Source organism: Roseospira marina, assembly GCF_014197855.1.
GTDB lineage: Bacteria > Pseudomonadota > Alphaproteobacteria > Rhodospirillales > Rhodospirillaceae > Rhodospira > Rhodospira marina.
The window spans coordinates 115,343-171,442 of the sequence record NZ_JACIGJ010000002.1 but is presented as its reverse complement, the minus strand read 5'-3'; the positions used below and the strand labels follow the sequence as shown (position 1 = coordinate 171,442).

Annotated in this window: 51 protein-coding genes (2 of these 51 only partly in view); 30 read left to right on the top strand and 21 right to left on the bottom strand. The window is 67.8% G+C overall.

From position 1 onward, the window contains the following. Together GGD82_RS03295 and GGD82_RS03290 are read left to right on the top strand one after the other, a co-directional pair. A protein-coding gene (locus GGD82_RS03295; RefSeq protein ID WP_150061030.1) for a hypothetical protein crosses the window boundary here: on the top strand, positions 1-241 show its 3' portion. 83 nt of this gene lie to the left of the window's left edge; the window shows 241 of its 324 coding nt (coding positions 84-324); its start codon lies off the left edge, out of view; its stop codon occupies positions 239-241. 91 nt (positions 242-332) lie between these two features. Continuing rightward, entirely contained in the window at positions 333-1,439 is a 1,107-nt protein-coding gene (locus tag GGD82_RS03290) for a patatin-like phospholipase family protein (protein ID WP_150061031.1), read from the top strand. 9 nt (positions 1,440-1,448) lie between these two features. Here GGD82_RS03290 and GGD82_RS03285 read toward each other — a convergent pair whose 3' ends face one another. After that, positions 1,449-1,832 (bottom strand): GcrA family cell cycle regulator, encoded by a 384-nt coding sequence (locus tag GGD82_RS03285; protein WP_150061032.1) that lies wholly within the window; start codon positions 1,830-1,832, stop codon positions 1,449-1,451. 292 nt (positions 1,833-2,124) lie between these two features. Between GGD82_RS03285 and GGD82_RS03280 the strand changes: the two genes are divergently transcribed. Beyond that, entirely contained in the window at positions 2,125-2,529 is a 405-nt protein-coding gene (locus GGD82_RS03280; RefSeq protein ID WP_150061033.1) for a carboxymuconolactone decarboxylase family protein, read from the top strand. Positions 2,530-2,531: 2 nt separating this feature from the next. Here GGD82_RS03280 and GGD82_RS03275 read toward each other — a convergent pair whose 3' ends face one another. Then, positions 2,532-3,638, bottom strand: coding sequence for a DUF2125 domain-containing protein (locus tag GGD82_RS03275; protein WP_170284145.1), 1,107 nt, complete (start codon positions 3,636-3,638; stop codon positions 2,532-2,534). A 307-nt stretch (positions 3,639-3,945) separates the two neighbouring features. Here GGD82_RS03275 and GGD82_RS03270 point away from each other — a divergent pair, with 307 nt between their 5' ends. Further along, positions 3,946-4,566: a gamma-glutamylcyclotransferase gene (locus GGD82_RS03270; RefSeq protein WP_150061035.1), complete on the top strand. Its 621-nt coding sequence runs from the start codon at positions 3,946-3,948 to the stop codon at positions 4,564-4,566. Further along, a complete protein-coding gene (locus GGD82_RS03265; RefSeq protein ID WP_150061036.1) occupies positions 4,547-5,005 on the top strand; it encodes a hypothetical protein in 459 nt (152 codons plus the stop codon). Before GGD82_RS03270 ends, GGD82_RS03265 begins: the two co-directional genes overlap by 20 nt. Positions 5,006-5,161: 156 nt before the next feature. Here GGD82_RS03265 and GGD82_RS21325 read toward each other — a convergent pair whose 3' ends face one another. The 4 genes from GGD82_RS21325 to GGD82_RS03245 all read right to left on the bottom strand — a co-directional run bounded on the left by GGD82_RS21325 (position 5,162) and on the right by GGD82_RS03245 (position 9,212). Then, on the bottom strand, positions 5,162-6,061 hold the full coding sequence (locus tag GGD82_RS21325) for a DUF4167 domain-containing protein (RefSeq protein WP_150061037.1): 900 nt from the start codon (positions 6,059-6,061) through the stop codon (positions 5,162-5,164). 574 nt (positions 6,062-6,635) lie between these two features. Continuing rightward, on the bottom strand, positions 6,636-7,532 hold the full coding sequence (gene prmC / locus GGD82_RS03255) for a peptide chain release factor N(5)-glutamine methyltransferase (protein ID WP_150061038.1): 897 nt from the start codon (positions 7,530-7,532) through the stop codon (positions 6,636-6,638). After that, a complete protein-coding gene (gene pcaD, locus GGD82_RS03250) occupies positions 7,529-8,338 on the bottom strand; it encodes a 3-oxoadipate enol-lactonase (RefSeq protein WP_150061039.1) in 810 nt (269 codons plus the stop codon). Before pcaD ends, prmC begins: the two co-directional genes overlap by 4 nt. Before the next feature lie 64 nt (positions 8,339-8,402). Then, positions 8,403-9,212 (bottom strand): undecaprenyl-diphosphate phosphatase, encoded by an 810-nt coding sequence (locus tag GGD82_RS03245; protein WP_150061040.1) that lies wholly within the window; start codon positions 9,210-9,212, stop codon positions 8,403-8,405. Positions 9,213-9,761: 549 nt separating this feature from the next. Here GGD82_RS03245 and GGD82_RS03240 point away from each other — a divergent pair. Both GGD82_RS03240 and gltB read left to right on the top strand, forming a co-directional pair. Further along, positions 9,762-11,234 (top strand): NAD(P)-dependent oxidoreductase, encoded by a 1,473-nt coding sequence (locus tag GGD82_RS03240; protein WP_150061041.1) that lies wholly within the window; start codon positions 9,762-9,764, stop codon positions 11,232-11,234. Positions 11,235-11,353: 119 nt separating this feature from the next. Further along, positions 11,354-15,916: a glutamate synthase large subunit gene (gene gltB / locus GGD82_RS03235; RefSeq protein ID WP_246163706.1), complete on the top strand. Its 4,563-nt coding sequence runs from the start codon at positions 11,354-11,356 to the stop codon at positions 15,914-15,916. A 103-nt stretch (positions 15,917-16,019) separates the two neighbouring features. Here the strand turns inward: gltB and GGD82_RS03230 are convergent, their stop codons facing one another. The 4 genes from GGD82_RS03230 to GGD82_RS03215 form a co-directional block, all read right to left on the bottom strand. Next, on the bottom strand, positions 16,020-17,690 hold the full coding sequence (locus GGD82_RS03230) for an Hpt domain-containing protein (protein WP_150061042.1): 1,671 nt from the start codon (positions 17,688-17,690) through the stop codon (positions 16,020-16,022). Beyond that, positions 17,683-18,102, bottom strand: coding sequence for a response regulator (locus tag GGD82_RS03225; protein WP_170284146.1), 420 nt, complete (start codon positions 18,100-18,102; stop codon positions 17,683-17,685). The genes GGD82_RS03230 and GGD82_RS03225 overlap by 8 nt, the downstream gene beginning before the upstream one ends. A 61-nt stretch (positions 18,103-18,163) precedes the next feature. Then, the gene (locus GGD82_RS03220; protein WP_150061044.1) at positions 18,164-20,320 is read right to left on the bottom strand and encodes a glycosyltransferase family 4 protein; all 2,157 of its coding nucleotides are present in this window, start codon (positions 20,318-20,320) and stop codon (positions 18,164-18,166) included. Continuing rightward, entirely contained in the window at positions 20,317-21,543 is a 1,227-nt protein-coding gene (locus GGD82_RS03215; RefSeq protein ID WP_170284147.1) for a glycosyltransferase family 2 protein, read from the bottom strand. Before GGD82_RS03215 ends, GGD82_RS03220 begins: the two co-directional genes overlap by 4 nt. Before the next feature lie 111 nt (positions 21,544-21,654). Between GGD82_RS03215 and GGD82_RS03210 the strand changes: the two genes are divergently transcribed. After that, positions 21,655-22,923, top strand: coding sequence for a bacteriohemerythrin (locus GGD82_RS03210; protein ID WP_150061046.1), 1,269 nt, complete (start codon positions 21,655-21,657; stop codon positions 22,921-22,923). 44 nt (positions 22,924-22,967) lie between these two features. Continuing rightward, positions 22,968-23,765, top strand: coding sequence for a PleD family two-component system response regulator (locus GGD82_RS03205; RefSeq protein WP_150061047.1), 798 nt, complete (start codon positions 22,968-22,970; stop codon positions 23,763-23,765). Positions 23,766-23,786: 21 nt separating this feature from the next. Here the strand turns inward: GGD82_RS03205 and GGD82_RS03200 are convergent, their stop codons facing one another. After that, on the bottom strand, positions 23,787-24,299 hold the full coding sequence (locus GGD82_RS03200) for a hypothetical protein (protein WP_184013223.1): 513 nt from the start codon (positions 24,297-24,299) through the stop codon (positions 23,787-23,789). A 164-nt stretch (positions 24,300-24,463) separates the two neighbouring features. On the opposite strand from GGD82_RS03200, the gene GGD82_RS03195 reads away from it, so the two are divergent. Beyond that, positions 24,464-25,402, top strand: coding sequence for a dihydrodipicolinate synthase family protein (locus tag GGD82_RS03195; protein WP_150061049.1), 939 nt, complete (start codon positions 24,464-24,466; stop codon positions 25,400-25,402). Between the two features lie 286 nt (positions 25,403-25,688). On the opposite strand, the gene GGD82_RS03190 is transcribed toward GGD82_RS03195, so the two are convergent. Continuing rightward, positions 25,689-26,501: a ComF family protein gene (locus GGD82_RS03190; protein ID WP_150061050.1), complete on the bottom strand. Its 813-nt coding sequence runs from the start codon at positions 26,499-26,501 to the stop codon at positions 25,689-25,691. A 135-nt stretch (positions 26,502-26,636) separates the two neighbouring features. Here GGD82_RS03190 and GGD82_RS03185 point away from each other — a divergent pair, with 135 nt between their 5' ends. From GGD82_RS03185 to map, 3 genes are read left to right on the top strand one after another with little or no spacing between them, the layout of a single operon-like run. Beyond that, entirely contained in the window at positions 26,637-27,527 is an 891-nt protein-coding gene (locus GGD82_RS03185) for a methyltransferase domain-containing protein (RefSeq protein WP_246163707.1), read from the top strand. 55 nt (positions 27,528-27,582) lie between these two features. Continuing rightward, positions 27,583-28,305, top strand: coding sequence for a DNA/RNA nuclease SfsA (gene sfsA / locus GGD82_RS03180; protein WP_150061051.1), 723 nt, complete (start codon positions 27,583-27,585; stop codon positions 28,303-28,305). Then, positions 28,305-29,117, top strand: coding sequence for a type I methionyl aminopeptidase (gene map, locus GGD82_RS03175; RefSeq protein WP_150061052.1), 813 nt, complete (start codon positions 28,305-28,307; stop codon positions 29,115-29,117). Before sfsA ends, map begins: the two co-directional genes overlap by 1 nt. A 45-nt stretch (positions 29,118-29,162) precedes the next feature. On the opposite strand, the gene GGD82_RS03170 is transcribed toward map, so the two are convergent. Beyond that, positions 29,163-29,660: a PAAR domain-containing protein gene (locus GGD82_RS03170; protein WP_150061053.1), complete on the bottom strand. Its 498-nt coding sequence runs from the start codon at positions 29,658-29,660 to the stop codon at positions 29,163-29,165. Between the two features lie 132 nt (positions 29,661-29,792). On the opposite strand from GGD82_RS03170, the gene GGD82_RS03165 reads away from it, so the two are divergent. Further along, positions 29,793-30,062: a hypothetical protein gene (locus GGD82_RS03165; protein WP_150061054.1), complete on the top strand. Its 270-nt coding sequence runs from the start codon at positions 29,793-29,795 to the stop codon at positions 30,060-30,062. Positions 30,063-30,066: 4 nt separating this feature from the next. Here the strand turns inward: GGD82_RS03165 and GGD82_RS03160 are convergent, their stop codons facing one another. The 5 genes from GGD82_RS03160 to GGD82_RS03140 all read right to left on the bottom strand — a co-directional run bounded on the left by GGD82_RS03160 (position 30,067) and on the right by GGD82_RS03140 (position 35,872). Beyond that, on the bottom strand, positions 30,067-31,974 hold the full coding sequence (locus GGD82_RS03160) for an ATP-binding protein (RefSeq protein WP_150061055.1): 1,908 nt from the start codon (positions 31,972-31,974) through the stop codon (positions 30,067-30,069). A 91-nt stretch (positions 31,975-32,065) separates the two neighbouring features. Next, entirely contained in the window at positions 32,066-33,361 is a 1,296-nt protein-coding gene (locus GGD82_RS03155; RefSeq protein ID WP_150061056.1) for a TRAP transporter large permease, read from the bottom strand. After that, positions 33,358-33,888: a TRAP transporter small permease gene (locus GGD82_RS03150; protein ID WP_150061057.1), complete on the bottom strand. Its 531-nt coding sequence runs from the start codon at positions 33,886-33,888 to the stop codon at positions 33,358-33,360. The genes GGD82_RS03155 and GGD82_RS03150 overlap by 4 nt, the downstream gene beginning before the upstream one ends. Before the next feature lie 109 nt (positions 33,889-33,997). After that, complete coding sequence (locus tag GGD82_RS03145; RefSeq protein ID WP_150061058.1) at positions 33,998-35,023, bottom strand: DctP family TRAP transporter solute-binding subunit; 1,026 nt, start codon at positions 35,021-35,023, stop codon at positions 33,998-34,000. A gap of 243 nt (positions 35,024-35,266) precedes the next feature. Beyond that, a complete protein-coding gene (locus tag GGD82_RS03140) occupies positions 35,267-35,872 on the bottom strand; it encodes a MamS/MamX family magnetosome protein (RefSeq protein WP_150061059.1) in 606 nt (201 codons plus the stop codon). Between the two features lie 329 nt (positions 35,873-36,201). Between GGD82_RS03140 and GGD82_RS03135 the strand changes: the two genes are divergently transcribed. From GGD82_RS03135 to ppdK, 3 genes are read left to right on the top strand one after another with little or no spacing between them, the layout of a single operon-like run. Further along, the gene (locus GGD82_RS03135) at positions 36,202-37,113 is read left to right on the top strand and encodes a glycine--tRNA ligase subunit alpha (RefSeq protein WP_150061060.1); all 912 of its coding nucleotides are present in this window, start codon (positions 36,202-36,204) and stop codon (positions 37,111-37,113) included. Between the two features lie 3 nt (positions 37,114-37,116). Then, a complete protein-coding gene (gene glyS / locus GGD82_RS03130; protein WP_150061061.1) occupies positions 37,117-39,351 on the top strand; it encodes a glycine--tRNA ligase subunit beta in 2,235 nt (744 codons plus the stop codon). 6 nt (positions 39,352-39,357) lie between these two features. Further along, a complete protein-coding gene (gene ppdK / locus GGD82_RS03125; RefSeq protein ID WP_150061062.1) occupies positions 39,358-42,042 on the top strand; it encodes a pyruvate, phosphate dikinase in 2,685 nt (894 codons plus the stop codon). 215 nt (positions 42,043-42,257) lie between these two features. Here ppdK and GGD82_RS03120 read toward each other — a convergent pair whose 3' ends face one another. The 3 genes from GGD82_RS03120 to GGD82_RS03110 form a co-directional block, all read right to left on the bottom strand. After that, positions 42,258-43,658, bottom strand: a complete 1,401-nt coding sequence (locus GGD82_RS03120; protein WP_150061063.1) for an oligosaccharide flippase family protein — start codon at positions 43,656-43,658, stop codon at positions 42,258-42,260. A gap of 93 nt (positions 43,659-43,751) precedes the next feature. Then, the gene (locus GGD82_RS03115; RefSeq protein WP_150061064.1) at positions 43,752-44,510 is read right to left on the bottom strand and encodes a GDSL-type esterase/lipase family protein; all 759 of its coding nucleotides are present in this window, start codon (positions 44,508-44,510) and stop codon (positions 43,752-43,754) included. Further along, on the bottom strand, positions 44,507-45,109 hold the full coding sequence (locus GGD82_RS03110) for an acyltransferase (RefSeq protein ID WP_260178207.1): 603 nt from the start codon (positions 45,107-45,109) through the stop codon (positions 44,507-44,509). Before GGD82_RS03110 ends, GGD82_RS03115 begins: the two co-directional genes overlap by 4 nt. A gap of 317 nt (positions 45,110-45,426) precedes the next feature. Here GGD82_RS03110 and GGD82_RS03105 point away from each other — a divergent pair, with 317 nt between their 5' ends. From GGD82_RS03105 to GGD82_RS03045, 13 genes are all read left to right on the top strand, one after another. After that, complete coding sequence (locus GGD82_RS03105; RefSeq protein WP_170284148.1) at positions 45,427-46,014, top strand: DJ-1/PfpI family protein; 588 nt, start codon at positions 45,427-45,429, stop codon at positions 46,012-46,014. A 67-nt stretch (positions 46,015-46,081) separates the two neighbouring features. Continuing rightward, positions 46,082-48,625, top strand: a complete 2,544-nt coding sequence (locus tag GGD82_RS03100; RefSeq protein ID WP_150061066.1) for a glycyl radical protein — start codon at positions 46,082-46,084, stop codon at positions 48,623-48,625. A gap of 154 nt (positions 48,626-48,779) precedes the next feature. Then, positions 48,780-49,919, top strand: coding sequence for a 1-propanol dehydrogenase PduQ (locus GGD82_RS03095; protein WP_150061067.1), 1,140 nt, complete (start codon positions 48,780-48,782; stop codon positions 49,917-49,919). An 87-nt stretch (positions 49,920-50,006) separates the two neighbouring features. Beyond that, positions 50,007-50,303: a propanediol utilization microcompartment protein PduA gene (gene pduA, locus GGD82_RS03090; RefSeq protein ID WP_150061068.1), complete on the top strand. Its 297-nt coding sequence runs from the start codon at positions 50,007-50,009 to the stop codon at positions 50,301-50,303. A 30-nt stretch (positions 50,304-50,333) separates the two neighbouring features. Beyond that, on the top strand, positions 50,334-51,161 hold the full coding sequence (pduB, locus tag GGD82_RS03085) for a propanediol utilization microcompartment protein PduB (protein WP_150061069.1): 828 nt from the start codon (positions 50,334-50,336) through the stop codon (positions 51,159-51,161). Between the two features lie 18 nt (positions 51,162-51,179). Further along, positions 51,180-51,869, top strand: coding sequence for a BMC domain-containing protein (locus tag GGD82_RS21680; RefSeq protein ID WP_150061070.1), 690 nt, complete (start codon positions 51,180-51,182; stop codon positions 51,867-51,869). 15 nt (positions 51,870-51,884) lie between these two features. After that, the gene (locus GGD82_RS03075) at positions 51,885-52,163 is read left to right on the top strand and encodes a BMC domain-containing protein (protein ID WP_150061071.1); all 279 of its coding nucleotides are present in this window, start codon (positions 51,885-51,887) and stop codon (positions 52,161-52,163) included. A 104-nt stretch (positions 52,164-52,267) separates the two neighbouring features. After that, positions 52,268-52,960 (top strand): phosphate propanoyltransferase, encoded by a 693-nt coding sequence (locus tag GGD82_RS03070; RefSeq protein WP_150061072.1) that lies wholly within the window; start codon positions 52,268-52,270, stop codon positions 52,958-52,960. Positions 52,961-53,000: 40 nt separating this feature from the next. Further along, positions 53,001-53,861, top strand: coding sequence for an ethanolamine utilization protein EutJ (eutJ, locus tag GGD82_RS03065; RefSeq protein ID WP_170284149.1), 861 nt, complete (start codon positions 53,001-53,003; stop codon positions 53,859-53,861). Then, positions 53,858-54,706, top strand: a complete 849-nt coding sequence (locus tag GGD82_RS03060) for a flavoprotein (RefSeq protein WP_150061073.1) — start codon at positions 53,858-53,860, stop codon at positions 54,704-54,706. Before eutJ ends, GGD82_RS03060 begins: the two co-directional genes overlap by 4 nt. 11 nt (positions 54,707-54,717) lie before the next feature. Beyond that, positions 54,718-55,002, top strand: coding sequence for a microcompartment shell vertex protein GrpN (grpN, locus tag GGD82_RS03055; RefSeq protein WP_150061074.1), 285 nt, complete (start codon positions 54,718-54,720; stop codon positions 55,000-55,002). Further along, positions 54,999-55,475: a GlcG/HbpS family heme-binding protein gene (locus tag GGD82_RS03050; protein ID WP_150061075.1), complete on the top strand. Its 477-nt coding sequence runs from the start codon at positions 54,999-55,001 to the stop codon at positions 55,473-55,475. Before grpN ends, GGD82_RS03050 begins: the two co-directional genes overlap by 4 nt. 48 nt (positions 55,476-55,523) lie before the next feature. Further along, a protein-coding gene (locus tag GGD82_RS03045) for an aldehyde dehydrogenase family protein (protein WP_150061076.1) crosses the window boundary here: on the top strand, positions 55,524-56,100 show its beginning. It continues 1,079 nt past the right edge of the window; 577 of the gene's 1,656 nt are visible here — the first part of the coding sequence; the start codon lies at positions 55,524-55,526; the stop codon falls past the right edge of the window.

The window sequence follows — 56,100 nt, the reverse complement described above, 5'->3', positions numbered from 1 at the left end:
GCGGTTGATCTGCCGTATCGAAGGCGCGCGCGACCCGAATCTTCTGACCCGGCTTGTCTCCGAGTTGGCGCGGCGTTCGCGGGTGCCGGACCATCTGGCGACGGCTCCGCTCGAGTGCGATCCGTCCGGGCAATGGATCGCCTTGACCGTCACGCTCTCCGGTCCGCAGGAGGCCGCGCATTTGGCGGCCCGGATCGCCACGTGGCCCGTGGTCTGGTCGGTGCGCCGGCTGGATCTCTGACGGCCTGGGTTCCCGTGCCCTGGCATCGCGCTGGACGCGCGCCCACATCGTGTGTGGGATTGGTGCGTGACGGCGACGGGAAGGGGCAACGATGGCAGCGACGGATACCAGCGCAACGAACGCGCGACCGATCAACGTGGCGCTTCAGGGGGGAGGCGCGCACGGTGCGTTCACTTGGGGTGTCCTCGACCGCATTCTGGAGGACGGCCGCCTCGTGATCGACGGCCTATCCGGCACCAGCGCCGGGTCGATGAACGCGGTGGTCTATGCCTATGGAAAGATGACGGGCGGGCCGGAGGGCGCGCGCGCGGCTTTGCACGACTTCTGGTCGGAGGTCAGCCGGGCGGGTCAGTTGTATGCGCCGGTGCGCATGTTGCCGTGGGAGCAGTGGGACGGTTCGTGGAACATGGACCGGTCGCCGCTCTACATGATGTTCGACGCGCTGACCCGGGCAGTGTCGCCCTATGTGCTCAACCCCTTCGACTTCAACCCGCTCCGCGACGTTCTGGAACGCACGGTGGATTTCGACGCGCTGGTGCGCTGCGAATGCACCCGGCTGTTCATCAGTGCGACCAACGTCCGCTCTGGCCGGGTGCGGGTCTTCACCGCACCGGAAATGTCGGCGGATGTGGTCATGGCCTCCGCCTGCCTGCCGTTCCTGTTCAAGGCGGTGGACATCGACGGGGAGGCCTATTGGGACGGCGGCTACATGGGCAACCCGTCCCTGTTTCCTTTTTATTATTACACCGGAACGGACGACGTTCTGATTGTGAACATCAACCCGGTCGAGCGGGCGGAGGTGCCGCGCAGCGCCTCCGACATCATGAATCGCGTCAATGAAATCAGCTTCAACAGTCCGCTTCTGGGCGAGATGCGGGCGATCGCCTTCGTGCAGAAACTGATCGAAGAGGACTGGCTGGATGAGGAACATAAGGGCAAGCTGCGCCGGGTCCGCTTCCACGCCATCCGGGCTGATCACGTCATGTGCGACCTGTCCGTCGCCAGCAAATTCAACACGGACTGGGAGTTCTTGTGCGACCTGCGCGATCGGGGCCGCGCGGCCGCCGATGCCTGGATGCAGGCGCACCTCGATGCGGTGGGGGTAGGCTCTACCGTCAATCTGCACCACGACTATCTGGGGGCGCATGGGGCCGTTGGCCCCGCGCCGGGGGCCGTCGGTCCCGGCACGGAGACGTGAGCCAAGCCGTCAGGCGGCGTCCTCGTCCTTATTGCTGCCCCGGCTGGAGGAGTTCACGTACGCAATCGCCGCGTGTTCATGGCAGTATGGCTTGCCGGGAATGGCCGGCTTTCCACAGAAATGGAAGCCGGGCTCGCGCGGGTCACCGATCGGCCAGCGGCAGGTGTGGGCCGACAGGTCGATCACCGAGCGGATCTTGGGCTCCGCCTTCGGTTTGGCCTGCTTCACGCGCTTGATCGGCGATGGCCGCCCCTTGAGCCCCAGCCGGTGCGCCTTTCCGACGACGGCGTTCTTGGACACGCCGAGGGCCTTGCCGATTTCGCCGGTGGTCAGGCCTTCCCCCCACAGGCGCTTCAGTTCCTCGACCCGTTCATCGGTCCACACATCGGTCATGACGGCACAGTCCTCCACCGAAACCTGCGCCCCTCCGGCGCATCATGTATTGGTAAGTCGTCTTCTCGCTAAGGTCGTCGGGATCGACCGGTCCCTTTGAACGGACCAACATATCATCCGTCCGGGGGCGAAGGCCATTGCCAAGCGGCCCTCTTGCGAAATGGGTCCCGTGTCGGGCGCTAAGCGCACCAAAATCAAACGCACCACACCCAGGCGCCCGGGCGAACCTTGTTCAACCGACGGTCCAGGGTATCATGGCATCGCGTCTGCCCAAACCAGGAGTTTCCGAACCATGGCCACCGTTGCGCCCCCCGCCGATCCGGAATCCGATCCGCGCGTCAAAGCCGTCTTTGACGACATCCGGCAGGCGCGGGGCACCGATTACATCAACAACGTTTGGCGCTACCTCGCGTTCGATCCGGGATTGCTCGAAAGTGCCTGGGCCGACATCAAGGCGGTCATGGGCACACCCTCCGCGCTTGATCCGAAGACGAAGGAAATGCTGTATGTCGCCGTCTCGATCGCGAACGGGTGCGGCTACTGCACCCATTCGCACACCGCCGCCGCGAGAAACAAGGGCATGACTCCCGAGGAATACGCCGATCTGCTGCGCGTGGTCGGCACGGCCTCGCGGCTCAACGCCCTGCTGAGCGCGATCGACGTGCCGGTGGACGACATCTACCGCGCACAGGGCTGACTTCATTCCCGTGGGACTACAGAGCCCTCCCGGTCGACATTGAAGCCCGGCCGCACGCCGACGGCACCGAGACTGCCCTCCGGAGGCCCCCAGGGCATGCGAGGCAGCGGCATCATTTTGACAGGGCCCGCCCACAGCGCGCCGTTCCGCACCACCACCGGGACGTCGAGGCGCGGCGTGCCGTCGGGACCCCGGCGGGCCATGGTGCCCAGCAAGACCTTGGCCATGGTGGCATCGCGGCCGCGCACCAACCCCTGCCGTTGCAGGGCGTCGATGGCCGGCATGAAGCCCGAGATGCGAGCGTTCATCGCGCCCTCCGGCTGAAGGGCGGTGTCCAGCTTCAGCGTCCCGGACGATTCGAGCGACAAGGGGTCCCACGTCACCGCAAGCCGGTTCAGCCGCAACGCGCCGTCGGCGTCGGTCCAGGCGCGCAGGGCCTCGTCCAACGAACGATCCCGGGGCAACGGGCCCATGACCGTGGCGTCGACCGCTGCGTCCGCGAGGTCGCTTGAAAACGGGCCGTGCAGCGCGGCGGGTAGGTGCAGCCCTGAGAGCGAGGCGGTCACCGTATCCGAAGCGTCGGCCGGTGCCAGATCGAACACGCCGACATGGTCATAGTCCAGGTTCAGGGCATCCAGTGTCGCCGGGTCGTTCGGCCAGGCTGGCGAGTCGATGACGGCATCCCGGATCATCACGTGGAGCGCATCGGGTGGCCCAGAGCGGTCCAGGGTCACGGTGGCCTCGGCTTCGTCGGCACGCGCGCTCAGACGAAGCGGGCCGCCGGGGCGGGGCACGACAACCTCGTGCGGCGCAAGGTGCAGAACGAACCGGACGTCTGCCGGCGCCCACGGCGCGACATCCACGCGCAGCGTCGGCGTCCGCCAGGACCATCCCCCGCGGTCCGGCGAAGCCTGCGCCGAGACGTCGCTGAGGGTGGCCGATACCGCCAGCGGAAAGCCGCCGACCCGCGCCGTTTCATAGGTCACGTCCAACCCTTGGGCGCGTTGCTGTGCAACCCAGCCTTCCAGACCGCGCTTGACCATCAATCCCGTGTAAAGCCATGCGGTGCCGTAGGCGAGCATGAGGATGCCGAGGAGCAGGACCGCCACCGCCCACCGGGACGTGCGGCGGCGCTTGCGGTGTGGCGGGTCGGGTGGTGACGGCGGGAGCTTCGGATCGTCGGTCTCCCGGCCCGGCCGGGATGACCGCCGCGCGGCCTTCGCGGATGCGGGACGGGCGGTGGATGCGGGACGTGCAGTGGTACGCGCGGGGCGCATGGTGGACCTCCGGTTCTCGGCCGTGCCTTTGGTGCCGGCTCCCCGGAACTGGTATACACGACCAGAAGGCGCGGCCGCACCGGGTATTCGAGATACCGGGCGGCGTGCGCCGGGGTCAGCGCCACATACGGGAGACATCATGACCGACGGGGACCAGTTCCGCGTGCACGAGACCGGGGACCAGGACAGCCAAAACGAGACTGCGCCAGAGCATTGGGTGTTCGGGTACGGCTCGTTGATGTGGAATCCGGGATTTTTGTTTGAGGAGCGGCGCCCGGCCCTGCTGCACGGCTATCACCGGGACATGTGCATTCTGTCGCTGCGGTATCGCGGGACCCCGGAGAAGCCTGGTCTGGTGCTGGGGCTGCGGGGACGGGGCTCGTGCCGGGGAATCGCCTATCGGGTGGCGCCGGCCCTCTGGGCGGAGGTTAGTGCTTATCTGCATGAGCGGGAGATGACGACCTACGCCTATATACCACGGTGCCTCCCGCTGCGCTTGAACGACGGGCGTCGGGTAGAGGCGCATACCTACGTCGCCGATCCTGGGCATGATCAGTACGCCGGGCATTTCGGCCTCGACGAGCGGATCCGGCTGCTGCGCCAAGGGGTCGGACCGCGCGGATCGGCGCGCGATTATCTGGCCAGCACGGTGACGCATCTGGACGAACTGGGCATCCGCGACGGACACATGCACGATCTGCTGGAATGGGTGGACGGTCGCCGCCGCCCGGATGTCCCGGATGATCCTGTTGCGCTTTGATGAAGACTGGTCGGATGCGCGCCAATCGCGTTGGTCGCGCGCGGGTCTTGGCCTACCGTACCCGACCCGGGTGCCGTGCCCCGGACATTGGACGGGCGGCTCGGGGCGGCATCCCCGGGCGCTAAGCGAGAGAGGATACGTCACCGCCATGGGCACCATTACCTATATGGCTCAGATGCTGGATGCCGCGGAAGGGCCAGAAGCGACTTACGAATTCGAGGCCGACGAGGCGCTGTTCGATCGCCCGCGCATGGAACTGATCGCCACCTTTATGGAGCACGTCGACCACGTCGAACTGCCGAAGGAAGACGTCGGCTACGAGATCTATTCGGCATTCAAGAACCGCGATCTGAAGGTGGTCACGGCCCTGGGGGCGTTGCGTCTCGCCCACGGCGAGATTCCGTTCATGGTGATGATTTCACCGAAGCCTAAAAAATAGGGGCCCGTCCAAGCGATCCAGGATCACGCCTCCACGACAGAAACGCAAAAAAACGCCCCGGCTTTGCTTCCCTCGGACGGCGCCGCGGATTGCGGGCGGGTCATACGGGATGGGCCGGGGCGTTCTTCGGTCCGTGTTCGTTCGTGGTCAGCGACCTCAGGCCGTTTGGGCCTCGCTCGAAGAGTTCTCGCTGGACGAGTTCTCGCTGGCGTTGGAGGACTCGCCATCCGAGCCTGCGGTCGTGTTGGCTGACGCAGCGCGCCGCGTCGACGGCCGGCGACCCCGGCGCGGAGTGGCTGGCGCGGCTTCTTCGGAACTGCCGTTTTCGTCCGCCGCGCCCTCTTCGCTGGCGGTGTCCCGTGCTGCCGTGGAGCGGGACGATCGGCGCGGCGCGCGCCGACGGGGTGGCGGAGCGCTTTCGGCGCGCGCCGACCCATCCTCGGACTCGGTCTCGCCCGCGCCGTCGTTAGCCTGAGGCACGTTGTCCTCACTGGCCGAAGGGGCCGGGCTCGCGGACGGTGCCGGGGCGGACCGATCCGCGCCATTGCTGCGTCGGTTTCGGTCCCGTCCGCCTTCCCGACCGCTCTCGCGGCTTCCGTCACGACCCCCGTCACGACCATTGCCGCGCGGCGCGGACTCAGCACCGCCGTCGTCGTCCGTGCCCTCATAGCTTCCGTCGCCATCGCCCGGACGACGGAGAGTCTGGGGGTCCGCGCCGTATCCATCGTCCGGACCACCAGAGCCGAACGGCGTGCGATTCGGACCCTGGGTGCCGGGTCGCAAGCCATCGGTCTGCCCGGTCAGCGCCAGATAGACACGATAGTAGTGGTCGGCATGCTGCAAGTAATTTTCCGACAGAACCCGATCACCCTGGGATCCAGCGTCGCGCGCCAGACCGGTGTATTTTTCGACCAGCTGCATGGCATTGCCGCGCAGGCGCATGCCGGGCCCGTTGCTGTCGAACGTTTGGTTCCGGTTGGGTGTCCGCTTGCCGCCGCTTCCGCCACCGCCGACGCGGCCGCGGGGACGTCCCCTGGTATTCGAGCCTTGTTTCATGAGTCCGTCTAAGTCAAATGGAGAACAGGTTCACGTCGAGCACCATCGTGCTCCAACAAAGACCGGTGAAAACGGGGCGGGCCATACGTGCGATGGACCATGCCACCCTGTGCCTTCACCCACCGGGCCTCTCATGGAGGACCTCCGGGGTTTCATGTTGTCGTCGCGTCATCGCTGTAACACACGTTCGGAGGCCGTGGCCGTGCACCGACCAGCCCACGCTCCGCCCATCGCCCATCACGGCGACTTCGGCGCAACGCACTGCGGCGTCCTCCATTGAAGGCCCCGAGGAATCCGCCCCCGAACTCGTCCTCGGGCTTTCTCCGTGGTTCACACGCGAGAACCTCGTTAGCCCAGCCCGACACGGGCGGCCAAGGCCCGACGATATGCTGGGGGTCCGCTTCGCCTGTCTCGGGGTCGGCGTGGACCCAGCTTGCGACGCATTCCGAGCGATGTTGGATCGGTTTACCCGAGTCCCGCATCCGATGTGTCGCGCGTCAGGAGGGTCATGGCCGGCCCGCAGGCCCGTTGTCGAGACCGTAGGGCGAACGCCCCGCGTTTCCAAGCCCTTTTTTCACGGACCAGTACGCTTTTTTCCGGGTCGGGCGCCTATGACGCAACGGGCGGTCCCTGTTAGGTCGGGGACCGCCGCCCTGTTTTCAAGCCCGGCGGCGCGCATCAGGTCCGCAACCGTCTCGGCCTGTCCGGCGCCGACTTCAACGGCGAGCCATCCGCCGGGATGCAGCCGACTCGCGGCCAGGGGAACCAAAACGCGATAGGCGTCCAGCCCGTCCGAACCGCCATCCAGGGCCTGGACCGGATCGTGGGCCCGCACCTCGGGGGCCAGCGTGGCAAGCTCCGCCGTCGCGATGTAGGGCGGGTTGGAGACGATGATGTCGTAAGGGCCGGGGGCTTCGGTCAAGCCATCGCGCCAGTCCGAAACCTGGAAGCGGGCCCGCGCCGAAAGGCCGTTGCGTTCCGCGTTGTCCGCCGCCGCCGCCACGGCGCCGGGCGCGATGTCGAGGCCGAGTCCGTCGGCGTGCCGGCACTCGGCCAGCAGCGCTAGCAGGATCGCGCCGGTTCCCGTGCCGAGATCCAGCACCGATAGCGGGACCTCTGGATCGGGCAGGCGGTCGAGCACCGCCGTGACCACGGTTTCGGTATCCGGCCGGGGTTCGAGCGTTTCGGGTCCCAGCGCGAGATCCAGGGTCCAGAAGCCCCGCCGCCCCAGGATGCGTCCGACCGGTTCCCGCGCGGCGCGCCGGTCGAGCAGGGCTTCCAGGCGACGAGCGGCCGCGTCCGGCATCGGATCCGAACCGCGCACCGTTAGTGCCCCGGGCGACGGCAGGTCCAGGGCATGCGCCGCCAGCAGGCGGGCATCGAAGCGGGCGTCCGGCACGCCGGCGGCCTCCAGGCGCGCGGTGGCCGCCGCGAGCGCGGCCGCGATGGAGCCGGAGTCGGTGGCGATCATGCCGGGCGGGTCCGGCGGGCGACCTCCGGGATGAAGGTGTTCAGCAGCACCGCGTAGGCGTCCGGGTCCTGAACGTTGGGCAGGTGCGCGACGCCGTCCATGATCTCCAGCCGGGCGTCCGGCACCGTGGCGGCGACGGTGCGGGCCAGATCGGGGGGCGTGCTGGTGTCGTGTTCCGCACCGATGACCAGACTGGGCACGCGGATTGATGCCGCCCGCCCGGTGTAGTCCGCATCGCGGAGGGCGGCCGCAGTGTTGGTGAACCCCTCCACCGGCGAGCGCGTCACCATGGTTCGCCAGGGCGTCAGGCGCGCCGGGTCGGCGCGGAACGAGTCGGTGAACCATCGCTCAATGTTTCCATCCGCCACCGCGGTCATGCCGTGGGTGGTGGCTGTGGCGATCCGCTCCGCCCAACCCTCGGCATTGCCGATCTTCAGGCCGGTGTTGGAGAAGACGACGGCGTCGAGGCGCTCCGGCGCCTGAAGCGCAACGTCGAGGGCGACCTGGCCGCCGACCGAGATACCGCAGAGGGCGAACCGCTCGATCCGCAGGTAGTCGGTCAGCGCCAGCAGATCATCGGCCAAATCCGTGATGCTCCACGGGCCGGCCGGGGTATCCGACAGGCCGTGGCCGCGCAGGTCCCAGGTGAGGACGCGGAATCGGCCGCCGATGCGTTCGATCACCGGGTCCCACAGGCGCATATCCGTGGCAAGGGCGTGGACAAAGACCAGCCAGGGCGCACCGTAGGTGCCGGACAAACGATAGTGCAGGCCGGCACGGGGGGCGGGCTGGGGCGCGAACAGCATGATGAAGGGTCCTCGGTTTCGCGTGGATCTACAGGGTCTCTTTCAGGGTCGTGCGCGGGAAGCGTCAGACCGCGTACACGCCGTACACGATGCCGAGGAGGAACAGCCCGAGCAACACCCGGTAGACCACAAAGGCCAGGAAACCGGCGTACCGCAACCACGTCATGAGGGCGGCGATGGCGATCAGCGCCGAAACCAGCGCGAGGCCGGCGGCCGTGAGGGCTTCCTCCGTTACCGCCCAGTCGTTCAGGCGGTATAGGTCAATGCCGATCAGCACCCCAGCCGCGATAATCGTGGGGATCGACATCAGCATGGAGAAGTGCGCGGCGTCCGGCCGCTCATAGCCGAGCAGGCGGGCGCCCGTCATGGTGATGCCGGACCGACTGGTGCCGGGGATCAGCGCCAGGGCCTGGAGCAGGCCGAGGAACAGGGCGTCGCCGAAGCGCATGTGATCGATGCGGCGGACCGTCATGCCGACGTGATCCGCCAGCCCGAGCAATAAACCAAAGCCCAGGGTGGCCCAGGCGATCACTTCGAGGGTGCGAAACTGCGTTTCGATGATATCCTTGAGAAGGACACCCGCGATGACCACGGGAATGGTGGCGACGATCAGATGGGCGATCAGCCGCGCCCCGGGACCGAACCGGCCCGTGACCAGTTGCGCCAGCCCGCAGATCATGAGCCAGACGTCGCGCCAGAAGTACAGCAGCACGGCCCCCAGGGTGCCGACATGCACGGCAACATCGATCTTGAGGCCCTGGTCGGGCCAATCGGTCAGCATTGGAACGAGGGCAAGGTGGCCCGACGAACTGATCGGCAGGAATTCCGTAATGCCCTGCACCAGGGCGAGCACTACTAAATGAAGCGTTACCACGGTGTCCCCTGCGAAATGTTGTGGTTTCCTTATACCACGAGGCCCAGGACGGGCCTAGAGCCGATCGCCTCGCACAGGATTCGCGGTCGGACCCTGTTTTTGGGCGCCTGACGTCGGCCCCGCCGTCCTCTATTTAGAGCCGCGCGTCCAAAATAGGAACGGAATGTGGGCCGTTTTCAGCGGTCGGCTTCCGGCGCAAATTAGTACCCCGCGGCTAACTAAATCTCGCCTGGGACACGGGGCTGCCGCGTGTCCGCGGTCGCTAGCGTGTAAGTGATCAAAAAAATAGGTCAGAAGTTGTGACCTATTTGTCGTTTTCGCTTGTGATCCGGCGAGGCCGCGCGTATCAGAAAGACCCGTATCGGGGGCGGCGCGACCGCCCCGGCCAACCTCGAGCCCGGCCAACGTCGACGCTCAAGGAACCGGGCGCGGACGAGGGCTAGCGGGTCGGACCGCAAAAAAGGTCGGGCCATCGGCCCGACGCGCGTTGCGACCACGCAAAGGGTACGGGCGATATCCAAACCTAGGATCGCGTGAGGGAGGGCCGCCATGGGGCGGAAGATGATGCAGTTCACCCGTCTGACCGGAACCATGCCGGACAAGCGGGACGCGGACGACCGCCGCCAGGATTTCGAAGAGATCTACAGCGGGTTCGCGCCGGATCGGGCGTCGGATCAGGCCTCGCGCTGCGAACAGTGCGGCATTCCGTACTGTCAGGTGCACTGCCCCCTGCAGAACAATATCCCTGACTGGCTCCTCCTCACGGCGCAGGGCCGCCTGGAGGAGGCGTACGCCGTGTCCTCCGCGACCAACAACATGCCCGAGATCTGCGGCCGCATCTGCCCGCAGGACCGCCTGTGCGAGGGCTCCTGCGTGCTGGAGCAGTCGAAGCACGGCACGGTGACCATCGGCGCGGTCGAAAAGTACATTACCGACACAGCCTGGGACAACGGCTGGGTGCAGCCCGTGCAGCCGAATCGGGAACGCCCGCAATCCATCGGGATCATCGGCGCCGGCCCGGGGGGCATGGCGGCGGCCGAACAACTGCGCAAGTACGGCTATCAGGTGACCCTGTACGACCGTCATGACCGCGCCGGCGGTCTGCTCATCTACGGTATTCCCGGCTTCAAGCTGGAAAAGCACATTGTGGAGCGCCGGGCCGCGCTGTTGGCCGAGGCCGGGGTCAAGATCAAGCTGAACTTCGAGGTCGGGCGCGACGCCACCCTGGCGGAGATCCGCGACCGCCACGACGCCGTGCTGATCGCCACCGGGGTCTACAAGGCCCGCGCGCTCACGGTGCCCGGGGCGGGCCTGCCGGGCGTTTTGCCCGCGCTGTCCTACCTGACCGCCTCCAACCGTCTTGGCCTCGGCGATGCCGTGCCCGAGTTCGACTCGGGTGAATTGGACGCCAAGGGCAAGAACGTCGTCGTGATCGGCGGCGGCGACACCGCGATGGACTGCCTGCGCACCGCGATCCGCCAGGGTGCGGCCTCGGTGAAGTGCCTGTACCGCCGCGATCGCGCCAACATGCCGGGCTCGCAGCGCGAGGTCTCCAACGCCATCGAGGAAGGGGTCGAGTTCGTGTGGCTGTCGGCGCCCGAGGCGGTGTTGGACGCCAATGGTTCGGCCAGCGAGGTACAGGCCGTGCGCATGCACCTGGGCATCGCCGACGCCACCGGCCGCCAGACGCCGACCCCGATTGAGGGCAGCCAGTTCCGCATGCCGGCGGAGATGGTGATTTCCGCCCTGGGCTTCGAGCCCGAGGATTTGCCGACGCTGTTCGGCGCGCCGGACCTGCCGGTGACCCGCTGGGGCACGCTGACCGTGGATCCCCACACCATGATGACCTCGGCCGAGGGCGTGTTCGCGGCCGGTGACATCGTGCGTGGGGCCTCCCTGGTGGTCTGGGCGGTTCGGGACGGCCGCGACGCCGCCGTCGGCATCCACGATTACATCCAGGCCAAGGCCGGCGGGGCCGGGGATGCGGTATCCGGTGGATCGGGCATGGCTCTGGCCTCCTGATCCCCGCCGGGAGCCTGGACGGGGGCCATCCGCCCTGTGTGCCCGATGTGTTTGCCCGACCTGACGGCCCGACCTGACTGAACGACTGATCCGACTCGACGCGAGAGGAGTCTCCGGCCATGACCGAGACGCAAATGACCGACGGTGCCCGCTTCGTGGCCGAATGGCGCGCCAATGCCGAGCAGTTGCAGCGCGACCACGCCTATGATCCGGCGCAAGAGCATGACGCCTGTGGCGTCGGGCTGGTGGCCGCCATCGACGGCAAGCCGCGCCGCGACGTCGTCGTCGCCGGTATCGAGGCCCTGAAGGTCCTGTTCCATCGCGGCGCGGTGGACGCGGACGGCAAGACCGGCGACGGCGCGGGCATCCACGTCGAGATCCCGCAGGACTTCTTCAAGGTCCACATCGCGGCCACCGGGCACGACCCGCTGGAGGGGCATCTCGCCGTCGGCATGGTGTTCTTGCCTAAGGCGGACCTGCTCGCCCAGGAGGACTGCCGCTGCATCGTCGAGACCGAGATCCTGGCCGCCGGCTACACGATCTACGGCTGGCGCCAGGTGCCGGTCGACGTCTCCGTGATCGGCGAAAAGGCCAACGCCACGCGGCCCGAGATCGAGCAGATCATGATCTGCAACACACGCGGTGTGGACGATGAGCAGTTCGAGCTCGACCTTTACGTCGTGCGGCGGCGCATCGAGAAGAAGGTGCAGGCCGCCGGTGTGCAGGACTTCTACATCTGCTCGCTGTCCTGCCGCTCGATCATCTACAAGGGCCTTTTCCTGGCCGAGCAGCTCACCAGCTTCTACCCGGACTTGCTGGACGAGCGGTTCGTGTCGAGCTTCGCGATCTATCACCAGCGCTATTCGACCAACACGTTCCCGACATGGTGGCTGGCGCAGCCGTTCCGGATGCTTGCCCACAACGGCGAGATCAACACCCTCACCGGCAACGTCAACTGGATGAAGGCGCATGAGACACGCATGGCCTCCGCGGCCCTGGGCGCGTCCATCGAGGATCTGAAGCCGCTGGTCCGTGCCGGTGGATCGGATAGCGCATCGCTCGACGCGGTGTTCGAACTGCTGTGCCGCGCCGGCCGCGAAGCCCCGATGACCAAAGCCATGCTGATCCCGGAAAGCCTGAATCAGGATGCGACCCTGCCGGAGCCGCACGGCGACCTCATCTCCTATTGCAACTGCGTCATGGAGCCGTGGGACGGTCCGGCCGCGATCTGCGCCACGGACGGCCGCTGGGTCGTCGCGGGCATGGACCGCAACGGCCTGCGCCCCATGCGCTACAGCGTCACGCGGGACGGTCTGCTGGTGGTCGGCTCGGAGACGGGCATGGTGCGGGTCGTGGAATCCGAGGTCGTGCGCAAGGGCCGCGTCGGTCCGGGCGGAATGATTGCCGTCGACCTGCGCGAGGGTAAGTTCTACGACGATCTCGGGATCAAGGACCGGCTGTCCGCCCGTCAGCCGTTCAATGACTGGGTCAAGCGCATCACCCGGCTCGACAGCCTGATCCAGCAGGACCGCAACGAGATCTCGCATATCTCGGGCGAGCCCCTCCGCCGCGCGCAGGTGGCGTTCGGTCAGTCCATGGAAGATATGGAGTTGATCCTTCACCCCATGGTGGAGGACGCCAAGGAGGCCATTGGCTCCATGGGCGACGACACCCCGCTGGCCGTTTTGTCCGACAACTACAGGGGGTTGCACCAGTTCTTCCGACAGAACTTCAGCCAGGTGACGAACCCGCCCATCGACCCTCTGCGCGAGACGCGGGTGATGAGCCTGCGCACGCGACTGGGCAACCTGGGCAACATCCTCGACGAGTCCCCGGAGCAGTGCGAGCTGCTTCAGCTCGAAAGCCCCGTGCTGACGAACGCCGAATTCGAGGCCATGCGCCGCTACATGGGCGACACTGCGGCCGAGATCGACTGCACGTTCGATCCGAAGGGCGGCGACAATGCCCTGCGCAACGCGATCCATCGCATCCAGCATGAGGCGGAGGACGCCGTGCGCGGCGGCCGCACCCACGTCATCCTGTCCGACACGGCCGCCGGGCCGGACCGGGCGGCGATTCCGATGATCCTCGCCGCCGGCGCCGTGCACACCCACATGGTGCGCCAACGCCTGCGGACCTTTACGTCCGTCAACGTGCGCACCGGCGAGTGCCTGGAAACGCATTACCACGCCGTGCTGATCGGTGTGGGCGCGACGACCGTGAACCCGTGGCTGACCCAGGAAAGCATCGCGGACCGGCATCGGCGCGGTCTGTTCGGGGACCTGACCCTTGATCAGGTCATGCTGCGCTACAAGAAGGCGGTCAACGACGGCCTGCTGAAGATCATGTCCAAGATGGGCATCTCGGTCCTCAGCAGCTATCGCGGCGGGCATTGCTTCGAGGCTATCGGCCTGTCGCGATCGCTGGTGGCGGAGTTCTTCACCAGCATGACGTCGCGCATCTCCGGCATCGGCCTCTCCGGCATTCAGCGCAAGGTGCTGGAGCAGCACGCCCGCGCCTATGACCCGTCCGTGGTCTCCCTTCCCGTGGGTGGCTTCTACCGCTACCGGCGCGGGGGCGAGCCGCACCAGTACGACGGCCGCCTGATCCATGTCCTTCAGGAAGCGGTGGCGACCGAGGGCTATCAGATCTTCAAGCGGTACACGGCGGGCCTGCGCGCACTGCCGCCGATCAACATCCGCGACCTGCTGGACTTCAAGCATGTCGCGGAGGCGATCAATGTGGATGAGGTGGAGAACACCAACGTCATCCGCCGCCGGTTCGTGACCCCGGCCATGTCGCTCGGCGCGCTGTCGCCGGAGGCGCATGGTACCCTCAACATCGCCATGAACCGCATCGGCGCGAAGTCCGACAGCGGCGAGGGCGGCGAGGACCCGGCGCGCTACAAGCCGCGCGCCAACGGGGATAACGAGAATTCCGCCATCAAGCAGGTGGCCTCTGGGCGGTTCGGCGTGACGGCCGAGTACCTGAACCAGTGCCGCGAGATCGAGATCAAGGTGGCCCAGGGCGCCAAGCCCGGCGAGGGCGGCCAGCTTCCCGGCTTCAAGGTCACGGCGGAGATCGCCAAGCTGCGCCACTCGACCGAGGGTGTCACGCTCATCAGCCCGCCGCCGCACCACGACATCTACTCGATCGAGGATCTGGCGCAGCTCATCTATGACCTGAAACAGATCAACCCGAGTGCCCGCGTCACGGTGAAGCTGGTCAGCCGCACCGGCATCGGCACCATCGCCGCCGGCGTGGCCAAGGCCAACGCGGACGTCATCCTGGTGTCCGGCCACAACGGCGGCACCGGCGCCAGCCCGCAGACGTCGATCAAGTACGCGGGCTTGCCGTGGGAAATGGGCCTGTCGGAGGTTCATCAGGTCCTGACCCTGAACCGCCTGCGTCACCGGGTGTTGCTGCGCACCGACGGCGGCATCAAATCCGGGCGCGACGTCGTCATCGCCGCCATGTTGGGGGCGGAGGAGTTCGGCGTCGGCACCACGTCGCTGATCGCTATGGGCTGTATCATGGTCCGTCAGTGCCACACCAACACCTGTCCGGTGGGCGTGTGCACCCAGGACAAGGCGATGCGCGACAAGTTCACCGGGACGGCGGAGAAGGTGGTGAACCTGTTCACCTTCATGGCCGAGGAGGTGCGCGAAATCCTGGCCTCGCTGGGCCTGCGGTCCCTCAACGAGGCGATCGGCCGCACCGACCTGCTGCATCAGATCAGCCGGGGGTCCGAGCATCTGGACGACCTGGACCTGAACGCCATCCTGTCCAAGCCGGACAGCGGCGGTTTGCCGGTTCACTGCGCCATTGAGGGCCGGAACGAGGTGCCGGAGACCCTGGATGCGCAGATGATCCAGGATGCCCGCAACGCGCTGGAAGACGGCGAGAAGATGCAGCTGACCTATACGGTGCGGAACACGCACCGCGCCGTGGGGACCAAGCTGTCGCACAAGATCGTGACCAAATACGGCATGACCGGTCTTCAGCCCGGCCACATTACGGTGCGCCTGCGCGGATCGGCCGGCCAGTCCCTGGGCGCGTTCGCGGTGCAGGGCCTGAAGCTGGAGGTGTTCGGCGACGCCAATGACTACGTCGGCAAGGGCCTGTCGGGTGGCACCATCGTGGTGCGCCCGGCTGTGTCCAGCCCGCTGAACTCGCACGAGAACACGATTATCGGCAACACGGCGCTGTATGGCGCGACCGGGGGGCAGCTGTTCGCGTCCGGTCAGGCCGGGGAGCGGTTCGCGGTGCGCAACTCCGGCGCCGAGGTGGTGGTTGAGGGCTGCGGCTCCAACGGCTGCGAGTACATGACCAACGGCACGGTCGTGATCCTGGGCGAGGTGGGCGCCAACTTTTGCGCCGGCATGTCCGGGGGCATGGCGTTCGTCTACGATCCGGAGAACCTGCTGCCGGTCCGCATCAATCCGGACTTTGTCATCTGGCAGCGGATCCAGGTCGATCACTACGACGAGCGCCTGAAGGCGTTGGTGGATGCGCATGCCCGCGAGACCCAGTCGCGGTTCGCCCAGCGCCTGCTGGTCAATTGGGACCGCGAGGTCAAGCACTTCTGGCAGATCGTGCCGAAGGAGATGCTCGATAAGCTCGCGGTGCCGGTCACGCCGGAGGGCGTGGAGCCCGGCGCGGTGGGCACGGCGGCCGAGTAGGCCGGCCGGTCCGTCTCAAGGCCCCAAGAATGGCGAAGCCCTGCCGGTGCCCCCGGCGGGGCTTCGTTGTGTTTGCGCTCTGGGTGTGCGCCGTGGGGCGGGGTCAGGCCGGTGTGCCGTTGCCGTTTGCGTTGGCGCGGGCCTGGGCGAGCAGGGGGGCGGCTTGGTCTCTCGGCCCGCTCCGTTCGGCGAGGCCGATCGATAGCGTCGCTTCGGGGGCCAGCCGTCCCAGCCGCTCCGCGATGGGGGCGAGACGCGCCTCGGCACTCGCCCAATCCTGAAAGGGGAGCACGACGGCGAGCCCGCCGTCGGGGCCGCGCCCCAGCACGTCCGTCGGGCTCAGAATTTCCCGCAGGATGCGGGCCAGCAGGCGGTCGATCTCCGGCCCTTGCGCCGCCGCCTCCTCGGCGGCCTTGGGCGTGCGGCCTTGCATCCAGGCCACCGTCAGCGGCAGGTCCAGCGCCGTGGCACGCTCCAGCAGGGTGCGGATGCGCGACTCCAACGCGGACCGCACCAGGACTGGGCTGTCGCCCTCGTGGTGGTGGCGGAGCCGGCGACTTCGGGCACGGGCGGCCTGTCCCACGACGGTGGCCGCGAACAGGTCCGGGTCCACGGGCCATGGCATCAGCACATCCCCGCCGCGCGCCAACGCGCCGGCCACGGGGTCGAGGCTCGGTGACGGCAGCAGCACCACCAGCCCCAGCGCGTCCCACGTGGGATCCTGCCGCAGCGCCATGGCGAGATTGAGGGCGCCCCGGGCCTGGGTGCGTTCGACCATCACCAGGGCGTCGATACCCCCTTCATCGCCGGCATCCGCGAGGAGATGGAGCAGGGCCGACGGTCCCGGCACAATCTCGGCGAGGACGTTGGCGCTTTCCAAAACGTGGCACAGCAGCGCGGCAAGCGCCGGCTCCGGGTCCAGGATGGCGACCCGGGTGACATCGTCGCGCACGGTTGCGGATACGGTGGCGAAATGGTCCACCAGTGCATCCGCATCCACCGGCTTGGTCAGCACGCCGACGGCGCCGGCGGCCACGGCCTCGGCGCGTGCCTGCGGGGTCGGCTGCGCCTGGGCGCCATACCAGGGACGCCCAGCCCAGACCCCGCGCGGCCCGGTCAGGTCCGCCATGCGCTCCAGGCCCTCGGGCACGACATCCAGGTCGATCAGGGCGATATCCGGCGGCGCGCCCGGATGGTCGGAGGGCACGTCCGGGTGAGCCTCGACGGACCAGCCGTACGCGGCCAGACGGTCGGTGACGGCGCTCCACGGCTCCCCGGACCGCGCTCCGAACAGCCTCATGTCGGGACCGGCGCCGGGATTGCGGGCCGTTTGGGGGGGCGGCACCCGCTGGGGGGGCGGCGGGCGGCTGAACAGGGTGGACGTGGCTGGATCCAGCGCGGCGACGCGCTCCAGCAGGCGGCGGTCCAGCAAGGCAATTTGGGCGCGCGCGGCCGGAGACATCGGCGCGTCCCGGTCCAGCAGGCTTTCCAGGAGGATCTCGAGCGCCCCGGCGGTCCGGCCGGTTGAGACGAACCCCATGGAGCCGGCGGAGCCCGCCAGTTTGTGGGCGGCCCGGCTGGCGCGGGTTAGTGCGGGGCGGAGCCCGTTCGGGGCCGCCGCGATCCCCTCGGCATCCGCAGTGACCTCTCGGTTTTCGAGGACGCCGAGCGCGTCATGAACGTCGGCAGCGATCTCGCGGGCGACGGTCGGAAATCCGGCAACACTCTCCCATAACAAGGCATACCCCTGCTGTATGGCGGTTGGATCAGGCATGCCGGGACGCGCTCCAGTCACGCCAAAGCTGATCCAGCGTCTGCGATAAGGTCATCGGGTCAAACGGTTTGGCGAGAACACCGGCAACGCTGCCCATGCGGGCCGCGCGGTCGGCGATCGCGTCGGGCCGCGCCGTCAACAGCACGGCCGGAGGACCGGGCGGGGTGGCGCCAGCGGTTAAGGCATCCACCAGATCAAGGCCATCTCCGTCCGGAAGCTGGACGTCTACCACCAACAGATCCGGTTGGAAGACCGCCACCTGCTCCCGGGCTTCGCGGCAGGTGGCACAGGCCAGGGTGTCCAGGCCTCCGATGTCGCGCACGGCAAGCTCAAGCAGGACTCGCAGCGCGTCTTCATCATCAACGAGCAGGACACGCTGGAGGCGTGCGGACGGCGGCGTTTCCTGGCTCAAGGACAGGTCTCCACTGCGGCTGGACGGAAACACTTGATGGCACACCAGCACGGCGGTCGCGTCAACCGCGAAGACTCGTCTTCCGGCGCCGGAAGACCCCCCAGATCCCGGCGCGGATTTGAGCGCGGATTCGGGCGATGGGCGTGGCGACCAGGACGCCGAGCGGCCATGAGCGCGACACGAGCATGCCGAACAGAACGTCGCTGGCGGCGCCCGGCGCGGTCAGGGGCGGTGGTTCGACCGGCTCCGGAGGAAGACCGGCGCGGCGCCGCGTTCGATTGCGCAGGGGGCGGGTCACGCGCCAGGGCCAGGATCGCCACAAGGCCAGCGCCCGGCGGCGGTCGCGGCGGGCGGTGCGCTCGCGTGCGTCCGTCGAGAGCGGGCGTGCCGCGCTGCTGCCGGGCGGCAGGCGCGCCGCGCTCAGCCCGGCAAGGAGGGCGGCCGTGAGCGGGGCGAGGACCGGCGGGGTGACGGCGGCCCACAGGCGCGGTGCACGGGCCAGGGCCGTTGGCGGCTCCGTCCACGGCCGGCGGCGTGACACCAGGACCCGCGGCACGGCCTCGTGGGTCAGGCCGGCGGCCCGGCAAACCGCGACGAGGCCCCAGAGGCCGCTCAAGGGGTCCCAGTCCCGTGCGGCGCATTCGATGGCGGCGCGGGTGAGGACAAGGCCGGGGCCGGCCACCAGTGGGGTGGCCTGGGCGCTGGCCGGGACGGAGTCGAGGCAGGGAAACACGCGGCCGTCTCGCGCGTCCCTCCAGGCCGGAGCCAGCAGGGCGGCCCCGGTCCGAACCAGGACCGCGTCCAGGAGGGACAGGGCACCCGGCGCGATCTGGTCTGCGTCGGTCAGCAGGCAGACCGGGGTCGGATCGTTCGCGGCGTGTCGCGCGACCAGGGCCGCCTTCCAGGTTGGTCCTGGGGTGTCCGCTGGCGCTATCAGCGGGGTGATCGGGTTCGGTTGGGGTGTGGTCGGCGGCGTCCGGTCGCCGGGGGTCGCCAGCAGGTCCGCATGCCACGCCGCCCAGATCCGCGCGGTGTCCCGCGCATCGTGCGCGGGCCGTGCGGGCGCGAATGGCTGCCCGAGCACGGTGCCCAGCCGCTCGGCCAGCGCGTCCGCGTCATAGGGGACCAGAACCCGCGCGTGGTCCTCGGTCGCGATCAACTCCGGTATGCCTCCGGTCGCGCTCGCCAGCACCGGAATCCTCAGGGCCAGACACTCGTGCAGGGTCATCGGGCTGTTTTCCGCCGGCGCCAGAATGAGGGCGAGCCGTCCCGGCGCCCTTAGCAGCGCCAGCGCGGCGTCCCGGTCGAGGCTGTCGCACACGGTCGCCGGCCAGGGCCAGGACGCGGCCCGCCGCCCGATGACACGGGCCGCCGGCTCGCCCTGGACCGTCGCGGCGCGGCCCAGGAAGATCACGGCGGTCGGCGCGGCAGCGGTCGGATCGGTCCGCGTCGCCTCGGCGAGGCGGTCGAGCGCGTCCAGCAGCACCGCCACACCCTTGCGGTCCTCCAGCCGTCCGAACAGAACGAGGTGGGTGATTGGGGCGGTCTCGGTAGCGGGCGGGCGCGGGGGGCCGGGGTCCGGCAGCGGCTGCGGCATGAGGCGGACGTCCGGCGCCGGCGCGCCCCGGGCCTCCAACCACGCCGGCATAAAGCCGCTCGGGCTCCACACGGCGTCCATGAGGCGGGGTGCGATCCGCTCTAACTCGATCTGGATCAAGCGGGGCAGGTCCTCCAGGGGCGTATCGTTGCCGGTCATCGCCCAGTCGGAGGCGCCATGCAGCCCGAGCACCAGCCGGGTTTGCCGGAGCGCGATGCCCTGGGCGCGGGCGCGACCGGCGAGCGCCGCCTCGCCACCCCAGTCGTTGAAATGCACCAGATCAAAGGCCTGTGCCTCCAACCACGCCAGCACCTGCCAGCGGCGGGCCAGGGAGCGTTCCGCCCACAGGCCGCCCATGGCCGGCATGGTGGCGTCGTCGGTCGGGTCGGGCAGGGGCACCAGAGTGATGCCTCGGCGGCGGTAGTGAGCGACCCAGCGGTCGAAGGGCCCGTCCATGGAGCGGGTGCCGTTCAGGCACAGCACCGTGACGGTGTGCCCCTGGGCGACCAGTCCATCGGCCAGCGCGCTTAGGACCGTGGCGATGCCGCCGGTTCGGGTCGGGCCGAGGATTTCGGTGGTGACCAGACAAACGCGGGCGGTGGGCGGGCTGGAGTCCGTCACGCAGGCACCCCGGCGTGCCGCAACCGGCCTGTCACACGCGCCCGGGCCCGGGCGCGGTCCATGGTCGCGGACATGGAGGCCTTGGACAGGCGCTTGTGCAGCAGCACGGATGGGATCACGCGCTGTTCATGGCCCGCGATCCAGGCGCGCGCCAGCAGATCCCAGTCCTCGGCGCCGGTTGCGGGATCGGGATCGAATCCGCCCAGGGCATCGAAGGTCGTCCGCCGGATCAACAGACCGGCGTCTCCCAGCGCGTTCTCCTGGTCGATCCGCCCCGGCATGGGACCCAGGGGCGCATAAAGCGCGGCGGGTTCGGTGGGGATGGCGGTCTCGGGCGGCTCTCCGGTGAACAGCGCGGCCCAACTGGTCCAGATCGCCGCCCGGTTGGTTGCGGCGGCGGTGGCGAAGGTGGCAAGCGCGGCGGGCGGCAGAACATTGTCGTCGTCCAGGAACAGCAGCCACCTCGTATCCAGGGCCTGCGCGCCGGCCCAGCGTGCCGCGCCCAGGCTGGCACTCGTTTGGTACCGCAGGCGGACTGGACCGGTTTGCAGGGCCTGAACGGCGTTGCGCAGCGCGGCGCGGGCGGCCGGGTCCCGGCTGGCGGCGTCCACAACGGCAAGGGCGTCGGGCGGCCGGGTCTGGCTGTCGATCGAGCGCAACGCCCGGGTCACGAGCCGGGGCCGGTCGTGGTGGACCAGCACAAGGCCAATGGTCGGGCGATCCCGACCCGGCGGCGGACGGGCCGAAGGCAGCGCAGACAGCCAGCCGGGCAGATCGCCCATGCGTTCACCGGGCAGGACCACCGCGTCCGGCGGGGTCGGGGGGCCGATCCAGTCCGCCGAGGCCCGGGCCAGCCGGTCCAGCAGGGCGCGCGTCGCTCCGTCGGCATGGTTCTCGGCAGGATTGGCGGTGGAGGGGAGCGTCTCCCGGTCTGGCGCGGGCATCAGAATCCACCGGGCCGGCGGTGTCTCGATCGCGGCGTCTCGCGCCTGGGCGGCGCGGCCCAGCCACCACGGCGGTCCCAACGCGATGACGAGATCGGGTGTCTCTGCCCGGAGTTGGCGCCAGACGGAGCGTGCGTGATGATCCACCGGACCCGTGGCGTCGGGAGCCACCGTCACGACCGGCCAGCCACGATTCCGCAGCCGTTGGACCAGGGGCAGCCGGTCGGGCGTGTGGGCCACCACGCAAACCCGCCACGAGTCCACACGCAAACTGGGCATGGCTCTCCCGCCTTTCGAGAAGGGCTCAGTCGAACGCATCTTTGAGCCCCAAAATCCGGCATGATAGTCTTGGGCACGCGGCGTTGGGGTGGGGTAACGGCAGGAGTTGGAATGAGTATGGGTGGACGGGATCATCAGGACATCGCCATGGGCGTCATTGCCGACGCCGAACGCGCGGTTGCGGACCTCAGTGGGCGGCAGACCGATCGGGACCACCGTATTCAAAAGCTAAACGACCTTTTCGTGGTCGTCGAGCAACGCTATCAGGCCATGCGGGAGGATCTGCGGGACCGGGATGCGCGCATCGAGGCTCTGGAGGAGACTAACGATCTTCTCATCGCCGCCATTCAGGGGATGACGGCCCGTATTCAGGCCAGTTCGGACGCTCTTGACCAGAGCGACTCGGGCCTGACCGACGCGCTGGCTCGCTCCGAGACGCTGGTGTCGGAGGCGTTCGGCACCGGTGGAAACGCCAATCCGACACAGCCGCCGGAAACGCCGCCCCACCCGGACGAGGCGGGCGACGAGTCTGAGCCCTTCGTCCTAGAAGACCTGGAGGACGGCGAAGACGGCGAAGACAGCGAAGACAGCGGGGCGTCGGCGACCCTCGACGCGACCCTCGACGCGACCGACGACGACGGCGGGGACGGACCGCTCGCGATGGCCGGCACCATGGAGGACCCCGCGGACGCCGATGGGGCGGGGGACGACCTCGTGTTCGAGGAGAGCCCCCTGCCAGGGGATGATCTGCAGGCGGACGCCGAGGAGGAGGAGGTCGGCTCGGTCGGGGACGGCCTCGATGCGGATCCGGGTGCGGACGATGTGGACGAGGACCCGGCGGATCTCGCGCTCGTCTCCGATGACGACGGCGAGGAACCCGTGACCTCGGACGACGAGGCTGACCCGTTGGTGCCCTGGACCGAGACCTGGTCGGTCGGAGCCGCGGCGATCGATGAGGATCACCGCGTCATGGCGGCCTTGATCAACCGCTTGCCCGACGCATTTCGCGAACCGGAAAGCGATTGGGTCGTGGGCCACATCCTGAACACACTGTGGGAGTTCACGGACTTCCACTTCGGGCGGGAGGAGGCCCTGTTGCGGGCTGCCAATTTCCCGGGAGCGGCCGATCACGCCGGGCGCCACGCCGATCTGAAGCAGCAATTGCGCACGTGGTTGGATCAGTACCAGAAGGACCCGGATTCGGTAGATGCCGAGACCCTTCAGACCTTCCTGAAGAGCTGGTTGATGAACCATATTCTAGGCGAGGATATGCGCTATAAGCCCTATGTGGAAAAGAACACGGACGCGCAGGCTTTGGCCGAGGCTATGCCCGTGCCCCCGGAGGTCCGGGGGAGTCTTGAAGACGCCGGCGTGGTCTGACCCTCGGCATCCGCCACGCAGGAACAGAGGGAAAGGGGGGCCCCATGGATGAGCGCAAGGCGGCGGGTGCGGGGGGGGACACGGCCGACTCGGTGCTGGCCGAAATGCGGAGGGAGTTCCTGGATGAACTGGCCGACGGCGCCCGTGACCTGACCCTTGCCATCGATGCCGCGCGGCATGACCCCGGTACGGTGCCCGAGGTCGTGCGGCTGGGCCAGCGGTTCGGGCTGACCATTCGAAGCCGTTCTGAAACGCTTGGCCTGAGTCCGCTGACCGCCATTGGTCTGCGTCTGGGCGACTATCTCGGGGAAGTCCGGAACGTGCCCGCCGGTCTGGTGCTTGACGACCTCGAACGATTCGTGGAGTTGGCGCTGGATATCGGCGAGGGGCGCATTCCCGTCGATGCGGAGCAGGGCCCGCTAGTGCGGACACTGCCCGCCAAGCGCGGGTTCGCGCCGGCCGAGGTCGAGGTGCGCGACATTGAGGTCGTGCTGGTGATGGAGCCGGGCACCCAGACACACTTCGTTGAGCGCGAATTGCAGCAGTGCGGTTACCGCACCGTTCAGGTCAGTTCAACCTTCGAAGCGTTGCCGCTGATCGTCCGCACAAAGCCCGACATGGTGGTCGTGTCCGCCGTGATGCCGGGCCTCAGCGGCATTGACTTGACGATCGGGCTGACCGCCATGCCGGAGACTCGGAATGTGGCCGTGGCGTTGATTACGAGCCTGGATCCCAGCAGCGATGCCCTCTCCCTGCTGCCCAAGCGCGTGCCGATCATCAAGAAGGGGCCGTCGTTTGGCGACGATCTGTTCAACGCGCTCGACAATCTGTTCCTGATCTGACGGCCTCGGATCGGGACGGTTTCATTCGCAGGGCGGTAGGTCCGACGCGCGGATATCGCCGCCCGTGAGGGCCTCCAGACGATATCGGGCGGTGGTCACGTCACTGGCGGCGGTCGCCTCGGCGGCTTCGGCGGCGTGCAGCCGGCTGTAGGCCCGCATGAGGTCGGTGCGCTCCGCCGGGGTGACGCCGTCGGCCTCTATGGCGTCGATGAGGTCCTGGAGCCGCGCCCGATAGCTACGAACGGCCTGTAGGCGTCCGCACGCGCCCGACCCGGTTATGGCGCCCCCCGAATCGTTCGGCAGGCCGGCATCGACCGCCGTGGTGTGCGTGTCCTCCAGCACGGGGGCGACGGTACGCGCGCTCGCATCCGGGCGCGGTCCGTAGGCGGGCTCTGGCGCGCACGCCCCGAGCGCAAACCCAAGACTAAGGATCAGCCCGACGGCGGACCCGAGTCCCGAGCCTAGGTCCGGACGGCCGGTCGGTGCTGCGGCAACGCCGGACCATGCAGGGGACGGTAGACCCGGACGGGGCATGGCGGAACACTCCGGACAGGCAATGGTATGCCGACACTTGGGCGATCAGATGTCCGTTCGCAAGCGGACGTGCTCGGCCCGGCGATCGGGCTGGACCGGCGCCGTGTGCGGGCTAAGGTGCGGATGACCCGTCCCCTTCGTACACTGAGAAAAGCGAGATCACCATGACCGAGGCTGTGTCCCTTCCGACCGACCGGGCCCGGGGCCTGTTCGTGCCTGTGCTTACGCCGTTCGAGGCCGACCGGACGGTGTCCATGCCGCGCTTTCTGGATCAATGCCGCTGGCTCCTGGCGAGTGGCGCCGATGGCCTCGCGGTGTTCGGGACCACGTCGGAAGCGAACAGCCTTGGTATCGACGAGAAAATCGACCTGCTGCAGAGCCTGATCGATGCGGGTATCCCGGCCGCGCGTCTGATGCCCGGAACGGGAACCTGCGCGCTTCCGGACACCGTGCGCCTGACCCGTGCGGCTGTGCAGGCGGGCTGCGCCGGTGTGCTGATGCTGCCGCCGTTCTACTACAAGGGCGTGTCGGACGACGGCCTGTTTGGCAGCTATGACGCCGTCATCCAGCAGGTCGGGGACGCGCGGCTGCGCATCTACCTGTACCACTTCCCGCAGCTCAGCGAGGTTCCGCTGTCGCCGGCTCTGGTCGGCCGGTTGATCGCCGCCCATCCGGACACGGTGGTAGGGCTGAAGGACAGTTCCGGCGTGTTCGAAAACACCCGCGATCTCCTGGAGCGGTTTCCCGGGTTTGCCGTGTTCCCGGGGTCGGAGGCGCGCGTCCTGGAGGCGCTGCGTCTCGGGGCCGCCGGGTGCATCTCGGCGACAGCGAACGTCAATCCCGCCGGAATCGCCGCCGTGATCGCTGGGTGGCAGGGGCCCGAGGCGGTCGCGCTTCAGGAGTCGGCTTCGGCCGTGCGGGCGGTGTTCAGCGAGGTGCCCCTGATTCCCGCCTTGAAGGCCGTCATGGCCGAATGGCTGGCCGACGACGGCTGGCGCGCACCGCGCCCGCCGCTGCTGCCCATGGAGCGCACGGCCGGCGCGGCACTGGCGGATCGGTTGGCGGGGTTGGGTGTCTCGTCCCGGCGATCGACCGAAGCCTGACGGAGGTCCGGGGCACTGCGACCGGCCATGCCTTGTCTTGTCTTGTCTCTAAGCCCCGATCCCGAAACGACAACCGCCGCGAGGGGTTCCCCTCGCGGCGGTTTGAGGTGCGGCGCGGCCCTTTGGGTCAATGGCCCGGGTCCTTGTCACCGCCGGTCGCTCCTCCCCGATCCACTTGCGTGGCCCCCTCCTTATGCCCTGAGCCATGCGCCTAGTGCAAGAAAAATCGTTGCTGCATTGCAGAAGACGCATACCCTTGACGGTCATGAGGGAAAGCCCCGCAGAATCACTCGCTTAACGGAGCGTCGGTTTCGGTCTCAAGGACCCGGGCCAGCGTCAGAACATCGACCGCGACGGCGCCCGCCTGCCGCAGGGCGCGCGTGCAGGCCTCGACCGTGGCGCCGGTGGTCATCACGTCATCGATCAGCAGCACGCGCTGACCGGCAATTCGGATCGGCCGGGCGACGCGAAAGACATGTCGCACATTGGCGGCCCGGTCCCGCCGGCCTTTACCGCCTTGCGTGGGCGTGGCGCGGATCCGGGTCAGCACGTCCGGCGACCACGGGCGGCGGCTGTGGGCCGCGAGGGCCCGCGCCAGCAGGCCCGCCTGATTGTAGCGGCGCTGCCAGAGACGCCAGCGGTGCAATGGGACCGGCACGATCAGATCCGCCGATTCGAGCAGCGGGGCGCCGGCACGTGCCATCCAGCCCGCCAGCGCGCCCGCTGCGTCCGTCCGGTCGCCATGCTTGAACGCGAGGATCAGGGGGCGGGCGCCGTCGTCGTAGACCAGGGCGGCCCGGGCGCGGTGGTAGGGTGGCGGACGGCGGGCGCAGGCGGCGCAGAGCAGGCCGGTCGCGTCCTCATCCACCGGCGCGCCCCAGTCCCCGCCGAAGGGTACGCCGCAGCGGGCACACACCGGTGCCGTGATGAAGGTTGCCGCCTGAAAGCAGGGGCTGCACAGGGCGCCGGGATCGGCCACCAAGTCGCCGCACCGCAGGCAGCGCGGCGGCAGCACCAGGTCAAGCGCCGGACGCAGCCACGCCGCGACGGTGCGTCCGTGGCGGCGCAGCCCCCGATCCAGCCTGCTGGGGTCTTTCATTACGGCGCTCAGATGCTTGACCTCCGCCCTTTACGGCCTCCCGTGCACCGTGCCCGGCGTCTTTTTCCACCGTCAGGCGGCCGGAGCATCACTGCGGCCTTAACATCGCCCTCGCGGTACGCCACAGTGCCCTGTATGAGTGGCCCATCCGATACCATGACCGTCTTCGACCGCCGCGTGGTGCGCTGGCGCCGCGAACGTGCGGCCGTGGATTGGCCCCAGTTCGATTTCCTGATGCGCGAAACCGCGGACCGGCTGGTGGACCGCCTGGATGATATCACCCGGGCGTTTCCCCTGGCGCTGGATCTGGGCTGCCATGGGGGCGAGATCGCGGAGGCGCTGAACGGGCGGGGCGGTATTCAAACCCTGATCCAGGCCGATCTATCCCCGGCCATGGTGCGCTCCGCGGCCGCGCGGAAGACAGGTCCCGTGCTGGCGTGCGACGAGGAACTGTTGCCGTTTGCCCCCGCATCGCTCGACGCGATTCTGAGCAATCTCAGCCTGCACTGGGTCAACGACCTGCCGGGCGCGCTCATCCAAGCGCGGCGCGCCCTGCGGCCGGATGGCCTGTTCCTGGGCTGCTTGCTGGGCGGCGATACCCTCAGCGAGCTGCGAACCTGTCTGGCCGATGCCGAAATGGAGCTGGCCGGCGGCCTGTCGCCCCGCACGTCGCCGCTCGCCGATGTGCGCGACGTCGGGAATCTTTTGGCGCGTGCCGGATTCGCGTTGCCCACGGTGGATGCCGACATCATCACGGTGCGCTACGAGAGCCCGCTGAAGCTGATGGCCGATTTGCGCGGCATGGGCGAAAGCAACGCCGTGCTGGCGCGGCACCGGGGCCTTGGGCGGCGCGACGTGATGATGCGGGCCGCGCAGTTGTACCTGGAACGCCACCAGGGGCCGGACGGTCGGGTGCCGGCGACGTTCGAGGTCATTACCCTGACGGCCTGGGCGCCTGACCCCAGCCAACCCAAGCCGCTTCCGCCTGGGTCGGGACAGACCAGCCTGACCGACGTGTTGCATTGAACCGCCGATCCTCGATCTGGCCCGCCCCACCCGTACGGAAGACGAACGAGCCTCCATGGATTTTCCCGCTCCTCTAATCCGCGGCACCCTGGTGCGCCGCTACAAGCGTTTCATGGCCGATGTCGACCTGGAGGACGGTACGCGCGTCACCGCGCATTGTGCCAATTCGGGGTCGATGTTGACCGTCAAGCCGGACGGGGCGGAGGTGTGGCTGTCGGAGGCCGACAATCCCAACCGCAAGCTGCGCTATACCTGGGAACTGGTGCGGGTGAACGGCCATCTGGTCGGTATCAACACGAACCGTCCCAACGCCATCGTGGCCGAGGCCATCACGGAGGGTCGGATCCCGAGCCTGACCGGCTATGAGTCGCTGCGCCGCGAGGTGAAATACGGCCGAAACAGCCGGATCGACATCCTGCTGGAAAGCCCGCAGCGGCGGACCTGCTATGTCGAGATCAAGAACGTGCACATGAAGCGCGATCCGGGCCCCGGCGCGCCGGCCGAGTTCCCCGACGCGGTCACCGCGCGTGGCGCGAAACACCTCGACGAACTTGTGGACATGGTGGCGGCCGGCCACCGCGCCGTGATGGTTTATCTTGTGCAGCGCGGCGATTGTGGCGCGTTGCGCATTGCAGGCGATATTGATCCCGCTTATCTAGAAGCCCTCGAACGCGCGCGTTCGCTCGGGGTGGAGGCGGTGTGCCTTGCGTGCACTGTCACACCGGGTCGAATTGTCGTCGCCGACTCCCTTCCCATCAATCTGGACCGAATCTCGTGATGACTGAAGCCGCTGCCCGTTCCGAGTCCCAGGTGGCCCTCCATGGGTCGGATGCGTTCGCCGCCATGCGGCGGGCAGGACGGCTGGCGGCCGAGACCCTCGATTTCATCACGCCCTATGTGAAGCCGGGCGTCACCACCGAGGAGCTGGATCGTCTGTGCGCGACCTTCGTCGCGGATCACGGCGCCATCTCGGCGCCGCTGAACTACAAAGGCTTCCCGAAGAGCATTTGCACCTCGATCAATCATGTGGTCTGCCACGGTATCCCGGGGCCGAAGACGCTGAAGGACGGCGATATCGTCAACATTGACGTGACGCCCATCCTGGACGGCTGGCACGGCGATTCCAGCCGCATGTTTTATGTCGGGAACGTTGGTGTGAAGGCGCGGCGTCTGTGCGAGGTGACCTATGAGTCCCTGATGCGCGGGCTGGCTGTGATCCGGCCGGGGGCGACCCTGGGCGATATCGGCCATGCCATCCAGACGTTCGCGGAGGGGCATCGGTATTCCGTGGTGCGGGATTTCTGTGGGCATGGGGTGGGGCGCGTCTTCCACACCGCGCCCAGCGTGATGCATTTCGGCCAGCCCGGCACCGGCACTGTGTTGCGCGAGGGCATGATCTTTACCGTCGAACCGATGATCAACGCGGGCCGGTGGGAAACCAAGATTCTCGCGGACGGCTGGACGGCCGTGACCAAGGACCGCTCCCTGTCGGCCCAGTTCGAGCACACGATCGGCATCACCGCCGACGGCATCGAGATCTTCACCGAATCGCCCAAGGGCTGGCACTGCCCGCCGTACGAGGGCGCGTAACCCCTTTTCCGGAGATCCGGGGGGATCTGGCCGTTCGTCCCCGACTCATCCTCCGACCAGAACCGTGAACTCACCCCTTACGATTTTGTTGGGTGGGCCGACCGGCTCCAGCACGGTGTCGCCCAAGCGGCACTGCGGGAGCTTGTTCGTTAGGACGGTGGCGCTGCCGTCGATCACGACGCCGCCACCGTGCGGCGGAATCGGCAGCGGGGTTGCGCAGGCGTGAATGTCGGCGCCGCCGGCCGCGCCGCTGATCATGCTTCCCATCGAGGCCGCGGCCGTGGCCTTGGTCGTTTCCTCCGCGGCCTTGGCGGCGGGCGCGCCGGGCGTTCCGGCTGCGGCCGTGCTTGCGGCTTCGGCGGTTTTGATAACGGCGTCCGAGGCCTGTTTCGCGGCCTGGAGTCCCCCGGCGACGGCGGCCGGCACGCCGCGCCACGCCGGCAGTTTGCCGATCAGAACGTTGAACGATCCCGGGCCCGGCGTCAGCACGGGGGGCAGGGGATGCGCCACGTTGTCCGTGACTCGGGCGGCGGGGCGGCCCATGGCGGATCTCCTTTCGGGATGGGAATAGGCTCCAGCTTGCCCACCAGCGACCTTGTGCGCAAGATCGGGGTCAGCACAATCCGGCCCGGGCCCACATCGTCCCGCCGCCGTTACGCCGATACGGGTGTCATCATGAGCCGGAGCGAAAGCCTGAGAAACCTGGGGCGGGCCATCGCTACCCATCCCGTTCCCGCCGAAGCCGTGTTCGTGGGCTTCGATCTCTATTTGCAGGTGTTCGCCAGCGGCAAGGTACGCATGATCGGGTTCACCGCCGGGGGGCAGCGCGTGGCACCGGAGGACGCGCGCCCCGACGGAGCGGTTCCATTTCCCGCCATCGGGCGTGGTGTCGTGGTCTGCTTTGATCCGACCCTGGAGCCGGAGGCGTTTCGTGTGGCGCCCTGATCTACTACGGAGCAGGCCTTAGACAGGGCTCCGATGGAGCCAGTGGCAGCGTGAATCGGAACGTGGTTCCGGCGCCTGGGGTGGACGCGATCCCGATCTGGCCGCCGTGGCGGTGGACGATCCGCCGGCAAATCGCTAGTCCCATGCCGGTTCCAGGCTCCCCGTCGGTGGCGAGGCTCAGGCGCTGGAACACGCCGAACACGCGGTCATGGTCCTGCGGGGCGATGCCGATGCCATTGTCGTGTATGCGGACCTCGACCATGGCGTCCTGCGGGGCCCAGTCCACGGTGATCTCAAGGCGGCGGTCGTGCGCGCGATAGCGCAGCGCATTGCCGATCAGGTTTTGAATCAGACTCACAATCTGATCCGGCGTTCCACGCACCGCGGGCAGATCGGGGGCCACGGTGACCAACGCGCCGATCTCGTCCAGGCGCAGACGCATCATATCGAGCACGGTCTGGACCGTGGCGGACAATGCCACCGACTGCAGCGGGCGGGCATCGGTGTCCAAGCGGGCATAGGCCAGCAGGTCGTGGAGCATGGACCGCATCCGCGCTGTGCCGTCTGTGGCGTATTCAATGAACTCCTGGATGTCCGGCGTGATCGTCTCGCCCAGGTGCCGACGGACAAGACCCAGGTAGCTTGAGACCATGCGGAGCGGCTCCTGCAGGTCATGGGACACGGCGGCCGAGAAATCCCGCACCGCGATATTGTGCCGCCGCAGGTTCTCGGCTTGCTGGGTGCGATCCGTGATATCGAACAGGCTGATGTTCAGAAGGCGCCGTGACTCGACGGTCTCGATGGCGACATCGGCATACGACACGTGGGCCGCGACCCGGCGGGTAGCACCCGTTTCGAGCCGGTGAGTCTGCTCCACCACGGCGCCGTCGTGGGCGGCTGCGTCTCGCAGCGCGTCCAGGAACGGAGTCGTGTCGGTGGGATCCGTCACCACGAAACGGGCCAGGGGCTCGTTCCGCATGGCATCGAGCGAGGCCCCATAGAAGCGGGCCGCGCAGGGATTCGCCTTGACGATCCGCCCGGTGGCTGGATCGACCAGCAGCTTGACCACCGGATTGGCATCGAACAGGTGGCGGAACAGGGTTTCACTGTGGCGCAGGGCTTCGTTCGCGCGCCGCCGCTCGGAGATGTCGCGCATGACCCCGAACAGGCCCACCAGGGCGTCGGTCTCGTCGCGATGCGGATACACCATCAGTTCGACCCACAGCCGCTCGCCGTGACGGTTCACGGCTTCGATCTCATGGCGAGTGGTGGTGGTCGGGACGCCCCGGCGCTCCTGATCGATACGCCTCCGCATCGCCTGTTCCAGGTGCGCTGCGCCGTCCGGTGTGAACGCGACCTGAGCGCGCTGGCCGATCAGGGGGGCGCGGTCAAGCCACGCGAGCACCTGATGGCCTCCCGCGACCTCGCGGATGGTCAGGTCCAGGTCGAGCTGCCAGACCACGTCGCTGGTGTTCTCGGTGATCGCGCGATACTTCTTTTCGCTCTCGCGCAGTGCGCGCTCGGCGGCCTTGCGGGCGGAAATGTCGGTCAGGCAGGCCAGAATAACGATCTGGCCGCGCCAGCGCGCCGCCTGGTAGGAGGCCAGACAGGGCACATGTGTGCCGTCGAGACGGACCGCGTCGAACTCGACATCTTGCACCAAGCCCGTTTCTTGAAGCGTGGTGACCAGTTCGGCCCGCCGGGTCGGGCTGACGTAGAAGCGGTTGGTGGTCACGTCGTCGAGGGGCGCATCCGGAGCGAGCCCAACCAGCGTCCGCATGTGCCGGTTCAAGGTCAGGATCGCGCCCGTGGTCCAGTCATTTAGCGTGCATGGCACCGGAACCGCCGCGATGGTGGCGTTCAGGGCGTGGGTGTCATCCGGCAGGACTAGGACGTTTCGGGGGAGCGCCACCGTCCTCGGGTTCCCTTCGACTCTGCACGTGAACGAACAATCGTAATCGTACAGTGTCCGTGCAGAGAAGCCCAGCGGCGATGCACACGAGTCAGATGCGAAAACCCATGGTTTCGGGGAGCCACAGGGCGAGGCCCGGAAAGGCGATCACCAGTCCCATAGCAATCAGCATGGCGACGATCGGCCATAGCACCCAGCGAACGGTGGATTCGATGGGCACCCCCGCGATCTTTGCCGTCACCATCAGGTTGACCGCGACCGGGGGCGTGAACTGCCCGACCGCGATGTTCATCGCCATCAGCACGCCGAACCACACGGGGTTCCAGCCGAACGTGGTCATGATCGGGATCAGGAGCGGCAGCGTAATGAGGTAGATCGACACGCCGTCGAGCACCATGCCGGCCAGCAGCAACACGACCATGACCATCAGCAGGACGACGATGGCGTTGTCGGACAGCGTCAGGATCAGTTCGGCGGCGGCATCGAACGCGCCCAGGGTGGAGCCGGCCCAGGCGAAAATGCCCGCGAGGGAGATGATGATCATCACCACCGCGGAAACGGAGGCCGAGTCCGCCAGCACGCGGGCGATGTCGCGCAGGCCCATGGTCCGGTGCAGGAAGACGCCGACGATCATGCCGTAGGCTACGGCCACCACGGCCGCCTCGGTCGGCGTGAACAGGCCGGAGCGCAGGCCGCCGAGGATGATGATCGGCGCCAGCAGGCCGGGCAGGGCTTCGGCCAGACTGCGGCCGAGCGGGGGGCGGCCCGCGTCCTCCTCCGCGCCGAAGCCATGGTGGCGGCTCAGCAGGAGCGCCGGCAGCGCCACGGCCGCGCCCGCCAGGATGCCCGGCACGATGCCGGCAGCGAACAGGGCACGCAGGTCGGTGCCGGGCACCATGATGGAATAGACAATCAAGGCGATGGACGGCGGGATCAGGATGGCCGTGGAGGCCGAGGCGGCGATGATGCTGGCCGAGAAGGCGCGGGGGTAGCCGGCCTTCATCATGCTGGGGATCAGCACGGTGGCGACGGCGGCGGCGTCCGCCGGGCCGGACCCGGACATGCCGCCCATGATGAGGCAGACCAGGATGGCCACCAGCGCCAGCCCGCCACGCCTTGGCCCAACCACGGCCTGGGCGAGCCGTACCAGCCGGGCGGCGACGCCCGACCGTTCGAAGATCATACCGGTCAGGATGAACAGCGGGATGGCGATCAGGGGGTACTTGGCGATGCTGGTGTAGGCGATGGTCGCCGTGTTGCCGACGGCGTACATGTCCAGGCCGACGAAGATGGCGGCGAGCCCGGCCATGCCCAGGGCCACGGCGACCGGCGTTCCGGCCATCAGCAGGACGATGAAGCCCAGCAGAAGAACGAGGTTGGCGGTCATCGGTCGGCCCTCGCGCGCCGCACCAGGCCGGAGAGACGCGGCGCCAGAACGCGCGCCAGGATTAACAGGGAGAGCAGGGGCAGCCAGATCGTGTAAATCCAGGTCGGATAGCCCAGGGCGGGGGAGGTCTCGCCCCAGCTGTATTCCTCCCAGGTCAGAAGGGCGCCGTAGTACGCTAGAACCCCGAACAGAATCACGGCCGCCAGCATCGACAGGGCGTCGCAGATCCCGCGTCCGATCGGGCCGAGGCGACGGACCAGCACCGTGATGCGGATGTGGTCGTCGGTGGCGAAGGCCAACGCGGCGCCGACGAACGTCAGCACCACCAGCAGGAAGACCGACACCTCCTCGGTGAACGCGAACGACACGTTGGTGGCATAGCGCACCACCACGTTGGCGAAGCTGATCACGCAGATGATCGCCATCGCGGTCGCCCCCACCACCTCCTCCATGCGGAACCGTCGGGGCGAGGGGGGCGCGTCATCGTCGCGGTTGGGCCGATGCGCGGACGGGTCGGATGCGGGCATGGTGGGATCACTCTGCGGAAGGATCAGGCCCGCGCCGGCGGTCGGCCCGGACCTGATGGCGTTCGTCGTTGGTCGGCTGATGGGCGCGGTTGGATTGGGACCGGGCGGATCAGCGGTTGGCGATGGACTCCTCGGCCATCTCGACCAGATCGGGGCCGATCTTGGCCTTCCACGCGTCGTAGACGTCGCGGGTGGCTTCGACGAAGGCCTGACGCTGCTCCTCGGTCAGGCGGGTCACGGTTACGCCGTGGCCTTTGATCTCCTGGATCATGCTGTCGTCTTCGTCGGTCAGGCCCGCGCGCGCAGCCTCGATCCCGGCGCGGCCGGCATCAATGGCCGCCTGCCGCAGGATCTCCTGATCCTCCGGCGTGAAATCGCCCCAGGCCTTGTCGCTGACGGCGAAGATCAGCGGGTCGGCGACATAGTGCCAGGTGGTGATGTACTGCTGGCCGATCTCGTGCATCTTGGCGACGCTGTATACGGTCAGCGGGTTTTCCTGGCCGTCCACGGCGCCGGTCGTCAGGGCGGGCTTGGCGTCGGCCCAACTCATCTGCACAGGGTTGGCGCCGAGCGCGGTGAACGTGTCGTTGAACAGCGGAGAGCCGACGACGCGCATCTTCAGGCCTTCAAGGTCGGCCGGGGTCTCGATCGGGTGCTGGGAGTTGGTGACCTCGCGGAAGCCATTCTCGGCCCAGGCGAGCGGCTCCACGCCGTTCTCGCGGATGATCTCGAACAGACGGTCCCCGACCGGGCCGTTGGTCAGGGCGTCGAGCGCCGCGTAGTCCGGCAGCAGGAACGGCATGGCGAACAGGTTCATCTCGACGATCTGCGGCGACCAATTGATGGTCGAGCCCACCGCCATGTCGATGGCGCCGCGCCGCATGGCGTTGAATTCCTTGGTCTGCTCTCCCGCCACGAGTTGCGTGCCGGAATAGACCTTCATGTTGATGCGTCCGTCCGTGCGCTCCGCCACCAGACGGACCCATTCGTCGGCCGCGATACCCCAGGGGAAGGGCGCCGGCAGAACGGTGGAGACCTTGTATTCGTCCTTGTAGTCGGCGGCGTGCGCCACCGGGCCGGTCAGCGCCACCGCCACGGTCGCGCCGGCGGCGGCAAGCAGGGTCTTGAACGTCATCGGGTTTCCTCCTGACGGGCTTTTTATTCCGAAGGGACCGCTGGCGCCCGCCCTGGGGGCCCGCGAAAGACCGCCGGTCCGAGGTATCGACCTTGCGTCGCGCGACCGCTGTGCGATCGGTCGTGACCGTATGATCCCCCCGGGCCGGTGCGTTTGTTTCGTGACCCGTTGCCGAGACACACCGGAATGGTCTTACCGCACCGGCCTGAGGGGCGAAAGAGGGGATGGCCGGGAATCAGGCCGCTACCACCCGCATGGCCCCATGCCGGTCCCGTCACGCGGTTGCGAGCCTGGGGCTGCGCCCATACCGCGTCCCGGTCCCATGCCCGATCCCATGCCCATACCTCCGCCCATACCGGCGCCTCGGCCGGAGGCGCCGATGCGCCAGCGCGGGCGCAACGCAGCATCGCGCAGTTCAAAGGTCAGGTCGCCGACCTGAACCGTGCGGGCGATGGCGGCATCAGCGGGCATGGCCTCGGTGCGGAAGGTCTCAGTTTCAATGCGGGTGCCCGGCGTCACGGCGTCGAGCAGATCCGGCACGGCGGCCACCGGCCCGAGGTGCAGGTTGATCCGGGTGCCGTCGTCCGTGTCCAGGATGAGGTGCGCGCCCACCGATGCCCGGCCGGTGGTCATTGCGCAGGGCGCGTCTTCGACGGCAACGACGCGGCCGGCCATGGCCTTTGTTGTGGTGGGGGTGCCCTGTCGGACGATCCCCTCGGCATCGCCCAGGCCCCGTTGCGCCTGCGCCGGGCCGGCGAGGAGAAGTCCGAGCCCCAGAAGCGCGGCCATGGGCGCGGCCATGGGCGCGGCGATGATCGGGGCCGATTGAAGGGTGTTGATGCAGGTCATGACGGACCTCCTGCGTCAGGAGTGGCACTGTCCGCCGGGGGCGCGCGCCCGTTCGACCCTCCTGTCATCATGAGGGTCCGAGGGGCCACGCACGGGGTTGATCGACACCGGACCCACCTCTCCCGCAGCGTGACGCACCGATTGTCTCGCGCGCGAATTCCCGAGAGCGGTATTGGTAGTATATCATGAGGCTCGGCGCGGTCGCTGTGCGGCGGGGTCGGGGCAGCGTTGCGTCCCGGTCCCGGTTCGGCGGTTGCCTTGACCGTCTCCGAGCCGGCCGCTAGCTTGCCGACGCCTTCCGCTTCATCTCCAGGAAAACTGAGCGCTCCATGTCCACCGCCGCGACGGCGCATCCGCCGAGCTTTCAGGCTCTGATTTTTCGATTGCAGTCCTACTGGGCCGATCAGGGCTGCGTGATTCTCCAGCCCTACGATCTTGAGGTCGGCGCGGGCACGTTCCATCCGGCCACGACCCTGCGCGCGCTGGGGCCGGAGCCTTGGAGCGCCGCCTACGCGCAGCCCACCCGCCGGCCGACGGACGGCCGCTATGGTGAAAACCCGAACCGGCTGCAGCACTACTATCAGTTCCAGGTCATCATGAAGCCGTCACCGGCCGATGCGCAGGCGCTGTATCTGGGCAGCCTGCGGGTGCTGGGCATCGATCCGTTGAAGCACGATATCCGCTTCGTCGAGGACGACTGGGAGAGCCCAACCCTGGGTGCCTGGGGCCTCGGCTGGGAGGTTTGGTGCGACGGCATGGAGGTGTCGCAGTTCACCTACTTCCAGCAGGTCGGTGGGTTCGACTGCGACCCGGTGTCGCTGGAGCTGACCTATGGGCTGGAGCGGCTGGCCATGTATGTGCAGGGGGTCGAGAACGTCTACGACCTGGATTTCAACGGTGCGGGCGTGAAATACGGCGACGTCTTCCTCCAGGCGGAGCGGGAATATTCCGCCCACAACTTCGAGGTCGCCGACACGGAGGCCTTGTTCCGGCATTTCGAGGATGCAGAGAAGGAATGCGCCCGCCTGCTCGACGCCAAGCTGGCGCTGCCGGCCTATGACCAGTGTCTGAAGGCGTCGCACCGCTTCAATCTGCTGGACGCGCGCGGCGTGATCTCCGTGACCGAGCGCGCCGCCTATATCGGCCGGGTACGGGCGCTGGCCAAGGGATGCGCGGCGGGTTGGCTGGCCAGTCGTGGCCATCTGCCAGCGGGTGCCTCCGTCGGCGTGGCGGAGGGCTGAGCCATGGCGGAACTGCTGATCGAACTTCTGTCGGAAGAGATCCCGGCCCGCATGCAAAGGCGGGCCGCCGACGATCTTCGCCGCCTCGTGACCGAGGGGCTGAAAAAGGCCGGACTGGCGTTCGAGACGGCGCAGGCGTTCTGCACGCCGCGCCGGTTGGCCCTGGCCATCGACGGTTTGCCGCTGGCCCAGCCGGACACGCGCGAGGAGCGTAAGGGGCCGAAGGCTGACGCGCCCGAAAAGGCGATCCAGGGCTTCCTGGGGTCGGTCGGGCTGACCCTCGACCAGGTGGAGCGGCGGGAGACGCCGAAGGGGCCCGTCCTGTTCGCGGTGATCGAGCACAAGGGGCGCCCAACGGCGGACGTCCTGCCCGCCCTGATCTATGACGCCATCGTCGCCATGCCCTGGCCCAAGTCCATGCGCTGGTCGGCCAACGGCTTCGCCTGGGTGCGGCCGCTGCACAGCATCGTCGCGGTGTTCGACGGGGCGCCGCTGACCGGCGGGCTGGCGTTGGGCGCGACGCCCGGAGCCCGGTCCGACGGCACCGGCCCGGCCGTGTCGGCGAGCTTCGTGCCCGATCCGGCGCAGGCGCCTGACGGCATCACGGTCCTGCCGTACGGGGCCGAGACGCGGGGGCATCGCTTCCTTGCGCCGGCCTCGTTTGCCGTGCGGACTTTCAAGGACTATTGCACCGGGCTCGGCGATGCCTGCGTCATGCTGGAGACAGAGCAGCGCGCCGCGGTGATCGAGGAGCGCGCTGCGGCCTTGGCCGCGGCCGAGGGCCTGCGCGTGAAACCGGATCCGGGCCTGCTCGACGAGGTGGCGGGTCTGGTGGAATGGCCCGAGGTGCTGATGGGCCGAATCGATGACGCGTTCATGGATGTGCCGCCGGAGGTCCTGACCACCACCATGCGCGGCCATCAGAAGTATTTCAGCCTGGAGACGGCGGAGGGAGCCCTGGCGCCCCGCTTCATCGTCGTCGCCAACACGCGCGCGGACGACGGCGGTGCCCGGATCGTGGCCGGCAACGAGCGCGTTCTAAGGGCACGTCTGTCCGACGCGCGATTCTTCTGGGACCAGGACCGCAAGACGCCGCTGGCCGAGCGCGTGGAGCAGTTGCGGACGCGGGTGTTTCATGCGCGACTGGGCACCGATCACGACAAGATGGAGCGGATGCGGGCCGTCGCGGCTCATCTGGCGGGTGTGGTTCCGGGCGCGGATGCGGACCTGTGCGACCGGGCGGTGCGCCTGTGCAAGGCGGACTTGACCACCGGCATGGTCGGTGAATTTCCGGAATTGCAAGGGGTTATGGGCCGATATTACGCGCGCCACGACGGCGAGCGCGGCCCCGTGGCCGAGGCGGTGGCCGATCATTACTCGCCGCTGGGGCCGTCGGATCGATGCCCGCGCGACCCGGTGTCGATCGTGGTTGCGCTGGCCGACAAGATTGACACACTGGTTGGTTTCTGGATGATCGACGAGAAACCAACGGGATCGCGCGACCCCTTTGCGTTGCGGCGCGCGGCGCTCGGTGTGATCCGTCTGGTGGTGGAAAACGGGCTGCGTCTTCCTTTGCTGGCGGCCTTCGGGGCCTCCCGCACCGCGTATATTCGCCAGGCGCAGGAGCGCGTCCGGGCTGAGCAGGACACGGGAGCGGCCGCGACGACCGCCTCCGCTGAAATGGACCGCAACTGGTCCGAAACCGCGTTGGACGACCTGCTGGCGTTCTTCGCGGACCGCCTGAAAGTGCACCTCAGGGATCGGGGGGTTCGGCATGACCTGATCGCTGCGGTGTTTGCGCTTGGGGACGAGGACGACTTGGTTCGTCTGCTGGCCCGGGTCGACGCATTGGCCCGGTTCGTGGACAGTGATGACGGAGCAAACCTGCTGACGGCCTATCGGCGGGCGGCGAATATCGTCCGGATCGAGGAACGAAAGGACGTCGTCCAGTACGCCGAACAGGACGTGGCGGCCGATCTACTGAACACGGACGAAGAAACGTCTCTGTTCTCGGCCTTGTCCGACACGGATGCCCGCACGGGGCGGGCGGTGGAGGCCGAGCGGTTCGAGGAGGCCATGGCGGCGCTGGCCGCGTTGCGTGCGCCCGTGGATGCCTTCTTTGACACCGTGACCGTCAACGCCGACGATCCGTCTCTTCGCCGCAACCGCCTGCGCCTGCTGTCACGCATTGAACTGGCCATGAGCACTGTGGCCGATTTCTCAAAAATCGAAGGGTGAGGGAACATGTCGAAGTGGGTCTACTTCTTCGGTGACGGCCAGGCCGAGGGTCGTGCCGACATGAAAAACCTGTTGGGTGGCAAGGGTGCCAACCTGGCGGAAATGAGCTCCCTTGGTGTTCCCGTTCCGGCGGGCTTCACCATTACGACGGAGCTGTGCACCTACTACTACGACAACAACGAAACCTATCCCGACGACCTCAAGGGTCAGGTCATGGAGGCGCTCGCCCGGATCGAGACGATCATGGGCGCCAAGTTCGGGGATGCGCAGAATCCGCTTCTGGTCTCGGTGCGCTCGGGCGCCCGGACCTCCATGCCGGGCATGATGGACACCGTCCTGAACCTCGGCCTCAACGACACCACGGTGCAGGGCTTGATCGCGCTGTCCGGGGACGCCCGGTTCGCCTATGACAGTTACCGCCGCTTCGTCACCATGTACTCCGACGTGGTGCTGGGCGTGGACCACTATCACTTCGAGGAAATCCTGGAGGCCCTGAAGGAAGACAAGGGTTACCGCCTCGACACGGATGTGACCGCCGAGGACTGGAAGCATCTGGTCGGCGTCTACAAGGAAAAGGTCCTTGAGCAGCTCGGCAGTGCCTTCCCCGAGGACCCGATCGACCAGTTGTGGGGCGCGGTCGGCGCGGTGTTCGGAAGCTGGATGAACCAGCGCGCAAAGACCTACCGGCGCCTGCATCATATTCCCGAGCACTGGGGGACGGCTGTCAACGTCCAGGCCATGGTGTTCGGCAACATGGGCAACGATTCCGCCACCGGCGTGTGCTTCACCCGCGATCCCTCGACCGGTGAGAACGTGTTCTACGGTGAGTATCTCGTCAACGCGCAGGGCGAGGACGTGGTGGCCGGGATCCGGACGCCGCAGAACATCTCCATTGCCGGCAAGGAGAAGAACCAGTCGGATCTGCCGGCCATGGAAGAGACCATGCCGGTGATCTACAAGGAACTTGTCGCTATTCGCGACCGCCTTGAAAAGCATTACAAAGACATGCAGGACATGGAGTTCACCATCCAGAAGGATAAGCTCTGGATGCTCCAGACCCGCAACGGCAAGCGCACCGCCGCCGCCGCGCTCAAGGTCGCGGTGGACATGTGCAACGAGGGCCTGATCGACAAGGAAACGGCCATTCTGCGTGTGCAGCCGGAACAGCTCGATCAGCTCCTGCATCCGATGCTCGACCCGAACGCCGCGCGCGACCTGCTGGCGCGTGGTCTGCCGGCGTCGCCCGGCGCGGCCTCGGGTCAGGTGGTGTTCACCGCCGACGAGGCGGAAGCCTGGGCGCAGAAGGGCCACAAGGTCGTTCTGGTGCGCGTGGAGACCTCGCCCGAGGACATCGGCGGCATGCATGTCTCCCAGGGCATTCTGACCACGCGCGGCGGCATGACCAGCCACGCCGCCGTGGTTGCCCGTGGCATGGGTGTGCCCTGCGTGGCCGGGGCCGGTGACATCCGGGTGGACTACAACGCCAAGACCATGACCGTGCGCGGCACCGTCGTCCGTGAGGGCGACGTCATCACCCTGGACGGCGCCAAGGGCGAGGTGTTCCTGGGCGAGGTGCCGACGCTGCAGCCGGAGCTGAGCGGCGATTTCGCCGACCTGATGGAATGGGCCGACGCGGTGCGGCGCATGAAGGTGCGCGCCAACGCCGAGACGGCCGAGGACTGCACCACGGCGCGCAAGTTCGGCGCCGAGGGCGTGGGTCTGTGCCGGACCGAGCACATGTTCTTCGATCCGAAGCGCATCATCCATATCCGTCAGATGATCCTGGCCGAGGACGAGGCGGGCCGGCGGGCGGCGCTGGAGCACCTCCTGCCGTACCAGCGCCAGGACTTCGTCGAGGTGTTCCGCATCATGCAGGGGCTGCCGGTGACCGTGCGTCTGCTGGACCCGCCGCTGCATGAGTTCCTGCCGCATTCCGAGGCGGAGATCGCCGATGTCGCGGCGGCCGCCAAGGCCGATCCGGCCCTGGTGAAGAGCCGGGTGACGATGCTTCAGGAAGCGAACCCGATGCTTGGCCATCGCGGGTGCCGCCTGGGGATCACCTATCCCGAGGTCTACGAGATGCAGGCCCGCGCCATTTTCGAGGCGGCGCTGGAAGTCTCCGAGACCGCTGGGACCACGGTGTTGCCCGAGGTTATGATCCCGCTGGTCGGTTCGGTGAAAGAACTGGAGCCGATGCGCGCGCTGGTCGATCGCGTCGCGCAGGAAACCTTTGCCCTCAAGGGCAAGGAGATCGCCTATCACGTCGGGACCATGATCGAGCTGCCCCGCGCGTGCCTCCAGGCCGGGAAGATCGCGGAGCACGCCGAGTTCTTCAGCTTCGGCACCAATGACCTGACGCAGACGACCCTGGGCATGTCGCGCGATGACTCCGGGCCGTTCCTCGACGTCTATGGCCAGAAGGGCATCTACGCGCGCGATCCGTTCCAGAGCATCGATGTGGACGGCGTCGGTGAGATGGTGCAGATCGCGGCGGAACGCGGCCGGGCAACCCGGTCGGATATCAAGCTCGGCATCTGTGGCGAGCACGGCGGCGATCCGGATTCGATTCACTTCTGTGAACAGGTCGGGCTGGCGTACGTGTCGTGCTCGCCGTACCGCGTGCCGATCGCCCGCTTGGCGGCGGCGCAGTCCGTGCTCCTGAAGGGGAAGGGGGCCGAAGTGGATCGCTAGAGCCGATCGTGATCGATCTGGCTCACCTCGTGTTTCAGATCGATCACGTGAATCGGCTCTAAATCAAAGAGTTTGGGCGGATCCACGCCTCGCATACGCTCCTTGCTATTGGGCCAAATGCGAGGCGATCCGCCCACGCCGGTCCACGCTGGTATCGGCGTCGTATACGCGGGAACGCGGGGCGGGCGGCAAGTGTCGCCCGCCCCGTTTTGCTGTCAGCCGGTCCGCGCGCGAATTTGCCTGAGGCCGCTTTTCAGGACGTCTGGGCAGAACAGACCCATCACCGCCAGCAGGGATCCCGTCGTGATGAACAGGGTCAGTCGGTTTGCGCCCAGGAGGGGGAGGGCCATCGCTGCCACGGCGAGCCCGGCGCCCAGGATGAGAGGGATTCGTGCGCGCCACAGTGCGGCGCCGAGGTGCAGGCGGCGGGTGACCAGCACGGCGGAGACGATGAACGTCACGACTTCGCCGACCAGACCAACGGCGATCACGTCCCAGACCGATCCGCCGAGCGCAGCCACGACGAACAGCAGCGGCAGGAACAGGGCGCGCACGACGTTGGACATCAACACGTAGGTGGTTCGCCCCCGGGCCAGAAGAATCGACACAAAGCCTTGCCGAGCCAGACGGACCCCGAACATGGTGGCCAGCGGTACCAGGAAGGGCACGGCGCCGGCGAAGCTGGGGCCAAACCCCAGCAGGAATACGGGCGGCCCCAGAACCGCAAAGCCCACGATATTCAGGCCCCCCATCAGCAGCATGGCCTGCACGGCTATGGTGGCTTGACGGGAAAATGCGTCTGGATTGTCCCGCTGGCGCGACAGCAGCGGGTTGAAGAAGCTGGCGCTGATGCGGGACGCGAGCAGATAGGGCACCATCATCAGGTTGACGGCGGCCGTGAACAGGCCCAGGTCGTGGGCCGTGAACTGGGTGGCGATCGCGACGCGATCGCCTTGTGCGATGAAGAACATCATCAGGCCGCTGAGGGTCAGCGGCGCCCCGAAGGCGAGGGCGCGCCGTAGGACCGCGCCATCCCAGGCGAGGCGGAACGGGCGATCCGAGATCGCCAGGCTGACGCCGCTCCGGACCAGATTCTCGACCACCAGGATCACCAGAATCACGCGGTAGTCTTCGAGGAGAAGGGCCATCGGCGCGACCACGACAAGCGTCGCCACAAGACTGGCGACCAGCGCCGTCATCTCCTTGCCGAACCGCATATCGCGCTGCTGGCACACGACGGCGACGTTATAGAGGCCGCGAATCAAGGGAATGACGGCGAAGAGTTGGTAGGCCCAGATGAGGTCCGGCTGGTTGAACAGGTCCGCGATCACCCCGGCCAGCACGAACAGCACCGCCGACATCACGATCGCCCGCAACACCATCAGGGCCTGAATGGTGGCGACGAAGCGCGGACTCGCGCCGTCGCGGTCCTGCACGATCAACCGGTCAAGCGCGAGGTCGGTCAGCAGTTCGATGAAGCTAAGGACGATCAGGAAGGTTCCGGCGATGCCGTAGTCCTCCACCCCGATCAGGCGCGCCAGGATGATGTTGCGCAGAAAGCGAAGGATCGCTTCGGAGGCCCGCCCCCCCACCAGAACCAGACTGCTCTTCAGCATCGTGTGGACGGCCTTTTCAATTGGATCGCCACCGTGTGGCCTCAGGGTGGTGGTCGTCGCGGAACCGCACGAAGGTGCGCGGCCGGCCGTTTACTACCGGCAGGCCGCAGCGAGGTCCATCACGTGCTGCCGCAAGGCGGCGTTCAGAGCGTCATAGGCGGGCGCGGTCAGGTGCAGCGTGTCCCGCCGGAACGGCGACTCCACACGGCCCTCCGGCGCCAGGAGGGCTGCTGCGTCGAGCACCGCGGTTCCGGAGGGGCCGCCGGCGGCGCGCAGACGCGCGTTCACGTGCTCGACCATCCCGAACACCGACGAATCCCAGACCAGCCACCGGGCCAGTGAGGGGTGGCTCGGCGGCACGATCGTGGTGGGGACAAGGCAGATGCCGGCCCCTTCGGCGGCGGCGTGCATGGCCGCGAAGGCGCGGCTTACCGCGTCGACAACGGCGGCGCGTGCGTCGGCCGGCATCAGGGAGGCCGCGACAAGATCGTTGATGCCGGCCTGGACCACGATGATATCGGCTCCGGCGCCCAGGCCGTCGCGGGAAAAGCGCCGTGCGAGTTGGACTGCCGTTTCCCCGGGAAGCCCGCGTTCCATGACGGGAAGGTCCGTGGGCAGATAGGGCTTCCAGTGGGCCACCCGCGAGTCGCCGATCAGCAGGACGCGGGGGCCCGATCTGTCCGGCCAGCCCTCGTCGAAGCTGCGGGCAATCGGACCCCGTTCCGCCCGTGCCTGCGCCAGTTTGGTGTCGATGTACTCGCTCCGCACCGTCCAGGCCACGCCGCCCAGCACGGCCGCCAGGACCAGGCTCCCGATCAGACCCCAGACCACGAGGCGATGCCGGGCTGTCATGATCGCGATTGGTTACGTGCGGCCGCGACCGCTTGGACCGTCTCGTGGCGTTCCACCAGAACACCGCGCTCGCGGGTGCGGATGCCCGACTTGACCACACGGGCGGGATTGCCGGCGACCACCGAATGGGAGGGCACATCCTTGGTGACGACCGACCCCGACCCGACGATGCACTCATCCCCGATCCGGATGCCGGGCATGATGATCGCGTTCGCGCCAATAAAGCAGTTGCGGCCGATGTAGGTGTCGCAATGCACCAGCCGCGACAGGTCATGCGCCAGGATCACGGCGCCAAAGGCCATGTACGTTCCGGCATCGACATGCACTCCGCGCGGATTGGTGAAGTCCAAGCGGGCCTTCAACGAGAATTTGCAGGTGGGGTGCAGGTCCATCTTGAGGATTTTGCGATAGTACCACCGCCTGAACGTGATGCGGCTGTCGCGGAACATCAGGATCAAGCGGCGCACAGGGCCGCGCCGCCGCCCCAGATACGCACGCGAAACCGCACCGCCGCCCGCCGACGGGGCCGGCTCCGCCCCGTCACCGTTGCGTGGTTCCGGCGCGGCCGCATCCGCACCCTCCGTCGCGCCTGTCGTCATCGGGGCACGCCTCATTCTTAGGTCGTCGGACCGGAGGCGCTCACCATCCGCACCGCTCGGGGCAGCGCCCCGGGGCACACGGCCGAGCACGGTCCACAGAGGGGCTGATCGTGTCATGAAGGTCGCGACGGTGTCCAGCGTTCCGCCGGATCGGCTCCGCCGCGTCCGTATTCGGGGCCTTCGTCCGCCGCCCCTCCGCCGGACCGCAATATCAAAATCTTACCCAACGACGTCAAATCTGTCCGTAGCCCGGGATCGGGGTCCGCGACTACCGTCTGACCATCGAACGCAAGGCCAAGAAGGGGCGGGCGGTGGTCATGAAGCGGGTCCTGATTGTGACAGGCGATTTCGCCGAGGACTATGAAGTCATGGTCCCTCTGCAGGCCCTCCAAATGCTTGGGTTCGTCACCGACTTGGTGTGTCCTGGAAAGCAGGCTGGCGCGTTCATCAAAACCGCCGTCCACGACTTCGAGGACGACCAGACATACACGGAAAAGCCCGGCCATCGTATCCGGTTGACCGGCTCTTTCGTGCATGTGGAGCCGGACGCGTATGCGGGCTTGTACCTGCCTGGGGGGCGTGCCCCCGAATACCTGCGACTGAATGCCGAGGTGTGCGCGCTGGCGCGCCACTTCGTGACCGCCGCCCGGCCGGTGGCCGCGATCTGCCATGGCGCGCAGATCCTGACGGCCGCCGACGTGGTGCGCGGCCGGACCCTCACGGCGTACCCGGCCTTGCGCCCGGACGTCGAGATGGCCGGCGGAACGTTTGTTGACGTTCCCCCCGACGAGTCCGTCCTGGACGGCGCGCTTGCGACGTCTCCGGCGTGGCCCGGGCATCCCGCGCTGCTGCGCGCGTTTGTCCGGTTGCTGGGCCCGCCCGATGGGGAACGTGTCCTGTCCTGATGAAGGTCACCGGAATTTCCGCCTCCCGGCAAACACGGAACGGGGGTGCGACACTGTGGAGGATGTCATGATTGAGAAGGGCTTTTCCAAGCCGACCGATCGGGTCATGCGGCTGAAGGCTCAGATTATCAACGCCATGCCGCACGTCGAGTCCGAGCGCGCGGTGCTGGTGACGGAGGCCTACAAGGAGACCGAAGGCCTGCCCGCCATCCTGCGGCGTGCCAAGGTGGCCGAAAAGGTCTTCAACAATCTGCCGGTGACCATCCGCGACGACGAGCTGATCGTCGGCGCCATCACCAAGAACCCGCGCTCCACCGAAATCTGCCCCGAATTCTCGTTCGACTGGGTCGAAAAGGAATTCGAGACGATGGCCACCCGCGTGGCCGATCCGTTCGTGATCCCGAAGGACACCGCCGCCGAACTGCACGAGGTCTTCAAGTACTGGCCGGGCAAGACAACCAGTGAACTGGCGTCGTCCTACATGTCGCCCGAGTGCAGGGACGCCCAGTCCAACGGTGTATTCACGGTCGGAAACTACTACTTCGGTGGTGTCGGTCACGTCTGCGTCGACTACGGCAAGGTCCTGACCAAGGGCTTCCGGGGCATCATCGCCGACGTCGTGCAGGCCATGGAGGCCATGGACCTCAATGACCCCTCCTACATCAAGAAGCAGCAGTTCTATAACGCGCTGATCATTACCTACACGGCCGGCATCAACTTCGCTCATCGCTACGCCGCCAAGGCGCAGGAACTGGCGCAGGCTGAGAGCAACCCCAGCCGCAAGGCCGAGCTGGAGCAGATCGCCAAGAACTGCGCGCGCGTCCCCGAATTCCCGGCCACGACGTTCTGGGAAGCCTGCCAGGCGTTCTGGTTCGTCCAGTCCATGCTGCAGATCGAATCCTCGGGTCACTCGATCTCCCCGGGGCGCTTTGACCAGTACATGTATCCGTTCCTTAAGGCGGACACGACCATCTCGCGCAACTTCGCGCAGGAACTGGTCGACTGCATCTGGATCAAGCTGAACGACGTCAACAAGACCCGTGACGAAGTCTCCGCGCAGGCGTTCGCCGGCTATGCCGTGTTCCAGAACCTGTGCGTCGGTGGTCAGACCGAAGACGGCCTCGATGCCACCAACGACGTGTCGTACATGTGCATGGACGCGACCGCTCATGTGCAGTTGCCGGCGCCGTCGTTCTCGATCCGCGTCTGGCAGGGCACGCCCGATACCTTCCTCCTGCGCGCCGCTGAAGTGGTCCGTCTCGGCCTCGGCGTGCCGGCCATGTACAACGACGAAGTCATCATCCCGGCGCTGCAGAATCGCGGTGTATCGCTGAAGGATGCCCGCGACTACGGCATCGTCGGCTGCGTGGAGCCGCAGTCCATCCACCGCACCGAGGGCTGGCACGACGCCGCGTTCTTCAACGTGGCCAAGGTCTTCGAAATCACCATGAATGGTGGTCGCGTTGGCGACAAGCAGCTTGGCCCCAAGACCGGCGAGTTCACCTCCTTCCGCTCGATGGATGACTTCTACGCCGCGTTCCAGGCGCAGATGACGTACTTCGTTCGCCTGCTGGTCGAAGCCGACAACTGCGTCGACTACGCTCACGCCGAACGCGCCCCGCTGCCGTTCCTGTCCGCTCTGGTCGATGACTGCATCGGTCGCGGCAAGTCGGTCCAGGAAGGGGGTGCCCTCTACAACTTCACCGGCCCGCAGGCCTTCGGTGTCGCGGATACCGGTGACTCCGTCTACGCCATCCAGAAGCACGTCTTCGAGGACAAGAAGCTCTCGTTGGCCGAACTGAAGGAAGCGTTGGACGCCAACTTCGGTCTGCCCAACGGGCAGAGTGCCTCGCCGGCCGCCGGCGAAGTCACCGAGGATCAGGTGTACGAAGCCGTCCGCAAGGTGCTCGCCAGCGCCAACTCGCTGGATGTCAACGCCCTGAAGTCGCAGGTCTATCAGTCGCTGAGCGGCGGCGCGGCGGCCCCGGCCAGCAGCGGAGGCATGACGCAGTACGACGCCGTACGGCGCCTGCTCGACAGCACCCCGGCCTTCGGCAACGACATCGACGAGGTTGATCTGGTCGCCCGCAAGTGCGCGCTGATCTACTGCAAGGAAGTCGAGAAGTACACCAACCCGCGTGGTGGTCAGTTCCAGGCCGGTATTTACCCGGTGTCGGCCAACGTTCTGTTCGGTAAGGACGTTTCCGCTCTCCCGAACGGTCGTCCCGCCAAGGCCCCGCTGGCCGACGGCGTGTCGCCCCGCCAGGGCAAGGACACCAAGGGTCCCAGCGCCGCGGCGAATTCGGTGGCCAAGCTCGACCACTTCATCGCCTCCAACGGCACGCTGTACAACCAGAAGTTCTTGCCGTCGTCGCTTGCCGGGGATAGCGGTCTTCAGAACTTCAGTGCCTTGATCCGCAGCTACTTCGATCACAAGGGCATGCACGTTCAGTTCAACGTGATCGACCGGGACACCCTGCTGGCCGCCCAGAAGGACCCCGAGAAGTACAAGGATCTCGTCGTGCGCGTCGCCGGCTACAGCGCCCAGTTCGTGGTGCTCGCCAAGGAAGTGCAGGACGACATCATCAGCCGCACCGAGCAGACGCTCTGACGTGGCGTAGGGGGCTCGGCCCGTACGCGGGCTGGTCCCCAGGACGGGACAGGCGCCGGACCGGATACAGGTCCGGGGTGGGGCATCGGAAATCCCAAGCTCGGGATCCGGACCGGCGCCTTTCAACGACAGACGCGGAACAGACGAGGGCGTCATGAGCGGACTGAAGCGTTTCAACCTCAAGACCGAGATCGTGTTCGGTGCCAATGTGACCGAGCGGCTTCGGGACTTCGAGGGCCGGCGGGTCGGTCTCATCACCGATGCGATGATGGCCAAGGTCGGGATCGTGGAGCGCTTCCGTGCCAGTCTGCCGGCCTGCACCGTGGCGGTGTACGACAGTGTGTTGCCGGACTCGCCCCGATCGCAGGTTGCCGAGGCATCTGCTCGGATGGCTGATTTTGGACCGGATGTGCTGGTCGCCCTCGGGGGCGGGTCGGTGATCGACGCCGCCAAAGCCATCGTGGCTACGGTGCGTGCGTTGGTCCCGGATCACCCCATTCCCCTGGTGGCGGTGCCCACCACGAGCGGTACGGGGTCGGAAGTGACCTCGTGGGCGGTGATCTCGGAGCCGGAGAAGGGCATCAAGTATCCCCTGATCTCGGACGAGATCATTCCGGATATCGCCTTGCTGGATCCGGAGCTTGTGCGCTCCGTGCCGCCCGCCGTCACGGCCGACACCGGCATGGACGTGCTCACCCACGCGATCGAAGCCTTCGTGTCCGTCGGGGCCACCGACTACACGGATGCCTTCGCGGAAAAGGCCGTCAGTCTGGCGGTGACTCATCTGCCGACGGCCTATGCCACCGGCGATGACATGACGGCCCGAACCGCCATGCACCACGCGTCGTGCATGGCGGGGATCGCCTTCGCCAACGCGGGTTTGGGTCTGAACCACGCGATCGCCCATTCGATCGGTGGCCGGCTGCACCTGCCGCACGGTCGGATCAACGCCATGCTGCTGCCGGCGGTTATCGCCTGCAACGCGGGCGTCCGGCCGGGCGATGCGGCGCCGTTCCCGACGGCGGCCCGGTATGCCGCGCTGGCGCAGCGCGTCGGGCTCGATGCGCCTAACGATCGGGCGGGCGCCCGCGCCCTGGCCCGGCACCTCGCCCAGATGAACGCGCGCATGAATGTGCCCGCGACACTGCGGGCGGCCGGTGTGGACATGGCGGCCTATGCCGCCGCCGAGGCGGACCTGGTGCGGCTGGCTCTGGCCGACAAGAGCCTGGCGACCAATCCGCGCACGGTCTCCGCCGACGATGTTCTGACCGTGCTGCGCGCGGTGGCCGGGTGATCGCCGGACCGACAGCCCTTTTCTGAACCGTGGCGGGTCTCGGCGACACACGATCGGCCCGCAGCAGAACGATCTAGGGAGTAAGTGATGCAACAGGAAGCCTTGGGCATGGTGGAGACCAAAGGCCTGACCGGCGCCATCGAGGCCGCCGATGCCATGGTCAAGTCCGCCAATGTGGCCCTGGTCGGCTACGAGAAGATCGGGTCCGGCCTTGTGACCGTCATGGTGCGCGGGGACGTGGGCGCCGTGAAGGCGGCGACCGACGCCGGCGCCGTGGCCGCCGAGAAGGTCGGGCAGGTCATGTCCCTCCATGTGATCCCGCGCCCCCACAGCGAGGTCGAGCGCATCCTCCCCAACACGCAGACCGGAACGGTGGCCGGCTAAGCGGCCGCATCAGTACAGGAGTGACCGACAGTGAAAGACGATCTGGTCGAACGGATCATGGGTGAAGTGATCCGCAAGATGGGTGGCTCGGAAACCGAGAGTCCGGCCGCCGCCGCCCCCGCCGCTCCGGCCCCTGCGCCGGCACCGGCCGCCCTGCCCAAGAAGGCCTGCGCGCTGACGGAATATGTCGGCACCGCCATCGGCAACACCATTGGCCTCGTGATCGCCAATGTGGACGCCGAGTTGCACAAGCAGATGGGCATTGATCCGAAGTACCGCTCCATCGGCATCGTCGGGGCGCGCACCGGAGCCGGTCCGCACATCTTCGCCGCCGACGAGGCCGTCAAGGCCACGAACAGCGAAGTGCTGGTCATCGAACTGCCCCGCGACACCGAGGGTGGTGGCGGCCATGGCTCCCTGATCATCTTCGGCGCCGAGGACGTCTCCGACGCCCGCCGCGCGGTCGAAGTGACCCTGCAGTACCTGGACCAGACCTTCGGCGACGTCTACGGCACGGCCGCCGGGCACCTGGAGTTCCAGTACACCGCCCGCGCCAGCTTCGCGCTGAACAAGGCGTTCGGGGCCCCGATCGGGCAGTCCTTCGCCATCACCGTGGGCGCCCCGGCGGCCATCGGTGTGGTCCTGGCCGATACGGCTGCCAAGGCCGCGACCGTGGATCCGATTGCGTACTCCTCCCCGGCCAAGGGCACGAGCTTTAGCAACGAGGTCATCTTCGCGTTCAGCGGGGACTCCGGTGCTGTCCGTCAGGCCGTGATCGCGGCGCGCGACGTCGGCAAGCAGTTGCTGGGCGCGTTGAGCGGCGAGGAGCCGAAGTCCTCCACGACCCCGTACATCTGAGTCTAAAGGAGGATCGTCATGGCGCACCCGAGTCTCGGTCTGATTGAGACGATCGGTCTGGCCGCCGCCATCGAGGCCGCGGATGCCGCGGTCAAATCCGCCAACGTCACGCTGGTGGGATACGAGCTGACCAAAGGCGATGGCATGACGATCGTCAAGGTTCAGGGGGACGTCGGGGCCGTCAAGGCCGCCATCGCGGCGGCCCAGGCGGCGGCGGCCCGGATCAACACCGTCGTGTCGACGCGGGTCATCGCCCGCCCGTCCGACGGGATCCAGGGGCTCGTCGTCACCCCGGAAACGGTCGGCGCGCAGCAACCCGCGCCTCCGGCTCAGGCCCCGGCATTCCGGGACGATGCCCCGGCCCCGGCCGCCCCGCCTGCCCAGGTGGCGGCGGACCCGGCGCCGGAACCGGCATCGGACCCGGCTCCGGAATCGGCTGCGGAGGTCACTCCGGTGGACACGCCGGCGCCTGAGCCGACCGAGCCCTCGGCGGCTTCGACCGATACGGCAGCGTCAGACGCGGACGGGCCGTCCGAGCCGGCGAGCCCGAAGGACGAGCCAACGAAACAAGCGGGCGCATCCAAGGCACCCGATCCGACGCCCTCCCGCCCGGCCAAGGCGGGACCCGTGTCCAACCGCCCGAACCGGGCGGACGGCCGGAACCATGGCGGGCATCACACGAAATCCAAACCCAGGCCCAAGGCCTGAACAGGAGTAACAGAGATGAGTGGCGAAGCACTCGGTATCGTTGAAACTAAGGGTCTGGTCGGCTCCATCGAGGCCGCCGACGCCATGACCAAGTCCGCGAACGTGACGCTGGTCGGCTACGAGAAGATCGGCTCCGGCCTGGTCTCCACCATGGTGCGCGGTGACGTCGGCGCGGTGAAGGCCGCCGTCGATGCCGGCGCCGCCGCCGCCGAGAAGGTCGGCACGGTCGTGTCCAAGCACGTCATTCCGCGTCCGCATGTGGACGTCGAGAAGATGCTGCCGCGCCTCGGCTGAGCCGTGGGGCCGGGCGGTCCGACCGTCCTCAGCCGGGCACGGACCGCCTGCTCCCGCACCCCTGCGGCCCGCGTTTCGAAGCGGGTCCAATAACGGCGAAGACCATGCAACTGAATGAAAGTCTTGTTGAGCGGATCCTCTGCGACATCCTCGCCCGGACGGTGAGCGAGGGCCTGCTGCCCCAGACGCCCTCGGCCGCTGCGGTCGCCGCGCCGGTGGATCCGTACCTTGTCCCTGTCGGTGTCTCCAACCGGCACATTCACCTGTCGCGCGCCGACATGGACGCGCTGTTTGGTCCCGGCGCCAGCCTGACCCGGATGAAGGCGATGAAGCAGCCCGGCCATTACGCCGCCAAAGAGACGGTGACCCTCAAGGGTCCCAAGGGCGAACTGAGCAAGGTCCGCGTCCTAGGTCCGATGCGCGGCAGCACGCAGGTTGAAATTTCGGTGGCCGACGGGTTCTCGCTGGGCGTTCGCCCGCCGCTGCGTCAGTCCGGCGATCTGGACGACACCCCGGGGATCGAGATCGTCGGGCCGCACGGTGCGGTGACGATCCAGCGCGGCGTGATCGCGGCCCTGCGGCACATCCACATGCCGGTCGCGGTGGCGGTCGACCTCGGGCTGTGCTCGGGCGACGCGGTGGACGTCGAGGTGAGCGGCCCTCGGGGCGGCATCCTGTCCGGCGTGGTGGTGCGGGTCGGCGACCCGTCGACGCTCGAAATGCACGTGGACATCGAGGAAGCCAACGCCCTTGGCCTGAAGAACGACGATCTCGTTCGCATTCTTCCGCGGTCGTAAGGCCGCACGCCTCCTTTTGACTCGGGACCGGTTCGGGACCATGGCGATGTACGACGCAGAGACGGCAGACAGGACCCTGGAGACCTTCGCGCGCCTGATCCGCGACGAGGTCTGCACGCCGGTCGAGGAACGGGCCGAGGGTCCCCTCAAGGTCGGCGTGGACTTGGGTACCGCGAACATCGTGCTGGCCGTGGTGGACGCCGCCAACCAGCCGGTGACCGGGGCGACCTACCGCTCGACGGTCGTGCGCGACGGCATCGTGGTCGACTACATGGGCGCGGTGAACGCGGTGCGGCACCTGAAGGCGACGGTCGAGGAGCGCCTCGGCTGCACGCTGACCCAGGCCGGCACCGCGATTCCGCCTGGTATCGCGACGGGTAACATCAAGGCCATCGCCAACGTGGTCGAGGCTGCGGACTTCGATGTGGTCGAGGTCATCGACGAACCCTCCGCCGCCACCCGCCTTCTGGGCGTGCGCGACGGCGCGGTGGTGGACGTCGGCGGTGGCACCACGGGCATCAGCGTCGTCAAGGACGGCACGGTCGTTTTCACCGACGACGAGGCCACCGGCGGCACGCACATGTCGCTGGTGCTGGCCGGGGCCTACGGCGTGACCTTCGAGGAGGCCGAAGTCCTCAAACTCGATCCGGCCAAGGCCCGCGACGTGTTCCCCGTGGTCCGCCCGGTGGTCGAGAAGATGGCCGCCATCGTCGCTCGCTTCCTAGAGGGCTACGACGTCGACACGGTCTATGTGGTGGGTGGCGCCTGCACCTTTGATGCGTTCGAGGGCGTGTTTCAGAAGCAGATCGGCCGCACGATCATCAAGCCACCGCATCCCCTGCTGGTCACGCCGCTGGGCATCGCCCTCTACGGCACGCCCGGGGAAGGGGGCCGGTCATGAGCGCCCAGGATTTGGACCGCCTCGTCGAGCAGGCGCTGATCGATCATCTGGTGGACGACCTGTCCACGCAGGTGGTGGAGCGTCTGGTGACCCGTCGTCGCACCGCGTTGACCCTGCTGACCGGCACCGACGTCGGGCTGGGCAAGGCCGTGGGTGGCTTGCGCGACCTGCGCGAGGCCGGGTGGCGGTTGCGGTACGTGCTGTCGGGCGAGGCGCGGGATCTCCTGACGCCGGACCGGCTGGCGGACCTGAACGCTGAAATGCTGGCCGCCGCGGTGGCCGAGGCGGGCGTGCCGGGCGATTTGGACATCGACGCCATGCTGACCAACTGCGCCCTGGTGATGGTTCCGGCGCTGTCGATCACCACGGCGGCCAAGGTCGCCGCCTGCATCCGCGACAGCCTGCCGTCGCGCCTTCTGGCGCGGGCGCTGGAGCGCGGGGTGCGGGTGATCGCGGCCTCGGATGGCTGCTGCCCCGATGTCCGGGAGCGCGCCGCGCGGTCGTTCCATGTGACCGAGGCCTACAAGGCGCGGATGCGCGCCAACATCGCCACCCTGAAGGACTTCGGGGTCGAGATCGTGCGGGCGCGGGATCTGGGCCGGGCGGTGCTCGGCCCGGCGCAGACGGCCGCAACGCTGGCATCTGCTGGGGCGCCTGTGGTGGCGCCTCTCACGGCTCCGGTGCCGCGCGCCGTCGAGCCGGTGTGGACCGGCAAACGGATTTTCAGCCGCGGCGACGCGGTGCAGTGGACCGGATCCGAGCTGCGGCTGGACCGGGGCGTTCTGGTGACGCCCGCGGCGGCCGACGAGCTCCGCGCGCGGAATGTCCGCGTGATCCAGGGTTAACGGGGGTCGTCATGTACCTGGGCAAAGTCATCGGAACGGTCGTCTCGACCAGCAAGGACGAGTCCCTGATCGGCACCAAGCTGCTGATCGTGGCCCGCCTGTCGGAAACGCTGGCGCCGGATGGCTCGACGGAGATCGCGGTGGACTGGGTCGGGGCCGGCAACGGCGAGGTCGTCATCGTGTCCTGCGGCAGTGGCGCCCGTCAGACCAACGGCCATGAGGATACGGTCATCGATGCGTCGATCGTCGGGATCGTCGATACGGTTGAAGTGCACGGACAGAGGGGGGCGGCATGACCGCGACCACGACACAGGCCGATCTCGCGACGCTGGTGCGTGGAGCGGTCGATCAGGCGTTGGCGCGGACCCGCCTGACTCTGGCCGGGGCGCGCCGTCTGGCGGAGGCCGCCGAGGCCGAGGGCCGGACCATGGGCGTGCCGATCGTGGTGGCGGTGGTCGATGCGGCCGGCGGCTTGATGCTGCTGCATCGTATGGACGGCGCGTTGCCGGCCAGCACCGAGCTGGCCGCCAACAAGGCCTTCACGGCCGTTCAGTTTCGCATGGCGACCCACGAGTTGGGCGCCTTGGCTCAGCCCGGCCAACCGCTCTACGGCGTTGGGGCGAGCCATCAGGGCCGCATCGTCCTGTTCGGTGGCGGCTATCCGTGTCGCGCGGGCGAGACCCTGATCGGGGGCCTCGGCATCAGTGGCGGCACCGTTGATGAAGACATGGCGATCGCGACCCAGGCGTTGCGCGCGTTCTCAGATTGAAGGTTTCCAGATCGGAACGGGGGACGTCCCCTGTAGGAGGATAGACTCATGGATGACGGGCAGATCACGGCCATCGTGGACGAGGTGCTTGGGGCGTACGGTGGCCCCAAGGCGCCGCCCGCCGCGCCGACTCCCACCACGTCGAGCGCCCCCGCGTCGGGCGCTGATGCCGATGCGATCGCGCGCGCGGTCGCCGATATTCTGAAAGCCCATAGGGCCGAGACTCCAGCCCCGGCCGCCGAAACCGTCCGGGCGAGCGTGCCCGGCACCAAGGGCTGCTGCTGGAAAATGGTCGATGATACCGCCGGCGATCCGGTCGAGCGCATCCTGGCCAAGGTGATGAGCGAACCGGACGGGATCAAGCCGGCCGCCGCGCCGACCGGCGCCGGGGATGGCATCTTCGAGACCATGGATGCGGCCGTGGCGGCGGCGGTGCAGGCCCAGCGCCAGTACCTGCTGTGCACCATGGCCGACCGCCAGCGCTTCGTGGATGGCATCCGCGCCGTGGTTCTGGAGGGCGACACCGCCGAGACGCTGTCCCGCATGACGGTTGAGGAAACCGGCATGGGGCGCCTTGAGCACAAGATTATCAAGAACCGCCTCGCCGCCTCGAAGACCCCGGGCA

Bases quoted from the DNA above. Each gene is read 5' to 3' on its own strand.
- glyS (WP_150061061.1), top strand. From the start codon at position 37,117: ATGGCGGAACTGCTGATCGAACTTCTGTCGGAAGAGATCCCGGCCCGC.
- GGD82_RS03075 (WP_150061071.1), top strand. From the start codon at position 51,885: ATGAGTGGCGAAGCACTCGGTATCGTTGAAACTAAGGGTCTGGTCGGC.
- grpN (WP_150061074.1), top strand. From the start codon at position 54,718: ATGTACCTGGGCAAAGTCATCGGAACGGTCGTCTCGACCAGCAAGGAC.
- GGD82_RS03285 (WP_150061032.1), bottom strand. From the start codon at position 1,832: ATGACCGATGTGTGGACCGATGAACGGGTCGAGGAACTGAAGCGCCTG.
- map (WP_150061052.1), top strand. From the start codon at position 28,305: ATGACTGAAGCCGCTGCCCGTTCCGAGTCCCAGGTGGCCCTCCATGGG.
- GGD82_RS03210 (WP_150061046.1), top strand. From the start codon at position 21,655: ATGAGTATGGGTGGACGGGATCATCAGGACATCGCCATGGGCGTCATT.
- prmC (WP_150061038.1), bottom strand. From the start codon at position 7,532: ATGATCGCCACCGACTCCGGCTCCATCGCGGCCGCGCTCGCGGCGGCC.
- GGD82_RS03280 (WP_150061033.1), top strand. From the start codon at position 2,125: ATGGCCACCGTTGCGCCCCCCGCCGATCCGGAATCCGATCCGCGCGTC.
- GGD82_RS03240 (WP_150061041.1), top strand. From the start codon at position 9,762: ATGGGGCGGAAGATGATGCAGTTCACCCGTCTGACCGGAACCATGCCG.
- GGD82_RS03165 (WP_150061054.1), top strand. From the start codon at position 29,793: ATGAGCCGGAGCGAAAGCCTGAGAAACCTGGGGCGGGCCATCGCTACC.
- GGD82_RS03155 (WP_150061056.1), bottom strand. From the start codon at position 33,361: ATGACCGCCAACCTCGTTCTTCTGCTGGGCTTCATCGTCCTGCTGATG.
- GGD82_RS03145 (WP_150061058.1), bottom strand. From the start codon at position 35,023: ATGACGTTCAAGACCCTGCTTGCCGCCGCCGGCGCGACCGTGGCGGTG.
- ppdK (WP_150061062.1), top strand. From the start codon at position 39,358: ATGTCGAAGTGGGTCTACTTCTTCGGTGACGGCCAGGCCGAGGGTCGT.
- GGD82_RS03270 (WP_150061035.1), top strand. From the start codon at position 3,946: ATGACCGACGGGGACCAGTTCCGCGTGCACGAGACCGGGGACCAGGAC.
- GGD82_RS03215 (WP_170284147.1), bottom strand. From the start codon at position 21,543: ATGCCCAGTTTGCGTGTGGACTCGTGGCGGGTTTGCGTGGTGGCCCAC.
- GGD82_RS03135 (WP_150061060.1), top strand. From the start codon at position 36,202: ATGTCCACCGCCGCGACGGCGCATCCGCCGAGCTTTCAGGCTCTGATT.
- eutJ (WP_170284149.1), top strand. From the start codon at position 53,001: ATGGCGATGTACGACGCAGAGACGGCAGACAGGACCCTGGAGACCTTC.
- sfsA (WP_150061051.1), top strand. From the start codon at position 27,583: ATGGATTTTCCCGCTCCTCTAATCCGCGGCACCCTGGTGCGCCGCTAC.
- GGD82_RS03170 (WP_150061053.1), bottom strand. From the start codon at position 29,660: ATGGGCCGCCCCGCCGCCCGAGTCACGGACAACGTGGCGCATCCCCTG.
- GGD82_RS03185 (WP_246163707.1), top strand. From the start codon at position 26,637: ATGAGTGGCCCATCCGATACCATGACCGTCTTCGACCGCCGCGTGGTG.
- GGD82_RS03190 (WP_150061050.1), bottom strand. From the start codon at position 26,501: ATGAAAGACCCCAGCAGGCTGGATCGGGGGCTGCGCCGCCACGGACGC.
- gltB (WP_246163706.1), top strand. From the start codon at position 11,354: ATGACCGAGACGCAAATGACCGACGGTGCCCGCTTCGTGGCCGAATGG.
- GGD82_RS03060 (WP_150061073.1), top strand. From the start codon at position 53,858: ATGAGCGCCCAGGATTTGGACCGCCTCGTCGAGCAGGCGCTGATCGAT.
- GGD82_RS21680 (WP_150061070.1), top strand. From the start codon at position 51,180: ATGGCGCACCCGAGTCTCGGTCTGATTGAGACGATCGGTCTGGCCGCC.
- pcaD (WP_150061039.1), bottom strand. From the start codon at position 8,338: ATGCTGTTCGCGCCCCAGCCCGCCCCCCGTGCCGGCCTGCACTATCGT.
- GGD82_RS21325 (WP_150061037.1), bottom strand. From the start codon at position 6,061: ATGAAACAAGGCTCGAATACCAGGGGACGTCCCCGCGGCCGCGTCGGC.
- GGD82_RS03140 (WP_150061059.1), bottom strand. From the start codon at position 35,872: ATGACCTGCATCAACACCCTTCAATCGGCCCCGATCATCGCCGCGCCC.
- GGD82_RS03230 (WP_150061042.1), bottom strand. From the start codon at position 17,690: ATGCCTGATCCAACCGCCATACAGCAGGGGTATGCCTTGTTATGGGAG.
- GGD82_RS03150 (WP_150061057.1), bottom strand. From the start codon at position 33,888: ATGCCCGCATCCGACCCGTCCGCGCATCGGCCCAACCGCGACGATGAC.
- GGD82_RS03110 (WP_260178207.1), bottom strand. From the start codon at position 45,109: ATGACGACAGGCGCGACGGAGGGTGCGGATGCGGCCGCGCCGGAACCA.
- GGD82_RS03120 (WP_150061063.1), bottom strand. From the start codon at position 43,658: ATGCTGAAGAGCAGTCTGGTTCTGGTGGGGGGGCGGGCCTCCGAAGCG.
- GGD82_RS03115 (WP_150061064.1), bottom strand. From the start codon at position 44,510: ATGACAGCCCGGCATCGCCTCGTGGTCTGGGGTCTGATCGGGAGCCTG.
- GGD82_RS03050 (WP_150061075.1), top strand. From the start codon at position 54,999: ATGACCGCGACCACGACACAGGCCGATCTCGCGACGCTGGTGCGTGGA.
- GGD82_RS03200 (WP_184013223.1), bottom strand. From the start codon at position 24,299: ATGCCCCGTCCGGGTCTACCGTCCCCTGCATGGTCCGGCGTTGCCGCA.
- GGD82_RS03290 (WP_150061031.1), top strand. From the start codon at position 333: ATGGCAGCGACGGATACCAGCGCAACGAACGCGCGACCGATCAACGTG.
- pduA (WP_150061068.1), top strand. From the start codon at position 50,007: ATGCAACAGGAAGCCTTGGGCATGGTGGAGACCAAAGGCCTGACCGGC.
- GGD82_RS03105 (WP_170284148.1), top strand. From the start codon at position 45,427: ATGAAGCGGGTCCTGATTGTGACAGGCGATTTCGCCGAGGACTATGAA.
- GGD82_RS03070 (WP_150061072.1), top strand. From the start codon at position 52,268: ATGCAACTGAATGAAAGTCTTGTTGAGCGGATCCTCTGCGACATCCTC.
- GGD82_RS03095 (WP_150061067.1), top strand. From the start codon at position 48,780: ATGAGCGGACTGAAGCGTTTCAACCTCAAGACCGAGATCGTGTTCGGT.
- GGD82_RS03205 (WP_150061047.1), top strand. From the start codon at position 22,968: ATGGATGAGCGCAAGGCGGCGGGTGCGGGGGGGGACACGGCCGACTCG.
- GGD82_RS03195 (WP_150061049.1), top strand. From the start codon at position 24,464: ATGACCGAGGCTGTGTCCCTTCCGACCGACCGGGCCCGGGGCCTGTTC.
- GGD82_RS03100 (WP_150061066.1), top strand. From the start codon at position 46,082: ATGATTGAGAAGGGCTTTTCCAAGCCGACCGATCGGGTCATGCGGCTG.
- GGD82_RS03265 (WP_150061036.1), top strand. From the start codon at position 4,547: ATGATCCTGTTGCGCTTTGATGAAGACTGGTCGGATGCGCGCCAATCG.